45 protein-coding genes and 1 tRNA gene (1 of these 46 running past the window's edge) are annotated in these 50,112 nt (G+C 63.3%); 25 read left to right on the top strand and 21 right to left on the bottom strand.

Annotated features, from left to right (window positions below):
* Positions 1-493, top strand: a 493-nt coding sequence (locus VFB05_RS19305) for a S1 RNA-binding domain-containing protein (protein WP_325014979.1), incomplete at its 5' end; no start/stop codon positions are given.
* A gap of 72 nt (positions 494-565) precedes the next feature.
* Here VFB05_RS19305 and katG read toward each other — a convergent pair.
* On the bottom strand, positions 566-2,713 hold the full coding sequence (gene katG, locus VFB05_RS19300; RefSeq protein WP_325014977.1) for a catalase/peroxidase HPI: 2,148 nt from the start codon (positions 2,711-2,713) through the stop codon (positions 566-568).
* A gap of 294 nt (positions 2,714-3,007) precedes the next feature.
* Here katG and VFB05_RS19295 point away from each other — a divergent pair, with 294 nt between their 5' ends.
* The 4 genes from VFB05_RS19295 (at position 3,008) to VFB05_RS19280 (ending at position 5,958) form a co-directional block, all read left to right on the top strand.
* A complete protein-coding gene (locus VFB05_RS19295; protein WP_325014975.1) occupies positions 3,008-3,916 on the top strand; it encodes a hydrogen peroxide-inducible genes activator in 909 nt (302 codons plus the stop codon).
* Positions 3,913-4,374 carry a GNAT family N-acetyltransferase gene (locus VFB05_RS19290; RefSeq protein ID WP_325014973.1) on the top strand — a complete coding sequence of 154 codons (462 nt, stop codon included), beginning with the start codon at positions 3,913-3,915 and terminating at the stop codon, positions 4,372-4,374. The genes VFB05_RS19295 and VFB05_RS19290 overlap by 4 nt, the downstream gene beginning before the upstream one ends.
* A 302-nt stretch (positions 4,375-4,676) precedes the next feature.
* Positions 4,677-5,306, top strand: a complete 630-nt coding sequence (locus VFB05_RS19285; RefSeq protein WP_325014971.1) for a hypothetical protein — start codon at positions 4,677-4,679, stop codon at positions 5,304-5,306.
* A gap of 55 nt (positions 5,307-5,361) precedes the next feature.
* Positions 5,362-5,958, top strand: a complete 597-nt coding sequence (locus tag VFB05_RS19280) for a glutathione S-transferase family protein (RefSeq protein WP_325014969.1) — start codon at positions 5,362-5,364, stop codon at positions 5,956-5,958.
* Here VFB05_RS19280 and fabV read toward each other — a convergent pair whose 3' ends face one another.
* From fabV to fabA, 3 genes are all read right to left on the bottom strand, one after another.
* A complete protein-coding gene (fabV, locus tag VFB05_RS19275; RefSeq protein ID WP_325014968.1) occupies positions 5,959-7,131 on the bottom strand; it encodes an enoyl-ACP reductase FabV in 1,173 nt (390 codons plus the stop codon).
* Between the two features lie 25 nt (positions 7,132-7,156).
* The gene (gene fabB, locus VFB05_RS19270; RefSeq protein WP_325014966.1) at positions 7,157-8,380 is read right to left on the bottom strand and encodes a beta-ketoacyl-ACP synthase I; all 1,224 of its coding nucleotides are present in this window, start codon (positions 8,378-8,380) and stop codon (positions 7,157-7,159) included.
* A 77-nt stretch (positions 8,381-8,457) separates the two neighbouring features.
* Positions 8,458-8,985: a 3-hydroxyacyl-[acyl-carrier-protein] dehydratase FabA gene (gene fabA / locus VFB05_RS19265; protein ID WP_325014964.1), complete on the bottom strand. Its 528-nt coding sequence runs from the start codon at positions 8,983-8,985 to the stop codon at positions 8,458-8,460.
* A 340-nt stretch (positions 8,986-9,325) separates the two neighbouring features.
* On the opposite strand from fabA, the gene irrA reads away from it, so the two are divergent.
* Positions 9,326-9,811, top strand: coding sequence for an iron response transcriptional regulator IrrA (gene irrA / locus VFB05_RS19260; protein WP_325014962.1), 486 nt, complete (start codon positions 9,326-9,328; stop codon positions 9,809-9,811).
* A gap of 139 nt (positions 9,812-9,950) precedes the next feature.
* Here irrA and VFB05_RS19255 read toward each other — a convergent pair whose 3' ends face one another.
* A complete protein-coding gene (locus tag VFB05_RS19255) occupies positions 9,951-10,472 on the bottom strand; it encodes an SH3 domain-containing protein (RefSeq protein ID WP_325014960.1) in 522 nt (173 codons plus the stop codon).
* A gap of 298 nt (positions 10,473-10,770) precedes the next feature.
* On the opposite strand from VFB05_RS19255, the gene VFB05_RS19250 reads away from it, so the two are divergent.
* Positions 10,771-11,772: a D-glycerate dehydrogenase gene (locus VFB05_RS19250; RefSeq protein ID WP_325014958.1), complete on the top strand. Its 1,002-nt coding sequence runs from the start codon at positions 10,771-10,773 to the stop codon at positions 11,770-11,772.
* 75 nt (positions 11,773-11,847) lie between these two features.
* Here VFB05_RS19250 and VFB05_RS19245 read toward each other — a convergent pair whose 3' ends face one another.
* A complete protein-coding gene (locus VFB05_RS19245; protein ID WP_325014956.1) occupies positions 11,848-12,825 on the bottom strand; it encodes a LysR family transcriptional regulator in 978 nt (325 codons plus the stop codon).
* A 121-nt stretch (positions 12,826-12,946) separates the two neighbouring features.
* Between VFB05_RS19245 and VFB05_RS19240 the strand changes: the two genes are divergently transcribed.
* Entirely contained in the window at positions 12,947-13,951 is a 1,005-nt protein-coding gene (locus tag VFB05_RS19240) for an aldo/keto reductase (protein WP_325014954.1), read from the top strand.
* A 141-nt stretch (positions 13,952-14,092) separates the two neighbouring features.
* Here the strand turns inward: VFB05_RS19240 and VFB05_RS19235 are convergent, their stop codons facing one another.
* On the bottom strand, positions 14,093-14,893 hold the full coding sequence (locus tag VFB05_RS19235) for a molybdopterin-synthase adenylyltransferase MoeB (RefSeq protein ID WP_325014952.1): 801 nt from the start codon (positions 14,891-14,893) through the stop codon (positions 14,093-14,095).
* Positions 14,894-15,157: 264 nt separating this feature from the next.
* Here VFB05_RS19235 and VFB05_RS19230 point away from each other — a divergent pair, with 264 nt between their 5' ends.
* Positions 15,158-16,510, top strand: a complete 1,353-nt coding sequence (locus VFB05_RS19230) for a peptidoglycan-binding protein (protein ID WP_325014950.1) — start codon at positions 15,158-15,160, stop codon at positions 16,508-16,510.
* 250 nt (positions 16,511-16,760) lie between these two features.
* Complete coding sequence (locus VFB05_RS19225; RefSeq protein WP_325014948.1) at positions 16,761-17,540, top strand: ParA family protein; 780 nt, start codon at positions 16,761-16,763, stop codon at positions 17,538-17,540.
* Here the strand turns inward: VFB05_RS19225 and VFB05_RS19220 are convergent.
* Together VFB05_RS19220 and mutM are read right to left on the bottom strand one after the other, a co-directional pair.
* Positions 17,537-18,088 carry a GNAT family N-acetyltransferase gene (locus tag VFB05_RS19220; RefSeq protein WP_325014946.1) on the bottom strand — a complete coding sequence of 184 codons (552 nt, stop codon included), beginning with the start codon at positions 18,086-18,088 and terminating at the stop codon, positions 17,537-17,539. The genes VFB05_RS19225 and VFB05_RS19220 overlap by 4 nt on opposite strands.
* A gap of 9 nt (positions 18,089-18,097) precedes the next feature.
* Positions 18,098-18,979, bottom strand: a complete 882-nt coding sequence (mutM, locus tag VFB05_RS19215) for a bifunctional DNA-formamidopyrimidine glycosylase/DNA-(apurinic or apyrimidinic site) lyase (protein WP_325014944.1) — start codon at positions 18,977-18,979, stop codon at positions 18,098-18,100.
* Between the two features lie 78 nt (positions 18,980-19,057).
* Between mutM and ubiE the strand changes: the two genes are divergently transcribed.
* From ubiE to VFB05_RS19155, 12 genes are all read left to right on the top strand, one after another.
* Complete coding sequence (gene ubiE, locus VFB05_RS19210; RefSeq protein WP_325014942.1) at positions 19,058-19,819, top strand: bifunctional demethylmenaquinone methyltransferase/2-methoxy-6-polyprenyl-1,4-benzoquinol methylase UbiE; 762 nt, start codon at positions 19,058-19,060, stop codon at positions 19,817-19,819.
* The gene (gene ubiB, locus VFB05_RS19205) at positions 19,816-21,390 is read left to right on the top strand and encodes a 2-polyprenylphenol 6-hydroxylase (protein WP_325014940.1); all 1,575 of its coding nucleotides are present in this window, start codon (positions 19,816-19,818) and stop codon (positions 21,388-21,390) included. Before ubiE ends, ubiB begins: the two co-directional genes overlap by 4 nt.
* Positions 21,391-21,451: 61 nt before the next feature.
* Positions 21,452-22,867, top strand: a complete 1,416-nt coding sequence (gene coaBC / locus VFB05_RS19200) for a bifunctional phosphopantothenoylcysteine decarboxylase/phosphopantothenate--cysteine ligase CoaBC (RefSeq protein WP_325014938.1) — start codon at positions 21,452-21,454, stop codon at positions 22,865-22,867.
* A complete protein-coding gene (gene dut / locus VFB05_RS19195; protein WP_325014936.1) occupies positions 22,864-23,322 on the top strand; it encodes a dUTP diphosphatase in 459 nt (152 codons plus the stop codon). The genes coaBC and dut overlap by 4 nt, the downstream gene beginning before the upstream one ends.
* A 200-nt stretch (positions 23,323-23,522) precedes the next feature.
* Positions 23,523-26,033, top strand: coding sequence for a sensor histidine kinase (locus VFB05_RS19190; protein ID WP_325014934.1), 2,511 nt, complete (start codon positions 23,523-23,525; stop codon positions 26,031-26,033).
* On the top strand, positions 26,030-27,553 hold the full coding sequence (gene tsaE / locus VFB05_RS19185; RefSeq protein ID WP_325014932.1) for a tRNA (adenosine(37)-N6)-threonylcarbamoyltransferase complex ATPase subunit type 1 TsaE: 1,524 nt from the start codon (positions 26,030-26,032) through the stop codon (positions 27,551-27,553). Before VFB05_RS19190 ends, tsaE begins: the two co-directional genes overlap by 4 nt.
* A 127-nt stretch (positions 27,554-27,680) precedes the next feature.
* Positions 27,681-27,986 carry a PilZ domain-containing protein gene (locus VFB05_RS19180; RefSeq protein ID WP_414643218.1) on the top strand — a complete coding sequence of 102 codons (306 nt, stop codon included), beginning with the start codon at positions 27,681-27,683 and terminating at the stop codon, positions 27,984-27,986.
* Between the two features lie 324 nt (positions 27,987-28,310).
* The gene (locus VFB05_RS19175) at positions 28,311-29,033 is read left to right on the top strand and encodes a nucleotidyltransferase family protein (RefSeq protein ID WP_325014928.1); all 723 of its coding nucleotides are present in this window, start codon (positions 28,311-28,313) and stop codon (positions 29,031-29,033) included.
* A 172-nt stretch (positions 29,034-29,205) separates the two neighbouring features.
* A complete protein-coding gene (gene addB / locus VFB05_RS19170) occupies positions 29,206-32,349 on the top strand; it encodes a double-strand break repair protein AddB (protein WP_325014926.1) in 3,144 nt (1,047 codons plus the stop codon).
* Positions 32,343-35,825: a double-strand break repair helicase AddA gene (addA, locus tag VFB05_RS19165; RefSeq protein WP_325014924.1), complete on the top strand. Its 3,483-nt coding sequence runs from the start codon at positions 32,343-32,345 to the stop codon at positions 35,823-35,825. Before addB ends, addA begins: the two co-directional genes overlap by 7 nt.
* Positions 35,826-35,926: 101 nt before the next feature.
* Entirely contained in the window at positions 35,927-36,247 is a 321-nt protein-coding gene (gene trxA / locus VFB05_RS19160) for a thioredoxin (RefSeq protein WP_325014922.1), read from the top strand.
* A gap of 284 nt (positions 36,248-36,531) precedes the next feature.
* Positions 36,532-37,263, top strand: a complete 732-nt coding sequence (locus tag VFB05_RS19155) for a hypothetical protein (RefSeq protein ID WP_325014920.1) — start codon at positions 36,532-36,534, stop codon at positions 37,261-37,263.
* Positions 37,264-37,311: 48 nt separating this feature from the next.
* On the opposite strand, the gene VFB05_RS19150 is transcribed toward VFB05_RS19155, so the two are convergent.
* From VFB05_RS19150 to aroA, 11 genes are all read right to left on the bottom strand, one after another.
* On the bottom strand, positions 37,312-38,556 hold the full coding sequence (locus VFB05_RS19150; protein WP_325014998.1) for a folylpolyglutamate synthase/dihydrofolate synthase family protein: 1,245 nt from the start codon (positions 38,554-38,556) through the stop codon (positions 37,312-37,314).
* A gap of 86 nt (positions 38,557-38,642) precedes the next feature.
* The gene (accD, locus tag VFB05_RS19145; protein ID WP_414643217.1) at positions 38,643-39,584 is read right to left on the bottom strand and encodes an acetyl-CoA carboxylase, carboxyltransferase subunit beta; all 942 of its coding nucleotides are present in this window, start codon (positions 39,582-39,584) and stop codon (positions 38,643-38,645) included.
* Positions 39,585-39,685: 101 nt separating this feature from the next.
* On the bottom strand, positions 39,686-40,510 hold the full coding sequence (gene trpA / locus VFB05_RS19140) for a tryptophan synthase subunit alpha (RefSeq protein WP_325014918.1): 825 nt from the start codon (positions 40,508-40,510) through the stop codon (positions 39,686-39,688).
* Positions 40,507-41,727 (bottom strand): tryptophan synthase subunit beta, encoded by a 1,221-nt coding sequence (gene trpB, locus VFB05_RS19135; RefSeq protein ID WP_325014916.1) that lies wholly within the window; start codon positions 41,725-41,727, stop codon positions 40,507-40,509. The genes trpA and trpB overlap by 4 nt, the downstream gene beginning before the upstream one ends.
* Entirely contained in the window at positions 41,724-42,383 is a 660-nt protein-coding gene (locus VFB05_RS19130) for a phosphoribosylanthranilate isomerase (RefSeq protein WP_325014914.1), read from the bottom strand. Before VFB05_RS19130 ends, trpB begins: the two co-directional genes overlap by 4 nt.
* Positions 42,384-42,466: 83 nt before the next feature.
* Entirely contained in the window at positions 42,467-42,850 is a 384-nt protein-coding gene (locus VFB05_RS19125; protein WP_325014912.1) for a lipopolysaccharide assembly protein LapA domain-containing protein, read from the bottom strand.
* 57 nt (positions 42,851-42,907) lie between these two features.
* Positions 42,908-43,213, bottom strand: a complete 306-nt coding sequence (locus tag VFB05_RS19120) for an integration host factor subunit beta (protein WP_325014910.1) — start codon at positions 43,211-43,213, stop codon at positions 42,908-42,910.
* 171 nt (positions 43,214-43,384) lie between these two features.
* Positions 43,385-44,365, bottom strand: coding sequence for a signal peptide peptidase SppA (gene sppA / locus VFB05_RS19115; protein WP_325014908.1), 981 nt, complete (start codon positions 44,363-44,365; stop codon positions 43,385-43,387).
* Between the two features lie 334 nt (positions 44,366-44,699).
* The gene (rpsA, locus tag VFB05_RS19110; RefSeq protein ID WP_325014906.1) at positions 44,700-46,403 is read right to left on the bottom strand and encodes a 30S ribosomal protein S1; all 1,704 of its coding nucleotides are present in this window, start codon (positions 46,401-46,403) and stop codon (positions 44,700-44,702) included.
* 239 nt (positions 46,404-46,642) lie between these two features.
* Positions 46,643-47,281, bottom strand: a complete 639-nt coding sequence (gene cmk, locus VFB05_RS19105) for a (d)CMP kinase (protein WP_325014904.1) — start codon at positions 47,279-47,281, stop codon at positions 46,643-46,645.
* Positions 47,278-48,627 carry a 3-phosphoshikimate 1-carboxyvinyltransferase gene (gene aroA / locus VFB05_RS19100; RefSeq protein ID WP_325014902.1) on the bottom strand — a complete coding sequence of 450 codons (1,350 nt, stop codon included), beginning with the start codon at positions 48,625-48,627 and terminating at the stop codon, positions 47,278-47,280. Before aroA ends, cmk begins: the two co-directional genes overlap by 4 nt.
* 143 nt (positions 48,628-48,770) lie before the next feature.
* Between aroA and VFB05_RS19095 the strand changes: the two genes are divergently transcribed.
* The 3 genes from VFB05_RS19095 (at position 48,771) to VFB05_RS19085 (ending at position 49,720) form a co-directional block, all read left to right on the top strand.
* Positions 48,771-49,184 (top strand): TIGR02300 family protein, encoded by a 414-nt coding sequence (locus tag VFB05_RS19095; protein ID WP_325014900.1) that lies wholly within the window; start codon positions 48,771-48,773, stop codon positions 49,182-49,184.
* 68 nt (positions 49,185-49,252) lie between these two features.
* Positions 49,253-49,328: transfer RNA gene (locus tag VFB05_RS19090), tRNA-Ala, on the top strand.
* A 155-nt stretch (positions 49,329-49,483) separates the two neighbouring features.
* Positions 49,484-49,720 (top strand): GIY-YIG nuclease family protein, encoded by a 237-nt coding sequence (locus tag VFB05_RS19085; protein ID WP_325014898.1) that lies wholly within the window; start codon positions 49,484-49,486, stop codon positions 49,718-49,720.
* An 18-nt stretch (positions 49,721-49,738) separates the two neighbouring features.
* On the opposite strand, the gene VFB05_RS19080 is transcribed toward VFB05_RS19085, so the two are convergent.
* Positions 49,739-50,112, bottom strand: the 3' portion of a protein-coding gene (locus tag VFB05_RS19080; RefSeq protein WP_325014896.1) for a MarR family transcriptional regulator. 88 nt of this gene lie beyond the right edge of the window; the window shows 374 of its 462 coding nt (coding positions 89-462); its start codon lies beyond the right edge, outside the window — the gene reads right to left on this strand; it ends in the stop codon at positions 49,739-49,741.

Raw genomic sequence — 50,112 nt, 5'->3', positions numbered from 1 at the left:
CTTCAAGATCCCGACCGACAAGATCCGCGAAGTGATCGGCACCGGCGGCAAGGTGATCCGCGAGATCGTGGAAAAGACCGGCGCCAAGATCAACATCGAGGACGACGGCACGGTGAAGGTCGCCTCCAACGACGGCGAGGCGATGAAGGCCGCGATCAAGTGGATCAAGTCGATCACCTCGGAACCCGAGGTCGGCCAGATTTACGAAGGCACCGTGGTCAAGGTGATGGAGTTCGGCGCGTTCGTGAACTTCTTCGGCGCCAAGGACGGCCTCGTTCACATCAGCCAGCTCGCGGCCAACCGCGTGCAGAAGACCTCCGACGTCGTCAAGGAAGGCGACAAGGTCAAGGTCAAGCTGCTCGGCTTCGACGATCGCGGCAAGACGCGGCTGTCGATGAAGGCGGTCGACCAAACGACCGGCGAGGACCTCGAGGCCAAGCAGAAGGCCGAAGCCAAGGCCGACGCCGCGCCGGCGGCTGTTGCCGGCGAGTAATTTCGCTACAACGCGCAAATGAAAAAGGGCGGCTTTTCAGCCGCCCTTTTGTTTTGGCTTTGCGTCTTCGCGTTACGCCGCCAGATCGAATCGGTCGGCGTTCATCACCTTGGCCCAGGCGGCGGCAAAGTCCTTCGCAAACTTCTCCTTCGCGTCGGCGCTCGCGTAGACTTCCGCAAAGGCGCGCAGCTGCGAGTGCGAGCCGAAGATCAGGTCGACGCGCGTGCCGGTCCACTTTTGCGCTTTCGTCTTGCGATCGTGACCGGTGTAGGTGCCGTCCGCGCCCGCCTGCCAGACCGTGCCCATGTCGAGCAGGTTGACGAAGAAGTCGTTGGAGAGCGTTCCCGGCTTCGCGGTGAAGACGCCGTGCTTGGAGCCGCCAACATTGGCGCCGAGCACACGCAGACCGCCGACAAGCACCGTCATCTCGGGCCCCGTCAACCGCAGCAGCTGCGCGCGGTCTACCAGCGCCTCTTCAGGCGCCATGAACTGCTGCTTCTTGCCAATGTAGTTGCGGAAGGCGTCGGCCCGTGGCTCGAGCGGCGCGAAGGATTCGACGTCGGTCTGATCCTGCGACGCGTCGGCGCGTCCCGGCGTGAACGGCACCTTCACGTCGATACCGGCATCCTTGGCTGCCTTTTCGACGGCAGCGCAGCCGCCGAGAACGATGAGGTCGGCAAGCGAAACCTTCGCGGCCGTTTCCTTCTGGATCGCCTCTAGCTTGCCAAGAACGGTCTTGAGCTCGGCCGGCTGGTTGACCTCCCAGTCCTTCTGGGGCGCGAGGCGAATGCGCGCGCCATTAGCGCCGCCGCGCTTGTCGGAGCCGCGGAACGTCGAAGCCGACGCCCACGCAGTCGACACGAGCTGCGACACAGTCAGGCCCGAGCCAAGGATCTTCGTCTTCAGCGCGGCGATGTCGGCCTCGCTGATCGAAGAACCGGCGGCGGGAATCGGATCCTGCCAGATCATGACTTCCTTCGGCACCTGCGGACCGAGATAACGGGCGCGAGGTCCCATGTCGCGGTGGGTCAACTTGAACCACGCGCGCGCGAAGGCGTCGGCGAACTGATCCGGGTGCTCATAGAAGCGCCGCGAGATTTTCTCGTAGGCCGGATCGAAACGCAGCGACAGGTCGGTGGTCAGCATGGTCGGCACATGCTTCTTCGACTTGTCGAAGGCGTCGGGGATCGAAGCCTCGCCGCCCTTGGCTTTCCACTGCTTGGCGCCGGCCGGGCTCTTGGTCAGCTCCCATTCGTTCTCGAACAGGTTCTTGAAGAAGGCGTTGCTCCACTTGGTCGGCGTCTGCGTCCAGGTGACTTCCGGACCGCCGGTGATCGCGTCGGCGCCGATGCCCGTGCCATACGCGCTCTTCCAGCCAAGGCCCTGATCCTCGATCGCGCCTCCTTCCGGCGCAGCTCCGACCAGCGACGGATCGCCGGCACCGTGCGTCTTGCCGAAGGAATGGCCGCCGGCAATCAGCGCCACGGTCTCTTCGTCGTTCATCGCCATGCGGAAGAAGGTTTCGCGGATATCCTTGGCGGCCGCGAGCGGGTCCGGATTGCCGTTCGGCCCTTCCGGGTTGACGTAGATGAGGCCCATCTGCACAGCGCCGAGCGGCTCGGCGAGCTGGCGTTCGCCGGAGTAGCGTTCGTCGCCAAGCCAGGAGCCTTCGGGACCCCAGTAAAGCTCTTCAGGCTCCCAGACATCGGCGCGGCCACCCGCGAATCCAAAGGTCTTGAAGCCCATCGATTCCAGCGCGACGTTGCCGGCGAGAATCATCAGGTCGGCCCAGGAAATCTTGCGCCCGTATTTCTGCTTGATCGGCCACAGCAATCGGCGCGCCTTGTCGAGGTTGGCGTTGTCAGGCCAGCTGTTGAGCGGTGCGAAGCGCTGCTGACCGGCGCCGGCGCCGCCGCGGCCGTCGGTGATGCGATAGGTTCCGGCAGAGTGCCAGGCCATGCGGATCATCAACCCGCCATAGTGACCAAAGTCAGCCGGCCACCAATCCTGCGAGGTCGTCATCAACGCGGTGAGGTCCTTGACCACGGCGTTGAGATCGAGGGTCTTGAACTCCTTGGCATAATCGAACGCCTCGCCCATCGGATCGGACAGCGTCGAATTCTTGTGAAGACGGGAAATATCCAGCGTATCGGGCCACCAGTCGCGGTTGGTGTAGCCCTGTGCCCCGCCCGTAAACGGGCACTTTGTTTTGTCGTCCATGATCGTCTCCTCTTGTGGTGTGGGAGTTCCGCCCTGAAGGGCCAGTGCGGCGAATTTGAAGTTCCTATCAGTGCTGCTGCGAATTCGTCACAGGAACTTCAAATTCAAAGCCGCACTGGAAACAATAGCTTGCTAGAGCTCCTTTGATTCCGAAGTTCGCATGGGAGGTCGCCGCAATGGATTGCGAACATCGGAATCGGAGCGCTAGCCGCCGCTAATCTACGCAGCGCTTTCCATCAGGTAAAATAGAGATTAATGATGACAGCGATAGGATAATCTGATGATTGACGCGCCATGATCAACATCACGCTCAGGCAGCTCCGCTACTTCGACGCGCTGGCGCGTCACGGCCATTTCGGACGCGCGGCCGAGGCCTGCGCGATCTCGCAGCCGGCGCTGTCGATGCAGATCAAGGAAATGGAGGAGGCGCTCGGCGGCGTGCTGCTCGAGCGCAACGCGCGGCAGGTGGCGCTGACGAAATTCGGCGAGGAACTCCTCACGCGCGTCCGCGACATCCTGCGTTCGGTCGACGAACTCGGCGACTTCGCACGCGCCTCGCGCGACCGCCTCGCCGGACGATTGCGCGTCGGCATGATCCCGACGATCGCGCCGTATCTCTTGCCCAGGGTGATCGAGAATCTGGCGCGGCTGCATCCCGAACTCGACATTCATGTTCGCGAAACGCTGACGCCAAGACTGATCAAGGAAGTCGCAGAAGGAAGGCTCGACACCGCGATCGTGGCACTGCCGGTGTCCGAGCCCTCGCTGACCGAGATCGCGCTGTTCAAGGAGAATTTCCTGCTTGTGAGGCCAGGCGAGCAGGACGGAACGCCGGTGCCGAGCCGCGAGACCTTGCGCGAAATGAAGCTGTTGCTTCTGGAAGAGGGACATTGCTTCCGCGATCAGGCGCTGTCGTTCTGCAACATGCAGGCGCCGCCGCGGGAAGTGCTCGATGCAAGCTCGCTGTCGACACTGGTCCAGATGGTCGGCGCCGGCATCGGCGTGACGCTGATCCCGGAGATGGCGGTCGCCGTCGAGACGCGCTCGGCCTCGGTGTCGGTCGCGCGCTTCAAGAATCCGCAGCCCTCGCGCACCATCGGCATGGTCTGGCGCAAGACCAGCCCGCTCGCGCGGCAGCTTGCACAGATCTCCGAGGTGGTGTGCCTCGCCGCGGGCAAGACGCGCGGGCGGCGGGCGGCATGAGAACCTTCGATTTTGTTATTCGCCCTGCCCAGGCGAGCGAACACGAGGCGATCGCCCGCCTGTGGATGGACAGTTGGGTCTCGACCGGGCTCGACACGGCAAGCGACGTCCTTCTCAACAAGTTGACCGCACGCATCCCGCGCGAGATCGATGGAGGCTGGAGTCTGTTTGTTGCGGACGATGGTCGCAGGCTGGCAGCGATGCTGGCTATCAACATACCGAAAAAATATCTCGACCAGCTCTTTGTCGCGCCGGAGTACCAGGGCCGCTCGATCGGCCGGCGGCTGCTTGCCTTCACGCGAACGCAATTGCCGGGCGAAATCTCGCTGCGCTGCGCGCTTGAAAATGAAAAGGCCTGGCGCTGGTACGAGCGGGAGGGCTTTGTGTTCGAGCACGAAGATATCTCGCCGGAAAATGGCCTGACGATGAAATGCTATCGATGGAAGACGGCGACATAAAATCGTTTGGCGCCCTTGCTTGGATCGCGCGCACGCTCTAGTTTTCTAGCTTCACATCTTCAACTTTCATCCCGGCTGACGATTTCCCTCCCATGCTCCACCGTTTCGCTGTCGCTGCGATTGTCCTGTCGTGCGTCACGACAGAGGGATGGGGCCAGTCACCGGAGCCCGCATCAGCACCACCGCCTGCGACGTCCGTTGCCAAAAAGCCTGCGCCGAAAGCCAAGGCGGCGCCGAAGCCGGCCGCTGCCGAGAGCGGCCCTTGCCAGATCGGGGTCATTTCCGCGATCGGCGACAAGTTCGTGCTGGAGCATATCGGCCTCACCGTCTTCGGCAATGAGTTCACCGACGCGCCGATCGAGTCCTGGGGCCTCGACGATCTGGTGGTCGCGCGCGCTCGCGCCGCCGCCCCTGGCAAGTCGGTCAGACGGATCGCTTACGCGAAAGACGCATTCGAACCCTATTATCATCCTCCCAGAGAGCTTTTCCGCGACGCGAGCCACGATCTGGTCGACGTTATCAGGCGGATTGCTGCGAACAGCAGTTGCGAGCGCTATCTGGTGGCCGTCCGATTCACCGGGCAAGTCTCCGGGACAAATCAAACTGCACACGGCATTGGCCTTCTGACCAACTGGGCCTCCGGTGCTTTCAAGAACGCTCAGTTGTTTTCCTTCATTGGCATCGTCGTCTACGACGGCAAAACCTTTGCCAAGCATGAAGACCCGATTGGAGTTGGAGCAAGGCTCGCCGCCCACCTTTCGAATCCGTTCAAGAGCGAGTTCTTCGAACCGCTGAAGGACTTCGAGGTTCCGGCAACGCCGGAAGCAGTAGCCGGCAATAGCCGATTGCGGGACGGCGCGCGCGCCATGGTTGCTGCGAAGCTGGACAAAGAATTGCCTGCATATCTTAATGATAATGGCGCCGCCCAATAGCTGGCGCTCTCGCGACGTTCGCCCGAGAAGCGATATCACTGAAGGATAGGCCACAATGATGAAACTCTACTGGTCGCCGAAGTCACGTTCGTTTACCGCGCTCTGGCTGATGGAAGAAACGGGCGAGCCGTATGAACGCGTGCTGACCGACATAGCTAAGGGCGCGCAGAAGACGCCGGAATATCTCGCCGTCAATCCGATGGGCAAGGTACCGGCGATCAAGGACGGCGATACCACGCTCGCCGAGGCCGCGGCGATCTGCGCCTATGTGGCCGAACGCTACCCGCAAGCGAAGTTGGCGCCGCCGATCGGCGATGCGCTGCGCGCGAAGTATTATTACTGGCTGTTTTTCGGACCCGGCTGCATGGAGCCTGCGATGGTCCAGGTCGCGACCAAGATCGAAATGAACCCGGTCGCCGCCGGCTGGGGCGACGCGCAACGCGTCTATGATGTGCTCGATGCGGCGCTGGAAAGGGGACCGTGGATTCTTGGCGAGAATTTTTCAGCCGCCGATATCGTGATCGGCTCCGGACTGAACTTCGCCGTGCGCCTGTTCAAGATGATTCCTGCGCGCCCGTCATTCGATCGCTATCTCGACCGTTGCGCGGCGCGGCCGGCGTTTCAGCGCGCCGGTGCATTGGTGATGGGATAGTTAGCCCGGGACGACGCGGGGATCCACGTCCTGTGCGTAGTCGACGCCGTCGATGCCGAATCCGAACAGCCGGAGGAACTGGCTTTTGTGTTCATCCAGGTCCGCGAACTCACCGAGCGTTTCGGTGGTCAGCAACGGCCACCGCCGCAACATCTCCGTCTGAACTTCAGGCGAAAGCTCCCAATCGTCGACCCGGATGCGCTGCGCATCGTCGAGCGCGGCCTCCTTGCCGAGGCGCGTCCGGAACAGGCGATCGATCTGTTCGATACAGCCCTCGTGCAGCCCGAGCTCCTTCATCACCTTGAACAACGCCGTGCCGTAGAGCGGCACCGCGGGGATCGCCGCACTCGCCTGTGTCACCACGGCCTTCAGCGCCACGACGCGGGCGGCCTCCGGGCCGAGCCGGCCACGGATCGCTTCCGCCTTGCGGTCTAGATCGACCTTGGCGCGACCGAGGGTGCCGTTCCAGTAGATCGGCCAGGTCAGCTCGCTGCCGATATAGGTGTAGTTGAACGTCCTGAAGCCGGGCGCGAGGACACCGGCGTCCGCGAGTTGGTCGATCCAGCGTTTCCAGTCGTCGCCGCCCATCACCGCGACCGTGGCCGTCGTTTGATCCTCGCTCGCCGGCTCAAGAGTCGTCTCGAAGACTTCGCCGGTTTCGGTATCGAGGGTCTTGATCTGAACAGGCGCGCCCAGCGGCTTGATGACCGAGCGATATGTTTCGCCTGTCACGGGGTCTGTCCGGACCGGCGCGGCCATGCTGTAGACGAGCATGTCCAGCTGTCCGAATTTTTCGCGCACGCGCTCGATAAAGGTCTTCTTCAGCTCGTCGGAGAACGCATCGCCTTCCAGAGTCAGAGGCGATCGTCCGATCTTTTTGGCTTCGATCTCGAAGGCACGATTGTTGTACCAGCCGGCGCTGGCCGTCCGTTTTTCTGTCGGCTCGCGCTCCAACGACACGCCGATGGTGTCGGCGCCGCCGGCGAAGGTCGTCACGATGCGGCTCGCCAGACCATATCCGGTTGAGCAGCCCAACACGGCGACGCGCTTCGGACAGTCCGCGATCGGTCCCTGCTTGAGAACATAGGCAATCTGCTCGCGGACATTCTGGGCGCAGCCAACAGGATGTGCAGTCGTGCAGATAAAGCCGCGCACGCGCGGTTCAATGATCATGTCCACCCCGTCTTGAATAGCTTGGTCACGCGTCCAGCCGCTTGAACACCAGCGTCGCGTTGGTGCCGCCGAAGCCGAAGGAATTCGACAAGACCGTGCCGAGCTTGGCGTTGTCGATGCGTTTGCGCACGATCGGCATGTCGGCGAACACCGGGTCGAGTTCGGTAATATGGGCGCTCTCGCAGATGAAGCCGTTGTTCATCATCAAAAGCGAATAGATCGCTTCCTGCACGCCGGTGGCGCCGAGCGAATGCCCCGTGAGCGCCTTGGTCGCCGAAATCGGCGGACACTTGTCGCCGGTCCCGAACACCTTGCGGATCGCCTCGATCTCCGGCGGATCGCCGGCCGGCGTCGAGGTGGCGTGCGGATTGATGTAGTCGATCTTGGTGTTCACGGTCGACAGCGCCATCTTCATGCAGCGCTCGGCGCCCTCGCCTGACGGCGCGACCATGTCGTAGCCGTCAGACGTTGCGCCGTAGCCGACGATCTCGCCGTAGATCCGTGCGCCGCGCGCTTTGGCGTGCTCGAGTTCTTCCAGCACGACGACGCCAGCGCCGCCGGCGATGACGAAACCGTCGCGGCTGATGTCATAGGGCCGCGAGGCGGTCGCGGGCGTGTCGTTATATTTCGACGACATCGCGCCCATCGCATCGAACAGCACCGAGAGGCTCCAGTCCAGTTCCTCGCAGCCACCGGCAAAAATGATATCCTGCTTGCCGACCTGAATGGTCTCGTAGGCATTGCCGATGCAATGATTGGAGGTCGCGCAGGCCGACGAGATCGAATAGTTGACGCCCTTGATCTTGAACCAGGTCGCGAGCGTTGCCGACGCGGTCGACGACATGCCTTTCGGCACCGCAAATGGTCCTACCCGCTTCGGGCCCTTGGTGCGCGCGATGTCGGCGGCTTCCACCAGCGTGCGCGTCGACGGACCGCCCGAGCCCATGATGATGCCGGTGCGTTCGTTGGAGACATCGGACGGCTCGAGGCCCGAATCCTGGATCGCCTGTTCCATCGCGACGTGATTCCACGCGGCGCCCTCGCCGAGGAAGCGCATCGCGCGGCGATCGATCACGGTCGACGGGTCGAGCGACGGTGCACCCTGCACCTGCGAGCGAAAACCGAGCTCGGCATATTTGTCGGCGCGGGAGATGCCGGACTTCGCCTCATGGAGGCTCGACAGTACTTCCTGGGTGTTGTTTCCGATCGATGAGACAATGCCCATCCCGGTGATCACAACCCGCCTCATATCCGCCTCACCTGTCGTTGTCTTCTTCTGCGATGTTTGTCGCCAAAACTGGAAGTCGTCTCGATCCGACGAAAAGTTCACGCCCCCGGCAATGCAGCGCCCTGCTTGATCAGCCCAACTCTCAAATCCTTGGCGCGATAGATAATCTCGCCATCCATGGAAAGCCAGCCGTCGGCAATACCGAGCCAGAGCTTTAGGCGCATCACGCGCTTGATGTCGACGTTGTACACAATCTTGCGGACGTTCGGCATGACCTGCCCGGAGAACTTCAGGTCGCCGAGCCCAAGCGCCCTGCCTCGTCCCTCACCGCCGGTCCAGCCGAGATAGAAGCCGACCATCTGCCACATCGCATCGAGACCAAGGCAACCCGGCATGACCGGATCGCCCTTGAAATGGCAACCGAAGAACCAAAGGTCCGGCTTCACGTCGAGCTCGGCGCGGATCAGGCCCTTGCCGTACTCGCCACCGGTTTCGGTGATTTCGGTGATGCGATCGAACATCAGCATCGGCGGCAGCGGTAGCTGGGCATTGCCGGGACCGAACAGCTCGCCACGGGCGCATGCCAGCAAATCCTCGTATTCGTAAACACTGCGCCGATCCAGCATGTGCCAGCCTTTGCTAAAAGTCCCGATCAGTGGCGGGGCGAAACCCGCTGGAAGCGGGAATCGGCGCCTGTTGGGCGGATTGGCCCTGAGCCCCACAGAGCCGGGAAACCCTGCGGCAGCGGGCGTTAGCCATGCCAATCGCGCATTCGTCGAAATCGGCCGCTCTCTATCACAGGGCTGTCATGTGGCAAAGCGTGACACCGAGGCAAATAGCCGCTTTACCAAGTCCCGGAAGGGCCTCACCTTGGGGCCGTTCTAGTTGCGAGGAACTTGCATCTGTAGCTGATCCTCCTTATATTTCGGTGGAATATCGTGGTTGTTTTCAGAGTCTGACGTGGAAATGAGCGACAACGGGTCAATATTGAACGATGCGGGTTCCGAACCCAGGGCAACCGGGCGCGAGCCGGCGCTGACCGGCTGTCCGTGGCACGACGTCAATGAAATGCTGCAGGCTGCGGGCCTGCGGCCGACCCGCCAGCGCATGGCTCTCGGCTGGCTGTTGTTCGGCAAGGGTGCGCGGCACCTGACCGCCGAGATGCTCTATGAAGAGGCCACGCTGGCGAAGGTGCCGGTGTCGCTGGCCACCGTCTACAACACACTCAATCAGCTGACGGATGCGGGCCTCCTGCGCCAGGTCAGCGTCGACGGCACGAAGACCTATTTCGACACCAACGTCTCGGCGCATCACCACTTCTATCTCGAGAACAACCACGAGCTGGTCGACATCGAAGACCCGCATCTGGTGTTGCAGAAGATGCCCGAAGTGCCCGAGGGCTACGAGATCGCCCGGATCGACATGGTCGTGCGGCTGCGCAAGAAGCGCTGATCTCCACCAAACGTCGTCCCGGCGAACGCCGGGACCCATAACCACAAAAGCCGATTGTTCGAGGAAGGTGTCTCCCGCCGCGCCTCATCGCAAAGTCACGGCGTATGGGTCCCCGCCTTCGCGGGGACGACAGCAGAAATCAATCCACCTTCTCGTCGGCGTAGACGCCCCAGAGCCGCTGTTGCTCGATCCAGCCGTCAAAGCCGGTGCCTGCGACATGGCACCAGCCGGCGGCGCAATGCTTGACCTGCGCGACGACCCCGGCTTGCAGGCGCGCGCTGACTGCGCTCGTCGCATCGGCGCGTTCGTAGAGCGAGGCGAGGTCGTCCTTGTTCTTCATCGTAATGACAGCAGTGCGGCGGCCGGACAAAAGCGAGTGATAGACCCAGCCCTCGGCGCCTTCGGAATCGCGCACCCGGCGCCAGTTCTCGAACTCGGCGGTAATCTCGACCGGCAGGCCCGAGCGGGTATAGACCCAGGCCACGTCATTGTCCTTGGTGGGACCGGCGCGGACGTTCACATGGTCGGATTTGAGGCTGACATAACGCGGGACGGGCAAGCCGCTGGTGGAGGTGCCATCCTTGGCCGAAGCGGCGCTACTCGCCGATACAAAGAGCAGGCAAACCAAAAGCACCCGCGAACAAAAACGCCCCAACGCCATCAACGCGTCTCCCGCCGAGATCAGCTCAAATTTGTCGAGCTGCGACACCTGTACCCGTAAGACCCCAAAACCCCTGCCGCCCGATTGCCCTCGGCTTGAATCCGGTTCCCTCTCTGGTTCTTGTTTTGGCCCCGCCTTCTGCTAGAGAGGACGGAAAGCCAGAACGAAAGACCCGAAAAAGTCCCGCGAGAGCTCCGACGGTGACGTCGGGTACTCGGCGGAAACGCCCGGACCACGCGGCAGCGCAGTGTCGAACACCCGGGTTAATGAGGTCTGAACAACCTCATGAGGGCAGGACATGTCGGTTAAGAAGAAGCCTCTCGTTGTCGTCACGCGCAAACTGCCGGACTCGATCGAGACCCGGATGCGGGAGTTGTTCGACGCCCGGCTCAATCTCGACGATACGCCGCTGACGCAGGAACAGCTGATCGACGCGGTCCGCACTGCGGAAATCCTGGTTCCGACGGTCACCGATCACATCAACGAAGAGGTACTCAAGCAGGCCGAAGGCAGGCTGAAGCTGATCGCCAATTTCGGCAACGGCGTCGACAATATCGACGTGACCGCGGCGCATGGGCTCGGCATCACGGTAACCAACACACCAAAAGTTTTGACCGAAGATACCGCCGACATGACCATGGCGCTGATCCTGGCGGTGCCGCGGCGGCTGATCGAGGGCGCTTCCGTGCTCACCGACGGCAAGAATTGGGAAGGCTGGTCGCCGACCTGGATGCTCGGCCATCGCCTCGGGGGCAAAAGGCTCGGGATCGTCGGCATGGGCCGGATTGGCCAGGCGGTCGCGCGCCGCGCACATGCCTTCGGCTTGCAGATCCACTACCACAACCGCCGGCCCGTCGCCCCGCAGATCGCCGAGGAGCTCGGCGCGACCTATTGGGAAAGCCTCGACCAGATGCTGGCGCGGATGGACATCATCTCGGTGAATTGTCCGCACACCCCGGCGACCTTCCATCTGTTGTCGGCGCGGCGCTTAAAACTGATCCGCAAGGACGCCTACATCGTCAACACCGCGCGCGGCGAGGTGATCGACGAGGAAACGCTGACCAAGCTGATCGAGACGGGCGAGATCGCCGGCGCCGGCCTCGACGTGTTCGAGCACGAGCCTGCGGTCAGCCCGAAACTGGTGCGGCTCGCCAAGGCCGGCAAGGTGACGCTGCTGCCGCATATGGGCTCGGCCACCATCGAAGGCCGCGTCGAGATGGGCGAGAAGGTGATCATCAACATCCGCACCTTCCTCGACAATCACAAGCCACCGGATCGCGTGCTGCCCAGCATGCTCTAGGCGCGCGCCAAGGCTGTCGTCCCGGCGCGCGCCGGGACCCATACCGCGGAATCTATCGATGAAGCGGATTGGCAGTTATCCTTCGCCAAACTCCTGACTGTGGTTATGGATCCCGGATCGACGCTCGCTTGTCCGGGACGACGACGGAGACTTACGCTCCCGCTTCCGCCATTCACCGACGAAGCCGATGAAGGCCGCAAGCGGGGCGGGCGTCTGGCGACGGCTGGGGTAATACAGAAACGGTCCGGGAAACGGTTCGCACCAGTCTTCCAGCACGCTGACCAGCGCGCCGGATTTGATCGCCTCGCGCACATAGCCTTCGAGCGTGAGCCAGAAACCGAAGCCGTCGCGTGCGGCGCGCTGCGCGGCGCCCGGATAATTGAGGATCAATTTCGCCGGCGGCGATACCTTCACCACGCGGCCGGCCTTCTCGAACTCCCAGTCCGGCAGCATCCCCCTGCCGTAGCGGATACGGATGCAGCGGTGATTGAGCATATCCTTCGGAAGTTTCGGCCTGCCGTGTTTTGCAATGTGACCGGGAGACGCCACAACGGCGTAACGCTGCGGCGGGCCAAGCGGCACTGCGATCATGTCCTGCGCCAAGTGCTCGCCATAACGCACGCCTGCATCATAGCCCTGCGCGACAATGTCGACGAACGTGCTGTCGCCGACGATCTCGAGCTCGACTTGCGGGAACGCAGCGAGAAACGGCGCGATCATCGGGGCCAGCACCAGGTCGATCGCAGGCGGTGGCGCGTTGATGCGCAGACGCCCTGACGGCACGCCGCGCAGTCCCCGCACCTCGTCGAGCGCGCCGTTGACGTGCGCCATCGCAGGCCCCACGCGCGACAGCAGTAATTCGCCCGCCTCGGTGAGTGCGACGCTGCGGGTGGTGCGGTTCAAGAGCCTGACGCCAAGCCGCTCCTCCATCGTCCGCAGCCGCTGGCTCAGGCTGGACACAGAAACGTGTTGGTCCATTGCCGCCCGACGAAAGTTCTTCGCACGGGCAATGGCCACGAAGGCATCGAGATCGCGGAGATCCAGCTCGCTCATTGTTCAATATAATGAACAATCTATTTGCGATTGTCTATCTTATCGTTGCGACGACGTCAGGCCATATGGGGCGCACCTTCAACGGCGCGGACTTCCGCGCCTCACGCTCGGGAGACCCCTCATGGAACAGCGCAAGCTCGGCAAATCCGGCCCCACCACCTCTGCCATCGGCCTCGGCTGCATGGGCATGTCCGACTTCTACGGACCGGCCGATCGCGCCGAGAGCATCGCAACCATCCACTCCGCGCTCGAGGCCGGTATCACCCTGCTCGACACCGGCGACTTCTACGGCATGGGCCACAATGAAATGCTGATCCGTGAGGCGCTGTCCTCGCGTCATCGCGACCAAGTGCAGATCTCGGTTAAGTTCGGCGCGCTACGCGATGTCGAACGCAACTGGCACGGCTACGACGGCCGTCCTGCGGCGGTGAAGAATTTCCTCGGCTATTCGCTGCAACGGCTCGGCGTCGAGGCGATCGACATCTACCGGCCCGCGCGGCTCGATCCGGACGTGCCGATCGAGGACACCATCGGCGCGATGGCCGAGATGGTGAAGAAAGGCTACATCAAGCACATCGGCCTTTCCGAGGTCGGCTCCGAGACCATCCGCCGCGCGCATGCGGTGCACCCAATCTCGGATTTGCAGATCGAATACTCGCTAGTTTCGCGCGGCATCGAGAGCGACATCCTGAAGACCTGCCGCGAACTCGGCATCGGCATCACGGCGTATGGCGTGTTGTCGCGCGGGCTGATCTCTGGCCACTGGTCGAAGGATCGCTCCGAGGCAAAGGATTTCCGCCGCATGAGCCCGCGTTTCCAGGGCGAAAATCTCGACCGTAATCTCGCGCTGGTGGAATCCCTGCGTGCGATCTCGGAGGAGATCGGCGCGACGCCGGCACAGGTCGCGATCGCCTGGGTGGCGGCGCAAGGCGCCGACATCGTTCCGCTCGTCGGCGCGCGGCGGCGCGAGCGGCTGGACGAAGCGCTCGGCGCGGTCAACGTCAAGCTCACCAGCATGCATCTCGCAAGCTTGGCGAAGCTGTTTCCGCCCGGCGTGGCTGCCGGTCACCGCTATCCGGAGTCCCAGCTGGCCCACATGGACAGCGAGAAGCGCGGCGCGGCGTGATGCAAATGCGCTCCCTCCCCCTGCAAGGGGGCGGGTTGGGGTGGGGGTCACCCTCGTCTCGCTGGGCGCATTGATCCCCATCCGCTTTGCTCCTGCGGAGCAAAGCGACCTCCCTTTTTCAAGGGGAGGTTCGAAAACGACTCACCGATGTCCGCTTAGATCGGTGATCGTGAGCACATCGCCATTGAGCGGGTTGAGCGGATCGCGTGCGTAGCGCAACGTTTCAAACCGCATATTGCGCGCGTCCACCATCAACAGCCGTCCGACCAGGCCTTCGCCGAAGCCGACGATTTCGCGGATCGCCTCCAGCGCCATCATCGAACCCAGTATGCCGGCGAGCGCGCCCATCACGCCGGCCTCCGCGCAGGTCGGCACCGTGCCCGGCGGCGGCGGCTCCGGAAACAGACAGCGATAGGTCGGGTTGAATTCGCCGTCAGCGTTTCTCTCGTGGGCGCGGATCGTCGTCAGCGAGCCGTCGAACATGCCGAGCGCCGCCGTGATCAGCGGTTTGCCGGCAAGGAAGCACGCATCGGACACCAGATAGCGCGTTTCGAAATTGTCGGAGCCATCGAGCACCAGATCGTAACCGCCGATCAGCTCGAGCGCATTGGTTGCCTTCAAGCGCGCGGCGTGCGCGGCAAACTTCACATGCGGGTTGAGACGGCCGATGCGCTCGGCTGCGCTATCGACTTTCAGTTTGTCGATATCAAACGTGTCGTGAATGATCTGGCGCTGCAGATTGGAGAGCGACACGGCGTCGTCATCGACAACGCCTAATGTGCCGACACCCGCGGCCGCCAGATACATCAGCGCAGGTGCGCCGAGACCGCCGGCGCCGATCACCAATACGGAAGCTTCCTTCAGGGCCGCCTGCCCGGGCCCGCCAACTTCGCGCAGCACGATATGACGGGCATAACGTTCGAGTTCTTCAGAACTCAGCATGTCCTAAATTTACCTTTGCTCGGCCGTGAACCGGCTAGTGTCCCGATTCCGAAGTTCGTAGCATTTTCGGAGCCACGTTTCGAACTTCGGAATCGGAAGGACACTAGCAAACCTACTGATCTAGTGTGGCTTTGGTTCAGAAGTCCGCATGAAGGACTCGCGGCACTACTGATGCGGACTTCTGGACCGCCACACTAGCCGTTGGTCTCGACCCAACAGATGTGCTTTATTGGGGCTGCGTCAATGGATGTGAGAGTTGTTGTCATGAGATCGATGCTGACCTCAACATTGATATTCGTGGCTGCGGCAGCTTCGGCGCAAGCCCAGACGACGACGCCCCCAGCCGTCAAGCCGAAACAAGTCACGACCGTCCCGATCCGCCCTGCCCTGCAATCCCCGGCCGATACGGCGGGCGCGATGGGCCAGGGCGAACGGCTGGCGATCCAGTCGGACCTTGCCTGGGTTGGCCAGTATAACGGCGCGATCTCCGGCGACGTCAGCGAGCGGATGGTCGAATCGATCAAGGAATTCCAGAAGGCCAATGGCGGCAAGCCGACCGGCGTGCTCAATCCGAAGGAACGCGGCGCGCTCGCCGAGACCGGACGACGGCGGCGGGAAAATGCCGGCTGGAAGATCGTGACCGATGTGCCGACCGGCGTGCAACTCGGCATTCCGACCAAGCTCGTCCCACAACAGACCACCGATGCCAACGGCACGAAATGGAGTTCGCCGACCGGCACCATCCAGGTGCTGCTGACGCGCCGCAAGGAAGCGAACCCGACCACGGCGAAGCTTGCCGAACGGGAAAAGAAAGAGCCGATGGGACGCACGGTCGACTACACCGTGATCAAGCCGGAGTTCTTTGTGCTGTCCGGCCTGCAAGGCCAGAAGAAATTCTACGTGCGCGGCACCTTCAAGGGCGACGAGGTCCGCATCCTCACGATCCTTTACGATCAGGCGACCGAGAACACGGTCGAGCCTGTGGTGATCGCGATGTCGAGCGCTTTCAATCCGTTTCCGGTGAACACGGCGCCGCCGGCGAAGAAGACCGTCGAGTACGGCACAGGCATTGTCGTGAGCGAGGATGGCGCAATCGTCGCCGACCGCCTGATCACCGATGGCTGCCTCGCCATCACGATTCCTCCGTACGGAAATGCCGATCGCGTCGCCGAGGACAAGGATCATGATCTGGCGTTGTTGCACATTTACGGCGTGCGTGGATTGAAGCCGCTTGGCCTTGCGTCCGATCAGGCCGGCAAAACCAGTGTGGAGCTGACCGGTATCTCCGATCCGCAAAGTCAGGGCGGTGGTCGTGCCGCATCCACCGTCAAGGCGACCGTCACGCCGGTCGGCAGCGGCGGCGATCTCGCATTGTCGCCTGCACCGGCCGTCGGCTTCTCCGGCGCAGCGGCGCGCGACGAGAGCGGCAGGTTTGCAGGGCTCGCGCTGTTGAAACCAGCGGTTGTCGCGGGAACTGTCGCAACAGCGCCGGCGCAGTCCGTGCTGGTGCGCGCCGAAGCCGTGCGCGATTTCCTGAAAGCCAACGGCGTTGTGGCCGCACAGGATTCGAATGATGCGGCGGCCGCCGTCGTCCGCGTGATCTGCGTGCGCAAATAATGGAATCGAGTTTGCAACGCCGCATTGGTTAACGCCCGGTTAACACTTCGGTAATCGTCCGGGTGCCGCAAAGGCGATAGACATGTCATACTGGCATCGTCGTTAACGACGGTCGCGTGATTCGAACAACGATCCCTTCGATCCGTTGTCGGCCAGCGCGTCGCAGACGAGACCGGCTCCCGCATCCAGAACCGATGCACCTTGTTCAGCGTATCCGCGGGCCAAAAACACCCACAGGAATCGTTGACGAATGCACACGATTGTATTGGCTACCCAAAAGGGCGGCAGCGGCAAGAGCACATTGGCGATTGGACTGGCGCTTGCGGCCAGGAATGCCGGGCACACCGTGCGGCTGATCGAAACCGACCCGCAGGGCACGCTGTCGAACTGGCAAAGCCGGCGCGGTACCGCCGAGCCGATGGTCGAGACCATCTACAATGTCGGCCGCATCGAGAGCCGCCTGGAGCAGCTCGAGCGCGGCGGCATCACGCTTACCGTTATCGACACCGCAAGCGGCGTCAGCGCGGTGACCGCGGCCGCCATCCGTTGCGCCGACCTGTGCCTGATCCCGTCGCGCCCCACCATCACCGACATCGAGTCCAGCGCCGCGACGCTGAAAGCCGTTCGCGCCTGGCAAAAGCCCTTCGCTTATGTGCTCAACCAGACACCCGTGCGTGGCCGCCGCATCGACAACGCGGCGAGCGCGCTGGGTGGTGAGGATGCGCCCGATATGAATGAGATGGTCGCGCGCCCCTTCATCTCGATGCGCAATGATCACCAGGATGCGCTCGCATCAGGTCTTGCGGTCGGCGAATACGCGCCCACGAGCAAAGCAGCAGAAGAGATCGGTCAGCTCTGGCGCTGGACGGAAGCACGGCTCAACGGTGCGACGCGTGAACGCGATACGCTTGCAAAGGCGACCTTTCCGCCTGCGCTGACACCGCGCGTGGCGCAACGCACGGAAAATACGCCCGCGCAACCGCTTCCGCCGTCGGGCGAAGGCCTCACTCCGTGGGACGCTTGCCTCTAGGATCTTGCCAGCCAGCTTGCGCGGGTCACCTTCCATTTTTCGGCTTTCCGCTCGCCGTTGTGATGCGGAAGCTCGGCATAGCCGACGAACTCGGCTCCAGTCTTCTGTTTGACCCGGCGGGAGCCAACATTCGAAGGCGCGTTCAGAACGTGGAAACTGTCGAGACCCAGCGTCTTGAACACAAAATCGTTCACGGCCTCGATCGCTTCCGTCATCAATCCCTGATTCCAGTAGGGTTCTGCGAGCCAAAAGCCGCGGTTGCCCTTGAGGCTTTCCGCCTGTAGCCGAAAACTGATGACACCGATCGCCTGATCGTCGCCTGATCGTAGCACCAGAACCCAATGACAGCTTTGCTCGCCGGCTGCGACCTTTGCCAGCTGCTGCCGGATGAAGCTCTCGGCGCCGTCCTCCGGATAGGGCCACGGCACGACGGTCGCCAGATTCTTGATGATGTTCCAGTTGTTGAAGTGCCGCTGGATCGCCGGTGCATCGGTCACCGCGAGCGGTCTCAAGATCAGCCGTGAAGTCTGCAGGGTCGGAGTATCCATGAGCGCACACTATTTCTGACACTTCGGGCACCAGAAGGTCGAGCGGCCGTTCTGGTTGAACCGGCGCACAATGCCGCCGCAGCCTTTGGTCTGGCACTTCTCGCCCTCGCGGTCGTAGACCTGAAACGAGTGCTGGAAATAACCGAGTTCGCCTGACGTCTGACGGTGGTCACGCAGCGACGAGCCGCCGGCCTTGATGGCTTGGTTGAGCACGGTGTGAATCGCCTCCACCAGATGCCGCGCGTAATCGGTGGTCTCGCCCTTCTTGGTCGCGAGCGTTGCGGCCAGTCTGCGCGGTGACAAATGTGCGCGAAAGAGCGCCTCGCAAACATAGATGTTGCCGAGGCCTGCGACCACGCGCTGGTCGAGCAACGCCGCCTTCAGGCTGGTTTTCTTGTTGGCGCACGCGCGTGCCAGCATGTCGGCATCGAACTCATTGCCCAGCGGCTCGGGACCGAGACCTTCCAGCAGCGGCTCTTCATCGATCGCGTTTCGCGCGATCACCTTCATGTAGCCGAACCGGCGCGGATCGTTGAAGATGATCTCGGCGCCTGACGACATGTGAAACACCACATGATCGTGGGCGCGATCTTCGCTGCGAGGATGGTGAAACCGGCCAGGCCTATCTCCGTTGTCGTCGTTAACGACGCGAAAAGATCCGGACATGCCGAGATGCATCAAAAGCACGTCACCGGAGGCAAGATCGGCCATCAGATATTTGGCGCGCCGGCCAAGCCCGGTTACGGTTTGCCCCTCCAGCCGCGCGACAAAATCCTTCTGAAAGGGAAACCGCAGGTCTTTGCGGCGGACTTCGGCCTTTTTGATCTTTGCACCCTCCATGGCCGGCTGCAGGCCGCGGCGAACGGTCTCGACTTCAGGTAATTCAGGCATCCATATTCACCTTGAAACAGTGACGTGATAGCGCCATTACGGCGGGGGCGCTATGGTCCGGATGTGGAGAAGTATGTGATGAGTGAGCCGGACCAAACCACGCATTTCGGCTTCAGGGACGTCCCCTTAGGCGACAAGCAGACGCTGGTGAACGACGTCTTTCACAGCGTGGCGCGGCGCTACGACCTGATGAACGACCTGATGTCGGGTGGCCTACATCGCCTCTGGAAAGACCTGATGATCAATGCGCTCAATCCGCCGCGCTCCGATATTCCATTTGCTTTGCTCGACGTCGCCGGCGGCACCGGCGATATCGCTTTCCGCGCCGCGGCCGCGGCGGGAGGCGGCTTCAAGGCGACGGTGTGCGACATCAATGCCGACATGTTGAACGTCGGGCGCGAACGCGCCGCCGCGCGTCATCTCGACGACCGCGTGTCGTTCGTCGAAGGCAATGCCGAGGAACTTGCTTTTGCCGACCGCACCTTCGACGGCTACACGATTGCGTTTGGCATCCGCAATGTGCCGCGGATCGACCGCGCGCTGACTGAAGCTTATCGCGTGCTGCGCCCGGGCAGCCGTTTCCTGTGCCTTGAATTTTCGACCGTCGACACGCCCGGCCTCGATCGCCTCTATGACCTGTTTTCGTTCAAGGTGATCCCGCCGCTCGGCCGCGCGGTGACCGGCGACGCCGAGTCGTACCAATATCTGGTGGAATCGATCCGCAAATTTCCAAAGCCGGGGGCCTTCGCCGAGATGATCGGCCAGGCCGGCTTTTCACGCGTGACCTGGCAAAGTTTTTCGGGCGGCATCGTGGCGTTGCATTCGGGCTGGCGTCTGTGATTTCGGCGACAATGCACATTACGCGGGTCGTCCGCGCCGCGTTCGTGTTTGCGCGCGAGGGCGTGTTCGGCACTGTCGACCCGTCTCTGGTGCCGCCGCCCGGACAGTTGGCGCTGAAGTTCGCCCGGATGTTCGAACGATCGGGCGCCAAGTCCGGCCCGCGGCTGTCGCGGGCGCTGACCCGTCTTGGACCTGCTTATCTCAAGCTCGGGCAATTTCTCGCCACCCGGCCAGACGTGGTCGGCGTGGTGCTGGCGCGCGACCTCGAAAGTCTACAGGACCGCCTGCCGCCATTTCCGCAAGCAGAGGCCGAGGCCGTCATCGCGACATCGTTCGAACGCCCTGTTTCACAGGCGTTTGCGAGCCTTGGTCCCGCCGTTGCCGCTGCCTCGATCGCGCAGGTGCACCGCGGCCAGGTCGCCCATGAGGGCGGACGCCGCGCCGTGGCGGTGAAGGTGCTGCGGCCCAACGTGGCTGCGCGCTTCCGCCGCGATCTCACCGATTTCTTTTTCGTGGCGCGTCAGGCCGAAATCTATTCGGCCGAGGCGCGACGCTTAAGGCTGGTCGAAGTCATCAACACCATGTCGCGCTCGGTCGCGATGGAGATGGACCTGCGCCTCGAGGCGGCGGCGATGTCGGAAATGGCGGAGAACACCCGCGAAGATCCCGATTTTCGCGTGCCGACGGTCGACTGGGATCGCACCACCCATAACGTTCTGACCATGGAGTGGATTGACGGCATTGCGCTATCCGATCATGCGCGGCTCGAACAGTCCGACGTCGACCTGCCCGATCTCGGGCGCAAGGTGATCCAGAGCTTTCTGCGTCACGCGCTGCGCGACGGCTTCTTCCACGCCGACATGCATCCCGGCAATCTGTTCCTGGATCCGCAAGGACGGTTGGTCGCCGTCGACTTTGGCATCATGGGCCGGTTGGGAATGAAGGAGCGGCGTTTCCTCGCCGAAATTCTCCTTGGCTTCATCATCCGCGACTATCGGCGCGTCGCGGAAGTGCATTTCGAGGCCGGCTATGTGCCGGCGCACCACTCGGTCGACAATTTCGCGCAAGCGATCCGCGCCATCGGCGAGCCGATCCACAACCGCACGGCCGAAGAAATTTCCATGGCGAAGCTGTTGACCTTGCTGCTCGAGGTCACCGGCCTGTTCGACATGCGCACCCGTCCCGAATTGATCCTGCTGCAAAAGACCATGGTCGTGGTGGAAGGCGTCGCGCGCGGCTTCGATCCCAAGCTCGACATCTGGAAGGTCGCCGACCCCGTGGTTCGCGAATGGATCGAACGCAATCTCGGCCCCGTAGGTCGAATCCAGGGCGCCATGGCCGGCGCTGGCGAACTTGGCCGGGTCGCCGCCAGTCTCCCGTCGCTGGCGACCCGCGCGATCACCGTGCTGGAGCAGCTGGAGACCATGACGCGCGACGGGCTTATTCTGTCGGCAGAAACCATTGCCGCCATGGGGCGCACCGAAGGCCGCAAGAGCCGCTGGCGGGCCATTGCGCTCTGGGTCATCGCACTGACCTTCATCGGCATCCTGTTTGCCATCCGCCAATTGTGATTGCACTGCAATCACAATTTTGATAGCATTGCTATCAATCTCCCGCTGAATGGAGGCGGCGATGGCCAGCCTGACCATCCGCAAACTGGACGATGCCATCCGCGACGCACTTAGGCTGCGGGCCGCCCGCAGCGGCCGTTCAGTCGAGGATGAGGTTCGGGTCATCCTGCGGGAGGCCTCGCTGGAGAGCCACCCCGTCGCCTCTCAGGCCGCCTTGCGTGCCGCGAGCGCAAGCCCATCGCCTCGCGCCAATACTGAGGGGGCGCGCGTCACATTAATCATTGGCGGCGGGATCGCGGCCTACAAGTCGCTCGACCTGATCCGCCGGCTGAAGGAGCGGCATATCGAGGTCCGCTGCGTGCTGACGAAAGCCGCGCAGCACTTCGTCACACCGCTCGCCGCCAGCGCCCTCTCGCATGAGCGCTGCTACACGGACCTGTTCGATCCCGGCAGCGAGTTCGATGCCGGCCACATCAGACTTGCGCGCGAGGCCGACCTGATCGTGGTGGCGCCGGCGACCGCGGACTTGATGGCCAAGATGGCGCACGGTGCGGCCGACGATCTCGCCAGCGCCATTCTGCTCGCAGCCGGCGTCCCGATCTTGCTCGCGCCGGCGATGAATCCGCTGATGTGGAACAATGCCGCCACCAAGCGCAATGTCGCAACGCTTGCCCGCGACGGCATCGTTATGGTCGGGCCCAATGCCGGCGAAATGGCCGAAGCGGGTGAAGCGGGTATGGGGCGGATGGCGGAGCCGTTGGAAATCGCGGCCGCGGTTGAACGGCTGTTGCGCCCGCCGCAGCCGAGGCCTCTGGCCGGCAAGCGCATCCTGATCACGGCAGGTCCCACGCATGAGCCGATCGATCCCGTGCGCTACATCGCCAACCGCTCTTCCGGCAAGCAAGGCTTCGCGATCGCGTCGGCCGCGCAGGCCGCAGGCGCCGATGTGACCTTGATTTCCGGCCCCGTGGACCTCGACGATCCCTTTGACGTCAAGGCGATCCATGTCGAATCGGCGCGCGACATGCTGAAACAGGTGGAAGCCACGCTCCCTGTCGACATCGCCATCTTTGCCGCAGCGGTGGCCGACTGGCGCGTCGCTCATGAAGATGAGCAGAAATTGAAGAAAACAGCCTCGGGCATGCCGCCGCTTCAGCTGGTCGAAAATCCGGATATTCTGGCGACGATCTCGCACCGGAAAGATGGACGGCCGCCGCTGGTGATCGGATTTGCCGCCGAGACCGAGCACCTGATCGAGAACGCCAAAACGAAACTCGCCCGCAAGGGCTGCGACTGGATCGTTGCCAACGACGTCTCGCCGGCCACCGGCGTGATGGGCGGCGATCGCAACACGGTCCACTTGCTGACCCGCCACGGCGATACTATCGAAGTCGATTCCTGGCCCGTCATGACCAAGGAAGAAGTCGCGGCCGCATTGATCGTGCATGTCGCCAAAACCGTGAGCCAGCCATCGTGAGCAGTGCCGTCAAAGTTGAAGTCAAGCTATTGCCGAACGGAATCGGTCTCGCTCTGCCGGCGTATCAGAGCGCGCTGGCCGCCGGCCTCGATTTGCTCGCCGCGGTGCCGGAAGGCGCGCCTGTTGTCCTGGCGCCGGGAAAATATGCGCTGGTTCCGACCGGCCTTGCGATCGCGCTGCCGCCGGGCTTCGAGGCGCAGGTGCGGCCGCGCTCAGGACTTGCGGCAAAACACGGCGTCACCGTGCTGAACGCGCCGGGAACTGTCGATGCCGACTATCGCGGCGAAATCGGCGTGCCCCTGATCAATCACGGCGATGTGCCGTTCACGATCCGGCGCGGCGAACGCATCGCGCAGATGGTGATCGCGGCGGTAGTCCAGGCGGAGCTTGTGCCGGTTGAGACGCTATCTCCCACCGCGCGCGGTAGCGGCGGTTTTGGCTCGACCGGCCGATAATCCGTCAGTCGGTAAAAGTCCGGCTGCATTTGCCTAAAAGAAATGTTCGGACGGTGACCTAATCCCCCATTTTTTGCTGGCACGATTCACGTTCACGAAATGGACTCTTACCCGCCGAGTCCGGTTGGCGATATTGTCGCTTGATTCGCGCACGGCGGGGGGAATTCGCCGGGCTTGATGTCGTGCGGATTGGGGTATTCATGTCGGGCGTAGTCGCGGCGATGCGCCGGACCTTGCTGTCGTGCACCTTTCTCGCACACGGCGGACGGGCAGCAGCCCAGGGAACTGTCTTTGGCACCATCGGCCTGGGCTTGGCCCAGCCAGCCTATGCGGCTGACTTGCCGTTGCTGCATTTCCTCGGCGTCAACCATCAGGAATTCGCCGTGCTGACGACGGCGCTGTCGCTGCTCGGCTTTTCGGTGGTCGCCGCCATCCTTCTGATGCGAACACGCCTTCGCGCCGCGCGGATCGAAACCGGGCTGCGCGGCGAAATTCAGGGCTTGCAGAGCGAGGCCGACCGCTATCGCGCGCTGCTGTTTGCCGAGCCTCAGGTCTTGATCGCCTGGCCTGCGGGCGAAGATCGCCCCGAAGTCAGCGGCGACGTCTCGTCGTTGACCGGCCAGGAGTCCGCGCATCGCATTCTGGCGTTCGGGACCTGGCTTGCGCCGGGAGCGGCGCTGCAGATGGATCATGCCATCGACTCCTTGCGCGAAAACGGCGAGGGATTTTGGCTCAACCTGACCGCGTCGAACGGCACCCCCGTCGAAGTGCTCGGCCGCGCCATCGGCGGCCAGGCGGTGGTGCGGATCCGCGAGTTGTCCAGCGTGCGGCGGGAACTGGCCGAGACCAATCACCGCCTGAAGGCGCTGTTGCAGGAAACCGAAATGCTGCGCGGCTTTGCGCAGGCAGTGCCCTGGCCGATCTGGGCCAAACGCGCCGACGGCGGTCTGCAATATGCCAACGAGGCCTACGCCAGGGCCGCGGACGCCGCCAACATCCAGGACGCCATCGAACGCAAGGTCGAGCTGCTCGATAGCGGCGATCGCGCCGATATGGAGCGCGCGCTGAGCGAGGCGGCGACCTATTCAGCGCGGCTGCCGGTCGTTGTCGCCGGAGAGCGCCGCTTCTATGACGTGCAGGCCCTTAATATCGGCGGCAGCAACGTCGGCATGGCGGTCGACGTCTCGGAAGCCAACGCGCTCTCCGATTCGCTGGCGCGCATGATGGAAGGCCATCGCCGCACACTCGATCAACTGTCGTCGGGGGTTGCCGTCTTCGACGGCCGGCGGCGGCTTGCGTTCTACAACGACAGCTATCGCCGGCTCTGGGGCCTCGACCGCGTCTTCCTCGACAGCAATCCCGACGATTCGAGCGTGCTCGACCGGCTGCGCGCCGCGCGCAAATTGCCGGAGCAGCCGGATTTCCGCGCATGGAAAGTCAAGCTGCACGAGGCTTACCGTGCGGTCGAGGCCGAAAAAGACACGTGGTATCTGCCCGACGGCCGGGCGCTCAGCGTCGTCACCACGCCCAACCCGGAAGGCGGCGTCACCTACCTGTTCGACGATGTCACCGAGAGCCTCGACCTCGCACGGCGGTTCGACGGCCTGATCCGTGTCCAGCGCGAAACGCTGGACAATCTCGCCGAAGCGGTCGCCGTGTTCGGCTCCAACGGCCGCGCCCAACTGTTCAATCCCGCTTTCGCGACGATGTGGAAGCTCTCGGCCGAGGCGCTCGGCGAAGAGCCGCACATCGACACGGTCGAGACCTGGTGCAAGCCGCTGTTCGACGATGCCCAGACATGGCGCGTCATCCGCGAGGCGGTGACGCGGATCGGCAACCGCGTCGCAGTGCCGCTGAAGCTGGAGCGCAAGGATGGCAGCGTGCTCGACTGCATGACCATGCCGCTGCCCGACGGCGCCACCATGCTGACCTTCCAGGACATCACCGACACCGAGAATGTCGAACGCGCGCTGCGCGAGCGCAACGAGGCGCTGGAGACCGCCGACCAGATGAAGGTGGATTTCGTCCACCACGTGTCCTACGAGCTGCGCTCGCCGCTGACCACCATCATCGGATTTGCGCATCTGCTGAACGATCCGACCACCGGGCCGTTGATGCCCAAGCAGGCCGAGTATCTCAATTACATCACGGCCTCGACCAATTCGCTGTTCGCCCTGATCAACAATATTCTCGATCTCGCCAGCATCGACGCCGGCGCCATGACGCTCGAAATCGGTCCGGTGGATATCCGCAAGGCGATCGAAAATGCCGCCGAGGGCATCCAGGACCGGCTCGCCCACAATCATATCGAGCTCAAGATAGAGGTCGATCCGAATATCGGAAGTTTTGTCGCGGATGGCGGACGCGTCGTGCAGGTGCTGTACAATCTGCTGGCCAATGCGGTCGGATTTTCGCCGCAAGATTCGGCGATCACGCTGAGCGCCCGCCGCACCGATCATCACGTGGTTTTTGCCGTGACCGATCGCGGCCCGGGCATTCCACCGGAGGTCAAGGACAAGGTGTTCGACTGGTTCGAGAGTCACTCCAACGGATCGCGCCACCGCGGCGCTGGACTCGGCCTGCCGCTCGTGAAATCCTTCGTCGAACTGCACGGAGGCCGCGTGCGTGTCGACTCGGTCATCGGCAAGGGGACGACCGTGACCTGTGATTTCCCAATCGACCAGGCGGCGCATCGCAACGCCGCGGAATGACGAATCCTTGCTCATTCGTCGTTGCGTTGGCGAACGAAACCGCAACCGCAAATCTGATTGCCGACCTGGCGCTTCTCGTCGGCGCGGGCGACGTCATCACGCTGTCGGGCGATCTCGGCGCCGGCAAGACCTCGGCTGCCCGCGCGTTGATCCGTTATCTCGCCGACGACCCGACCATCGAAGTTCCGAGCCCGACCTTCACGCTGGCGCAGAGCTACGACCTGCCGGCTTTCTCGCTGATCCATGCCGATCTCTATCGCATCAACGATGCGAGCGAGCTGGAAGAGATCGGGCTGTCGCCTCTGCCGGAAGGCGTTGTGGCATTGATCGAGTGGCCGGAGCGCGCGTCTGACGCGATGCCGGCCGACCGGATCGATATTGCACTCAGCCATCGCCCGGCGCTGGGATCGACGGCGCGCGCCGCCGAGATCACAGGCCATGGCAAGGCGGCCGCCCAGGTCGCGCGGCTGGACGGCCTGCGGCAATTCCTGACCGGCGCCGGCTTTATCGACGCGAAACGCCAGCGCATGCCGGGCGACGCCTCGACACGCTCTTACGCGCGGCTCTATCAGGATGATCAAGCCGTCATCCTGATGAACTCGCCGCGCCGGCCCGACGGACCAGCGATCTACGACGGCAAGTCGTACAGCGCGGCGGTGCATCTCGCCGAAGACGTCAAGCCGTTTGTCGCCATCGATAAAGGCCTGCGCGAGCGCGGCCTTTCAGCGCCGGCTATACATCACGCCGATCTCGATGCCGGTTTCCTGATCACAGAAGATTTCGGCCGCGAAAGTTTTGTCGAAGGCGAGCCGCCGGGCCCAGTCACCGAGCGCTACGAGGCCGCTACCGACACGCTCGCGGCACTGCATCGCGAACCACTTCCCGGCGCTTTGTTGCTTGCACCGGCACTCGCCTACCCTATTCCTGATTTTGACATCGAGGCGATGCTGGTCGAGATCGGCCTGATGATCGAATGGTATCTGCCGGATTGCGGCGCGTCGCCGCCCGACCATGCGCGCGACGAATTCGTGAGGCAGTGGCGCGAGCTGCTCGGCAAGACGGATGCGCTACCAAAGACATGGGTGCTGCGTGATTTTCATTCGCCGAACCTGATCTGGCTCGCCGAGCGATCGGGGGTTCAAAAAGTCGGCATCATCGATTTTCAGGACGCGGTGCTGGGACCGGCCGCCTACGACCTTGTCTCGCTCTTGCAGGACGCGCGGATCGACGTGCCCGAACAGCTCGAGCTGGCGTTGTTGACGCGCTACATCAAGGCGCGGCACGCGTCCGACAACGCCTTCGATCCGGCCGGATTTGCCGAGAGCTACGCCATCATGTCGGCGCAGCGCAACACGCGCCTGCTCGGCACCTTCGCTCGCCTCAACCGGCGCGACGGCAAGCCGCAATATCTGCGCCATCAGCCCCGGATCTGGACCTATCTGACGCGTTCGCTGGCGCATCCGGTAATGGCGCGCCTGCGCGGCTGGTACGAGGCCCACGTGCCGCCGCCCCAAAGCTGATGGGATTGCGCCGGTAATTTACCGGATATTAGCCATCTGGCGTCTAATCTGCCGGGTATCCCTGCATGCGATGATGATCCTGTTCATTTCGGCAGGGCCGTGCTGCTCAAGGGCGGAGACCATGTCAGTGACAGAGCGACGCAGAGGTGAGCGTGTCACGTTCGAGCGCGGATTTAACGCGCACATGATGGGCATCGACGGCACGTGGCGCCGCGATTGCGTCATGGAAGACGTTTCCGAGACCGGGGCCAAGCTGACAATCGAGGGCTCGGTCGAGGGATTGCACTTGAAGGAATTCTTTTTGCTGCTGTCGTCGACGGGGCTTGCCTATCGCCGATGCGAACTTGCCTGGGTCAATGGCGACCAGATCGGAGTCAATTTTCTCAAGACCGGCGACAAGAGGAAAAAGGGGCGCCGCCCCGCTGAAGCCTGAATTCGTCGCCGGGGTTCGTCTTATCGCCGTCATATCGGGCGATTATGGCGGTCGGCGAGTGGTCCGATTCTAACATTCGCATCCCTTCGCAGCGGGCACTTTTGCGAATGTTAGAATCATGGGACCACTCAAAAATGTGAGTTTCTAGTGGAGTTTAGGATTTGACATTCGCATTACGAGTTCGCGGCTAGGAAGTTAGCGAATGTCAAATCCACTCCACTAGCCAGTGTCCCGCCCGAATCGCCATGGTATGATTCCCCGCCATCCTGATTTGCTCCTCCAGGGCTGCCCCCTCGGGAACCAAGAGTTCGAGAACCCTCCGTAATGCCCGTCAAGCCCGACAAAGCCATGGTCCTCGCCGCCGGTCTCGGCGTGCGGATGCGCCCCCTGACGGACCGGATGCCGAAGCCGCTGGTGTCGGTGGCGGGCCGTCCGCTGCTTGATCACGTGCTCGACAAGCTCGGCGACGCCGGCGTCAGTGAAGCGGTCGTCAACGTTCATTATCTGCCGGACCAGATCATCGAGCATGTCAGAAGCCGCAAGCGGCCTCGCGTGATCATTTCGGACGAGCGCAACCTGGTGCTCGGCACCGGAGGCGGCGTCTTCAAGGCGCTGCCGCTCCTCGGCGATGCGCCGTTCTTTCACCTCAACGCCGATACGCTGTGGATCGACGGCGTGCGGCCGAACCTGGCGCGGCTTGCCGAAGCGTTCGACCCCGCGCGGATGGACATCCTGCTATTGATGGCGCCGACCGCCGGCTCAACCGGATATGAAGGCAACGGCGATTACGCGATGCTGCCCGATGGGGCGTTGCGCAAGAAAAAAGAGCATCAAGTGGTTCCGTTCGTCTATGCGGGCGTCGCGATCATGTCGCCCACGATCTTTGCCGGCGCGCCGAGCGGCGAATTTTCGCTGACCAAGATGTTCGACGCCGCCAACGAGCAGGAGCGGCTGTTTGGCTTAAGGCTCGACGGCAGCTGGATGCATGTCGGAACGCCGGATGCCGTTGGAGCTGCCGAAGAGGCCTTTCTGGAAAGCGTGGCGTAACGGGTTGTCAGTGCCGGGCATAGCCGTTCGAAGAACGGCGTCGCTTCCACTCGCCTACGACCCGGCAACCCATCACTCTTCAAACAATTTTTTACGATGGATGCGCGGGTCAAGCCCGCGCATGACCAACCCAGAATCTCTATATTCCCCCTGATCTCGAATCAGGCGGTCCATGCGCGTCCTCAGCGTTCCCTCCTCCGTGCCGTTCCTGCGCGCCGTCGTTGCAGCGCTTATTGACGGCCGCCTGGTCGAAGGTTTTGAAGCGCGCACGCGCCCCGAACGGCTGGCAGAGGCGACACTCTATTTACCCACCCGCCGCGCCGGGCGCCTGGTGCGCGAAGTCTTCCTCGAAGAACTCGGCGCACAGGCCGTGCTGCTGCCCCGGATCGTCGCACTCGGCGATATCGACGAAGACGAGTTGGCCTTCGCCGAGGAAGATGATTCCTATGGCGGCACGACCGCGCTGGAGCTGCCGCCGAAACTCGGCGAGCTGGAACGCCGGCTGACGCTGGCAAAACTGGTCGCCGCCTGGGCGAAGACCTCCGTCACCGCGCCGCTTGTGATCGGGGGTCCGGCTTCGACACTCGCACTGGCCGGCGATCTCGCGCGGCTGATGGACGATATGGTGACGCGTGGCGTTGCGTGGGACGCGCTCGACACCCTCGTGCCTGACGGTCTCGACGAATACTGGCGCTACTCGCTCGATTTCCTGCGGATCGCGCGCGAGGCGTGGCCGGCCTATCTGGCGGAGATCGGCCGGATGGAGCCGGCTGCGCGGCGGGATCGCCTGATCGATGCCGAAGCCAAGCGCCTCGCGGCTCATCACGCCGGCCCCGTGATCGCGGCGGGTTCGACCGGATCGATGCCGGCGACCGCCAAGTTCCTGCACGTGATTGCGCGATTGCCGCAAGGCGCGGTTGTTCTGCCGGGACTGGACACCGACCTCGACGAGAACTCGTGGCAAAGCATCGGCGGCGAGCGCAACGACCGGGGCCAACTGGCAGAACATCCGTGCTCGAGCCATCCGCAATATGCCATGCATGCGCTGCTCGAGCGTTTTGGAATCCACCGCGGCGATGTCGAAACTCTCGCACCCGCGGCGTTCGGCCGTGAGGTGCTGCTATCGGAAGCAATGCGGCCGTCCAATGCGACGGCCGAGTGGCACGATCGCCTGGGCAGGCCCGAGATCGCGCAGCACATCGTAAACGGCATGAAGAACCTCGCCGTGATCGAGGCGCCCAATCCGGAGATGGAGGCGCTCTCGATCGCGATTGCGATGCGCGAGGCCGCTCATTTGCAGAAGTCTGCCGCACTGGTGACGCCGGACCGCGCTTTGGCGCGGCGTGTGATGGCGGCGCTGGCGCGCTGGAATCTCGACTTCGATGATTCCGGCGGCGATGCGCTGATCGAAACACCAGCCGGCGTCTTCGCGCGTCTTGTCGCGGAAGCGACCAGCAGGGGGCTCGAACCGCCGACGGTGCTGGCGCTGCTCAAACATCCTCTGTGCCGGCTTGGTGCTGCGCCGGACGCGCATCGTCGTGCGATCGAGACGCTTGAGCTCGCGCTCTTGCGCGGAACGCGCCCGCAACCCGGCACAAAAGGTCTGGCACAGGACTTTGCCCGCTTTCGCGATGAACTCGCGAAGTTCCGCCGCAAGGACGTCTCGTTGCTGCATGGATCTGAGAAGCGCACGCACCTCAGGGATTCGAAGCTCGCTTCGGCACAAGCATTGATCGAAGCGTTGCATACGACGCTGGCACCGATGGAAAGCCTCATCCCGACGCGGCCTTATGATCTGGCGGAGATCGCGGCCCGCCATCGCGAGGTGCTGATCGCGCTCTCGGAAGGTGACGACGGCGTTGCGATGGCCTTCGAGGCGCAGGAGGGCCTTGCGCTCGCATCCGCCTTTGACGAACTGCTCGCTGGCGAGCGGAAAAGCGGCCTGCTGGTGGCGCTGCCCGACTACGCCGAGGTGTTGCAGACCGCGTTTGCCGATCGCGCGGTGCGACGGCCGGAGAAACCGGGCGCGACGCTTCACATCTACGGTCCTTTGGAATCGCGATTGATGCAGACCGACCGCGTCATCGCCGGCGGACTGATCGAGGGCGTTTGGCCGCCGGCGCCGCGCACCGACCCATGGCTGAGCCGGCCGATGCGGCACGAACTCGGTCTCGATCTGCCGGAGCGGCGCATCGGCCTCTCCGCCCACGACTTCGCGCAGCTGCTTGGCGCCGAGGACGTGATCCTCAGCCACGCCGCCAAGTCAGGCGGCGCGCCCGCGGTCGCCTCGCGCTTCCTGCATCGGCTGGAAGCCGTCGCCGGCGAAGCGCGATGGGAAGCCGCCAAGCAGGCCGGCAAGCGGTATGTCGATTTCGCACTCGCGCTCGATGCCCCGGACGAGGTGAAGCCGGTCGAACAGCCGGCGCCGACGCCGCCGCGCGCGACGCGGCCGCTGAAACTGTCGGTCACCGCGATCGAGGACTGGCTGCGCGATCCCTATACGATCTATGCCAAGCATATCCTCAAGCTCGAGGCGCTCGATCCGGTCGACATGCCCCTGTCGGCCGCCGATCGCGGTTCGGCGATCCACAATTCAATCGGCGAATTCACGAAAAACTTCGCCAGGGATTTGCCGGCGGATCCCATCCAAAAACTGCGCGAGATCGGCCTCACGCATTTTGCGCCGCTGATGGAGCGGCCCGAGGCGCGCGCGCTGTGGTGGCCGCGCTTTCAGCGCATCATCCGATGGTTTTCCGAATGGGAGGCGGCCCGTCGCGGCAACCTCGTGGCAATCGAGGCCGAGATCAAGGGCGAAATCCCGATTGCCCTCGACGATGGGCGCATCTTCGTTCTTTCCGCGCGGGCCGACCGCATCGAGCGCCGCGCCAATGGCGACTTCGTCATTCTCGACTACAAGACCGGCGCTCCGCCTACCGGAAAACAGGTGCGAATGGGACTGTCGCCGCAGCTTACGCTGGAAGCGGCGATCCTGCGCGAGGGAGGTTTTGAAGGTATCGATGCAGGCTCGTCCGTCGGCGAACTCGCCTATGTCAGGATCAGCGGCAACAATCCGCCGGGTGAGCACAAGGCGCTGGAACTGAAAATCAAAAACAACGAGACGCCGCAATCGCCCGACGCCGCCGCCGACTACGCGCTGGCCCAGCTCACAGCGCTCATCCGCAAATTCGAAAACGAGGCCGAGCCCTATCGTTCGCTGAACCTGCCGATGTGGACCAACCGCTACGGCGCTTACGACGATCTCGCGCGCATCAAGGAATGGTCGGCGGCCGGCGGCCTGGGGCTTCCCGAATGGTGAAGGCATTGCGCACGATTCCCCCGGCGGTCCGCGACAAGCAGGCCAGCGCGTCGAACCCGGCTTCGTCGTCGTTCGTCTCGGCCAATGCAGGTTCCGGCAAGACCCACGTGCTGGTGCAGCGCGTGATCCGGCTGCTGCTGTCCGGTGTGCCGCCCGAGAAGATCCTGTGCATCACCTTCACCAAGGCCGCCGCTGCCAACATGGCCGAGCGCGTGTTCACCACGCTTGGCCACTGGGTAACACTCGATAACGACGCGCTTGACGATGCGATCCGTGACGCCGGCCTTCCCAATCCCAACGCAAAACTGCGCAAGGTCGCGCGCGAGCTGTTTGCCCGCGCGCTGGAGACACCCGGCGGATTGAAGGTGCAAACCATCCACGCTTTGTGCACGCGGCTTCTGCAGCAGTTCCCGTTCGAGGCCAACGTGCCCGCGCGTTTTGCCGTGCTCGACGAGCGCGACCAGACCGACATGATGGAGCGCGCCAATCTCAGGGTCTTCCTGGAGGCTGCGCGTGCGCCTGACAGCGCCCTTGGACGTGCGCTTCGAACCGCGATGGCGAATGCCGCCGACGTCACCTTCAAGGACGTCGTTCGTGAAGCTTGTTTGAGCCGCGACCATTTCCTGGCCTGGACCGATGCCGCGGGCAGCGTGGAGGCCGCGGCCGCGGAGATGTCGGCGGCGCTCGGCGTGCGATCAAGCGACAGCATCGAGGAGGTCGAGCGCGAGATCGTCGATGGTCCTTATCTGCCGCGCCGGCGCTGGGTGGAGATCGCGGACGCGCTCGACGCCAGCAGCAAGCAGGACAAGAAGCAGGCCGACCAATTGCGCGCATCGCTCGCCTCAACCGGGAGCGAACAGGTGGACGAATATCTCTCGGTTTTTCTCACCGACGAGAAGTCGCCGCGGGCGGCGGTCCTGACCAAGGCTTTCACGCGCGACAATCCGTCGATCGCGCGCCTGTTCGACAACGAGATCGTGCGCCTCACGTCGCTGATTGAAAAACGGCGGGCCGTGATCACGCGCGATCGCACCGAGGCGCTGCTGCATATCGCGATCGCCGCGGCGGCGAACTACCGGCGCGAGAAGGAAGAACGCGGGCTGCTCGACTATGACGACCTGATCGACAAGACGCTTCTCATGCTGAACAAGGTTTCGGCCGGCTGGGTGCATTACAAGCTCGACCGCGGCGTCGACCATGTCCTGATCGACGAGGCGCAGGATACGAGCCCGCGGCAATGGGACATCGTCGAACACATCATTTCCGAATTTGCCGCCGGACATGGCGCGCGAGACGGCGTCACGCGCACGGTATTTGCGGTCGGCGACGAAAAGCAGTCGATCTTTTCGTTCCAGGGCGCCGCGCCCCGCGAGTTCGCCGAGCGCCGGCAGCGCTTTTCCTCGCGCTTCAAGGCGGCCGGCCTCGACTTCGAATCGATCTCTTTCACCTACTCGTTCCGGTCCGGCGCCGGGGTGTTGCGCGCGGTGGAAAGCGCCTTCGCCTCGCCCGAGGTCTACCAGAGCATCACCACCGATCGTGACGGCATGCCGCCGCATCTTTCGCTCGACGACGCAGGCCCCAGCCTGATCGAGCTATGGCCGCTGGTGGAAGCCGACGACCGCAAGGACATCGAAGGCTGGCGCGCGCCGTTCGACGGCGTGTCGGTGACGAGCCCCGAGGTCAAACTTTCGAGGCGCATCCAGGCCGAGATCAAGCGGCTGGTGGCAAGCGGCGCCATGACGGGCCCCAAAGGCGCGCGGCGGCCGCTCAGCTATGGCGACGTGCTGATCCTGGTGCGCCGTCGCGGCAATCTCTTCGATGCCGTGATCCAGGCGTTGAAGCATGCAAGCATTCCCGTCGCCGGCGCCGACCGGCTGAAACTGACCGATCACATCGCGATCATCGATCTGATGAACCTCGCGGACGCGCTGTTGTTGCCGCAGGACGATCTGGCGCTCGCGGTGGCCTTGAAGAGCCCGCTGTTCGGCCTCGACGATGACGATCTGTTTGCGCTCGCCTGGGAGCGCAAGGGTTCGTTGCGCGAGGCGCTGTCGCGGCATGCAGCGGCAAATTCGAAATTCGCCGACGCGCTCAAGCGGCTGGAAGAATGCGAAGGTCGTGTTGCGCGTGAAACCCCGTTTGCCTTCTATGCGTGGCTATTGGGGGGTGACGGCGGCAGGCAGCGCATTTTGCGCCGGCTCGGCCAGGAAGCGAACGATGCGCTCGACGAATTCCTTGAACTCGCACTGAACTACGAGCGTAAGGCGCCTGCGTCGCTCCAGGGATTCATGGCCTGGCTGCGCTCGGCCGACACTGAAGTGAAGCGCGACATGGAAATCTCGCGCGACGAAGTCCGCGTGATGACCGTGCATGGCGCCAAGGGCCTCGAAGCCCCCGTCGTCATCATGGTCGACACGACGTCGTCGCCGTCGGATACGCAGCGGTTGCGGCTGATCCAGTTGCCGGACGGCAGCGGCAAGAAAGTCGTGGTTTGGGCTGGCAAGAAGGCCGACGATCCCGCGCCTGTCGCGGCGGCGAGGCAAGCGATGCTCGCCGACACCGAGGACGAGTATCGCCGGCTGCTTTATGTGGCGATGACGCGCGCCGCCGACCGGCTGATTGTCGCCGGCATCCAGCCGGGCAACATGAAGGGCGTCCGCACCTACTGCTGGTACGATCTGGCCGACAAGGGGCTGGCTGCCTCCGGCCTTCAGGAAGACATCCTCGAAACCGACGACGGCGCGATCCGGCGCTATACGCGCCCCGGCGACGGTGCCGAGACCGGCCGCGCGGTTTCGGACACCGCAAACGCGCCATCGACATTGCCATCCTGGTTGCGCGCGCCGCTGCCCTCGCAAACGACAGGTTCGAATCTGCTGCGACCGTCAGATGCGGGCGGCGACAAGACGAGGCGTCTCAAGTCAAGCGAAGCGCTTGCCCAGCGAACGCGCGCCCTGCAACGCGGCACGCTGGTGCACCGGCTGCTGCAATCCCTGCCTGACGTTGCGGCCGAGCGGCGGCGCGACGCGGCGCTGAATTTCCTTCACCGCAATGCCGGCGACTGGACCGATAGCGAGCGCGAGGCGCTCGCCGCCAAAGTCCTTGAGCTGATCGGTGATGGACGCTTTGCGGCCGTCTTCGCAGCGGGAAGCCGCGCCGAAGTGCCGATCGTGGGCCGGCTCGAACAGGTCGGCGCTGCGGACGTGCTCATCTCCGGGCAAATCGACCGCCTGGTGGTGACTGAAAGCGAGGTGCTCATCGTCGATTTTAAGACCAACCAGAGCCCGCCGAAAACGGCCACCGATGCGCCTGCCGCCTATGTCCGCCAGCTCGCACTTTATCGTGCATTACTTGGAAAACTTTATCCCCAGCGGGCCATCCGGACAGCATTACTTTGGACCGAAAGCACTGAATTGATGGAGATTTTATCTCCCGCGCTGGACGCCGAACTGGCATCCATGGTGCGAGGTCCATGAAAGCTTGACCCGGCAAGGGCGCGTTCATAGTTTCCACCCATGATCTTTGGCGGCGATTCTCCCGAGCGCCGCATCCGTCCCGAACTGAACGAGGTAGTACAATGGCCGTTGGCAAGGTTTCCGACACTGATTTCGACGCCGAAGTGCTCAAGGCGCAAGGCCCGGTCGTGGTCGATTTCTGGGCTGAATGGTGCGGCCCCTGCCGCATGATCGCACCCGCGCTCGACGAGATCGCCGGCGCGATGGGTGACAAGGTCAAGATCGTCAAGTTGAACGTCGATGAGAGCCCGAAGACGGCGTCGAAGTACGGCGTGATGTCGATCCCGACGCTGATGATCTTCAAGGGCGGCGAGATGGCCTCCCGCCAGGTTGGCGCCGCGCCGAAGGCAAAGCTTCAGCAGTGGATCACCGCTGCGGTTTGATCTTTCGCTGACGAAATCGATTGTGACGGCCGGCGCAAGCCGGCCGTTTTGTTTTGAGCGTTGTTTTCGTTCCCGGCGGATTGGATTTGTTCCGCCGCGACAGCGCAAAATCGCCGCATCCCGGGAACGTCCGAGGCAGGTCTTCCGTTTATTGTTCAGGCGCGCACGATCAGACTGTGGGGCAGGAAGCGCGGTCCGCCACCAGACTTACGAACAATCCAGCCTGAGCGTTCCCCTTCCATCACCTGACATCGGCGCGCACCTCAGAAGAAGGAGGTTTCCTCATGTCAACGATTACCACCTCGGAAAATACCCTCCAGGAGGCTGCAACCTATGGAGGTCTGGTCGATGCCATCGGCGGCATCGCCACAATCGTTCTGGCGATCATCGCCTTGTCCGGCATTCACGACCTGACGCTCGCCGGCATTGCGACGATCGTATTTGGCGTCGCCCTGCTGATTCAGGGTGGAACCATGCTCACCGAGTACACGCGAATGAGTTCTCCAGTCGGCGCGTCCATGATCAGCGAGGAGACTGGAAGCGGCGGCGGCCTGACGGCGCTGTTCCTCGTCGGAATCGCCGGCATCGTGCTCGGCGTGCTCGCGCTGCTTGGCATCGATGCACAGACGCTGATTTCGGTCGCGGTCATTGCCTTCGGTGGCGGGCTGCTGCTGAACAGCAACTCGGTCTGGCATCTGTACCGATGGAAACAGGTCTCTCATCGGATGAGCGCCGTGCAAACGGTCTCGAGCGGCGAGATCCTTGCGAGCGAAGCAGCGGCCGGCTCCGCGGTTATCCAGTGTCTCGCCGGCCTCGCTGCCGGCGTGCTCGGCATCCTCGCAGTGGCCGGAACGGCCAACGCGACCGTCCTGGCGCTCGTGGGCCTGCTGGTTCTCGGAGCGACCGTTCTGCTGACCGGGAGTTCGCTCAGCGCCATGGTGATGGGCTTCATGGAGCCCTCCGTCACGCGCCGGACCGAATCCTGGCCGACATCCGTGGAACGTGGGGCAGAGTAACGAAGCTTGGCAGGTGACCGCAGCAGCGGTCGCCTGCCGTCCACTGCACTACCGCGGCTCCATGCCGTTGGCCGCAAGCACGTGGCCCGCCAAATACAGCGATCCCGTAATCAGAATTCGCGGCGGCGTTTCGTAGGCGAGCTGTGCGACCGCCTGCAGGGCAGCCTCGACGCTGACAGCATTTTCGACGCGCATGCCGAACACCCGCGCCGCGTCCATCAGGCGATGGGCCGGCATGGCGCCGTCACGTCCGGGGATCGTGACCGCAATGATGTGGCGGGTGAGACCGGCGAAATTGGCGAGAAAGCCAGCCGCATCCTTGTTCGCCATCATGCCGACAATGACCACGAGCGGGCGCGACACCCGCTCTTCGAGATCGCCGAGCGCGGCGGCTGCGACGCGACCGCCTTCGGCGTTGTGGCCGCCATCAAGCCAGATCTCGCCGCCGGCGGGCCCCAGGTCCACCAGTGGGCCGGCCGCGAGGCGCTGCATCCGCGCCGGCCAATCCGCATTGGCAACACCCGCTTCATAGGCGGAAGGCTCGATCCGAAAAGCGTCGATCGCGCGCAATGTCGCAACGGCAAGGCCTGCATTGTCGAACTGATGGCGGCCGAAAAGTCGCGGCGCAGCCAGATCCAGCAGGCCGCGATCGTCCTGATAGACCAGACGTCCCCGCTCGACGCTGACATGCCACTCCTGCCCTGCGCGATGCAGCGGCGCGCGTTGACGCCTCGCGCTATTCTCGATCTCATCGAGCGCGTCGTCCTCCTGATGCGCGCAAATCACCGGCACGCCGCGCTTGATGATCCCGGCCTTCTCCGCCGCGATCGATCGCAGTGTGGGGCCGAGAAATTCGATATGGTCGATGCCGACTGATGAAATCACGCAGGCCGCAGGCCGCCCGATCACATTGGTTGCATCCAGCCTTCCGCCAAGGCCCACTTCGAGCAGCACCGCATCCGCCGGATGGCGCGCGAACAGGTCGAATGCAGCAGCGGTCTCGATTTCAAAGAGAGTGATCGGCTCGCCGGCATTGGCGGATTCGCAAGCGTCGAATGCGGCGTTTAGCTCCACGTCGTCAACGAGCACGCCGCCGCCGACGCGGCCCAGCCGGTAGCATTCGTTGAGCCGCACGAGATATGGCGAGGTGAACGCGTGGACGCGATAGCCCGACGCCTCCAGGATCGCCCGCAGATAGGCGACCGTCGATCCCTTGCCGTTGGTGCCGGCGACATGGATGACCGGCGGCAGCCTGCGTTCGGGATGATCGAGCCGTTCCAGCAGGCGCTGCATCCGCTCGAGACCAAGGTCGATGCGCCTCGGATGCAACTGTGAAAGCCGCGCGATCAGATCGCCGCGCGGCACCGGCGAAGAATCGCTCACGCGGACGGCGCGGCGGGCGCCATCTCGGCCGCCGAGGGAATCGTCGCGGGTGTCGCGACGGGCGTGGCTGGCTTCGCCGCGGTTCCGAGCCCCGGCGATTTGGTCAGAATCCGGCACAGTCGCGCCAGCGTCGGACGCAACTCGTGACGATGCACGACCATGTCGACCATGCCGTGGTCCTTCAGATATTCGGCGCGCTGGAAACCCTCCGGCAATTTTTCGCGAATGGTCTGTTCGATCACGCGCGCGCCGGCAAAACCGATCAGGGCGCCGGGCTCGGCGATCTGCACGTCGCCCAGCATCGCGTAAGACGCCGTAACGCCGCCGGTGGTCGGATTGGTCAGGACGACGATGTAGGGCAGCTTTGCTTCGCGCAGCATCTGGATGGCAACGGTCGTGCGCGGCATCTGCATCAGCGACAGAATGCCTTCCTGCATGCGCGCGCCGCCGGACGCCGCGAACACGATGAACGGCGATTTCTTTTCGACTGCGAGTTCGAGCCCGCGCACGATGGCCTCGCCCGCGGCCATCCCGAGTGAGCCGCCCATGAAATCGAAATCCTGCACCGCGACCACGACGGCCGCGCCTTCAAGCTTGCCGTAACCGACCTTGACCGCGTCGTTGAGCCCGGTGCGGGTGCGCGCATCCCTGACGCGATCGGCATACTTGCGCTCGTCGCGGAATTTCAGAGGATCGGCCGGCACCTCGGGCAGCGCCACGTCAAACCAGGTCTCGTTGTCGAAGATCGACTTCAGCCGGGCGACCGCGCCCATGCGCATGTGATAGTTCGAGCCGGGAATGACGAACTGATTGGCCTCGACGTCCTTGTAGAACACGAGCTGTCCTGAATCCGGACACTTGATCCACAAATTCTCCGGCGTTTCGCGGCGCAGGATGTTGCGGATCTTCGGCCGGACGACGTTGGTGAGCCAATTCATGGTTGTCTCCGAATTGCCTGCATCAATCCCGAATATATGGCCTTCCCGGCAGAACCCGGCAAGCGAAGCTGCAAGCTTGCTCTACGAAAAATTATTACGGTCTATTTCGCAGCCCTGACGCCGGCCGCCAGCGCGGTCGCCAGATCAGCCACCGCGCCGACGGTTTTCGCCGTGGCTTTGCCGTCCGAATCGAGACTGCCGCGCAGGGCATCAACCAGCGCCGTGCCGACCACCGCGCCATCCGCATCGGCCGCAATGGCGCGCGCGGCCTCCGGCGTGCGGATGCCGAACCCGACGCAGACCGGCAAGGCGGTGTGCCGCTTGATGCGGGAAACGGCCTCGCCCACAACTTTTGAATCGGCGCTGGCGCTGCCGGTGATCCCGGTGACCGAGACGTAATAGACAAAGCCGGAAGTGTTGGCGAGCACGGCCGGCAGCCGTTTGTCGTCGGTGGTCGGCGTTGCGAGGCGGATGAAGTTCAAACCGGCTTTCAACGCCGGCACGCAAAGTTCCGAATCCTCTTCGGGCGGCAGATCGACGACGATCAAGCCATCGACGCCGGCGGACTTCGCGTCGCTCAAAAACGTGTCGACGCCGTAAATATAGATCGGATTGTAGTAGCCCATCAGCACCAGCGGCGTGGCGTCATCGCCTTTGCGGAATTCGCGGACCAGCGCCAGCGTCTTCTTGAGCGTCATGCCGGCTTTCAGCGCACGCAAGCCCGCCGCCTGGATCGACGGCCCGTCCGCCATCGGATCGGTGAAGGGTATGCCGAGTTCGATGACGTCAGCGCCTGCCTTCGGCAGCGCCTTGACAACCTCGAGCGCGGTTGCGGGATCGGGATCGCCCGCCATCACATAGGTGACGAAGGCCGAACGGTTTTCCTTTTTCAGTTGCGCAAACCGCGCATCGATACGGGTGGTCACTTCGTCTTCCCTCGCAGGATGTCGCCGACCTGCGGCACGTCCTTGTCGCCACGGCCGGAGAGATTGACCACCATCAGATGATCCTTGCCCCGCTGCGGCGCGAGCTCCGTTACCTTGGCAATCGCGTGCGCGGGTTCGAGCGCGGGAATGATGCCTTCCAGCCGCGACAGCAACTGGAACGCGGCGAGCGCTTCGTCATCGGTCGCCGACAGATATTTGACCCGGCCGATTTCATGCAGCCAGGAATGCTCCGGTCCGATGCCGGGATAATCAAGGCCGGCCGAAATCGAATGCGCGTCCTGGATCTGGCCGTCGTCGTCCATCAAGAGATACGTGCGGTTGCCGTGCAGCACGCCGGGCCGGCCGCCGGCGATCGAAGCCGCATGCAGCTGGGTCAAACCATGGCCGGCGGCTTCGACGCCGAAGATCTCGACCGAGGGATCATCGAGGAACGGATGGAACAGGCCCATCGCGTTGGAGCCGCCACCGATGCAGGCGACAAGCGAATCCGGCAGGCGGCCTTCCGCCTCCTGCATCTGCGTGCGGGTCTCTTCGCCGATCACCGACTGGAAGTCGCGCACCATCATCGGATAGGGATGCGGGCCTGCCACCGTACCGATGCAGTAAAACGTGTTGTGCACGTTGGTGACCCAATCGCGCAGCGCCTCGTTCATCGCGTCCTTCAGCGTGCGCGTGCCCGACTGCACCGGGACCACCTTGGCGCCGAGCATCTCCATGCGGATCACGTTCGGCTGCTGCCGCGCGACGTCGACGGCGCCCATATAGACGACGCATTCAAGGCCGAAGCGCGCACACAGCGTTGCCGTGGCGACTCCGTGCTGGCCGGCGCCGGTTTCGGCGATGATGCGCTTCTTGCCCATGCGCCGCGCCACCATGATCTGGCCGAGCACGTTGTTGACCTTGTGGGAGCCGGTGTGGTTGAGCTCCTCGCGCTTGAGATAGATTTTCGCGCCGCCGAGGTGCTCGGTCAGCCGCTCGGCGAAATAGAGCGGCGACGGCCGGCCGACATAGTGCTTCAAATGGCCGCTCATCTCAGCGTGGAAGGCCGGATCGGCCTTGGCCTCGGCATAGGCCTTTTCGAGATCGAGGATCAGCGGCATCAGCGTTTCGGCGACGAAGCGGCCGCCGAAAATGCCGAAATGCCCGTGCTCGTCGGGACCGCTCCGGAAGGAATTGGGAGGTGGCTTGTTGTTCATCGAACCATCAATTCTTCGGTTGTGCGCGCCGCGCGAATGAAGGCGCGGATCATCTCACTGTCCTTGATGCCCGGTGCGCGTTCGACGCCCGAGGACACATCGACGCCGCCCGCACCCGTCAGGCGAACCGCTTCCGCGACATTGCCGGCGTGAAGTCCCCCTGACACCATGAACGGCAAAGCAAGATCAAGGTTCTCCAGCAGGTGCCAGTCGAACGCGGCCCCGAGGCCGCCGGGACGCGTCGCCTCTTTTGGCGGCCGGGCGTCAAACAGGATGCGATCGGCAACGTCGCGATAGCCCGGCAGGACGGCGAGATCGGCCGCGGTTTCGACAGCAAGCGCCTTCATGACCGGCAAGCCGAACTTTCGCTTGATGTCATCAAGCCGTACCGGGGTCTCGTGGCCATGCAGTTGCAAAAGGTCGGGCTTCAGCGCTTCGACGATGCCAGCGAGCGTCGCATCATCAGCGTCGACCGTGAGCGCGACCTTCGCGGCGCGTCCCTTCACGGCCTCGCCGAGGTCGCGCGCCGCATCAAGTTCGAGATGACGCGGCGACGGCGGAAAGAACACGAATCCCACCATGTCCGCGGCCGCATCCAGCGCGACGTCGAGCGTCTCGCGCGTGGACAGGCCGCAAATTTTGACGATCAGGGACATCGGTCTCAAAGGTGGTGGTTACAAGGGCAATGGTTAAGGGGAGCCGCGAGGCAGGCTCCCGACAAGGGCGCTTGGCGCGCCTTCTACAACGTCGCGCCCTGCTTGTCTCGCCGATATGTATCCTGCGAGAGGGCTGCCGGAAGGCCCGAATCCCGCCGCTGCGAGGCAGCCATGGTGGCGCGCAAGTTGTCCAATTGGCTGCGTGTCTCGCGGGCATCGGCTTCATGCTGCCGCGCGGCGCGGCGCCAGCGGCGCTGGCCGAACCAGGTCGCGGACCCGCCGGCCACGACCCCCAGGATCGCCACCCCGATGATGACCACGAACAGCGGCAGCGTCAGGTTGAGTGCCGAATCGTGCGAATTGAAGGGGTCGAAAGAGACCGTGACGTCGTGACGATTGGCCACCGCGAAGACGACGAAGATCACGCCGAGCGGAATCAAAACTGCCGCGTTGAAGAACTTGCGCATGATCCTCGCTCGCTGATCGCGTAGATAGGAAGTCGGATCGACAAGAACGGACCGGCTTTACGCTCCGGCGTCCGTTCCCCCGCTGTCGCGGTTGAGCCGTTCGCGCATTTCCTTGCCGGTCTTGAAGAACGGCACGCTCTTCTGATCGACCGGAACATGCGCGCCGGTGCGCGGATTGCGCCCTGCCCGCGCCGGTCGATGCTTGACCGAGAATGCGCCAAAACCGCGCAACTCGACCCGGTCGCCACGCGCCAGGGCTGCGACGATTTCGTCGAGAATAGCGTTAACAATGTTCTCCACATCCCGCTGATAGAGGTGCGGGTTGTGTTCGGCGATGCGCTGAACGAGTTCGGATTTGATCATCGAGACGAGGACCCGGGGAACATACCGACCGCATTTCCGTGAAAATACGTTGAACTGTCAAGACGCTAAATGAGTTCTGGCACGGGCGAAATCACGTGACAGCGGGGGTGATGCCGTATTGTGACAGCGCCTGCACCCGGCAACCGCAGTGCGAAAAAGCCGTTATGCGGTTCAATTTGACCCGGCCGGTTGCCAGAGCGCGAGCATGCCCTGGAGACCGAGGCGGTCGGCGGCCTGCGCCACCCCGGTTTGCTCGATCCGCCGCGCAACCGCGCTCAAACCGAGCGCATCGAACGTGACGGCAGCTGCCGTCCGCAGGAAAGTCAGGTCGCCAAAGCGCGGCGTGAGCTTGTAGTCGCGCACCGGCAGGTCCGCCTTGACGCCTTTTTGCGCCACCAGCCAGGCGATCGCCGTTTTCTCATCGCCCAACTGATCGATCAATTTGAGGTCCACCGCCTGGCGGCCGGTGAACACGCGCCCGTCGGCAACCTTTTCGAGCTGCCCGTCGTCCATGCCGCGCCGTTCCTTCACGAGACCGCGAAACCAGGCATAGGAATCCTTCACCAGCGAATCCAGCGCCGCCCGCGCCTCCGGACTGGTCGGCTCATAACCATTCGGCGCGGCCTTGAGCGGCGACGACTTCACTTCCTCGACCTTGACGCCGACGGTCTTGAGCAGCTCCGTGAAATTCGGAAACTGGAACAGCACGCCGATCGACCCCACCAGCGAGCTTTGCTGGGCAATGATGTGGTCGGCCGCAATCGCGGTGATGTACGCGCCCGAAGCACCTAGCCCATCGACCACGGCGACCAGCGGCTTCTTGGCCTTCAGCCGGGTGAGCGAATCATAAAGCTGTTCAGACCCGGCGGTGGTGCCGCCGGGCGAATTGATATGCACGATGACGGCAGCGGTCTGCGACTTCTCAAGCTGCTCCAGCGCCTCGACCCGTTCCTGGTCGCTGCGGATCAGGCCTTCGATATTGATGCGGGCAATCGAGCCTGACGTCGTCAATCCGCCGCGGCCGCCCGGTGCTGCGATCAGGCCGATGGCGAGGATGGCCGCAATCGCGATCAACGCCGCGGTAACGCGCCAGAACGTCAGCTTGCGCCGGATCCTGCGGCGATCGACGATGACATCGGAATCAAGCGACATCGAAATTCTCCCGGCCAACCTGTCTCGAACGGATATGCGGTCTTTGCTGCATACCCTTAAAATCCCGCGCCCTGATTACATCAATTGCGTCGCAATTTGAAGAAAACAAGACGTGTCGTTTTCTTCCTTCTCCCCTTGCGGGAGAAGGTGGCGAGCGCCGAAGGCGTGAGCCGGATGAGGGGTTCTTTTCCAGTGACGCAACCCCTCACCCGACTTCGCGTTCCGCGAAGTCACCCTCTCCCACAAGGGGAGAGGGGAAGAAGGCGGGACGACGCTCGCAAACAAAAAGCCCCGGTCGAAACCGGGGCCTTCTCGGCGGTTAGGCCAAGAAAACTTACTTGTCGGTCCGCTGCTTGAGCGCGGTGCCGAGGATGTCGCCAAGCGTCGCGCCCGAATCGGAGGAACCATACTGCGCGATGGCTTCCTTTTCTTCGGCGACTTCCAGCGCCTTGATCGACACCTGCACCTTGCGGGCCTTCTTGTCGAACTGGATCACACGTGCATCGACCTTTTCACCGACGGCAAAGCGATCAGAGCGCTGGTCGTTGCGGTCACGCGCCAGTTCGGAACGCTTGATGAAGGTCGTGAAGTCGGTGCCGACGATCTTCACGTCGATGCCGCCTTCCTTCACCTCGAGCACTTCGCAAGTGACGACCGCGCCCTTCTTGACGTCGCCCGGCTCGGCGAAGGGATCGCCTTCGAGCTGCTTGACGCCAAGCGAGATGCGTTCCTTTTCGACATCGACGTCGAGCACCACGGCCTTGACCATGTCGCCCTTCTTGAAGTTGTCGATCACCTGCTCGCCCGGAAGCTTCCAGTCGAGGTCGGAGAGATGGACCATGCCGTCGACGTCGCCTTCGAGGCCGAGGAACAGGCCGAACTCGGTCTTGTTCTTGACTTCGCCCTCGACGGTCGAGCCGACCGGGAATTTCTCGACGAACACTTCCCAGGGATTGCGCATGGTCTGCTTGAGACCAAGCGAGATGCGGCGCTTGACCGAATCGACCTCGAGCACCTGCAACTCGACTTCCTGCGAGGTGGAAACGATCTTGCCGGGATGCATATTCTTCTTGGTCCACGACATTTCGGAGACGTGGATCAGGCCTTCGATGCCCGGCTCGAGCTCGACGAACGCACCGTAGTCGGTGATGTTGGTGACCCGGCCGTGGAAGCGCGCATTGAGCGGATACTTCGCCTCGATGCCTTGCCACGGATCGTCGAGCAGCTGCTTCATGCCGAGCGAGATGCGGTGGGTCTCGTGGTTGATCTTGATGATCTTGACCTTCACCGTCTGGCCGATGGTGAGCACCTCGGTCGGATGGTTGACACGGCGCCACGCGATATCGGTGACGTGCAGCAGGCCGTCGATGCCGCCGAGGTCGACGAACGCACCGTAATCGGTGATGTTCTTGACGACGCCGTCGATCACCTGACCCTCTTCGAGGTTCTGCACCAGTTCCTGGCGCTGCTCGGCGCGGGTCTCTTCCAGAACCGTGCGGCGCGACACCACGATGTTGCCGCGGCGGCGATCCATCTTGAGGATCTGGAACGGCTGCGAATTGTTCATCAGCGGCGCAACGTCGCGGATCGGACGGATATCGACCTGCGAGCGCGGCAGGAAGGCAACGGCACCGTCGAGGTCGACGGTGAAGCCGCCCTTGACCTGGTTGAAGATGACGCCACTGACCTTTTCGTTGTTCTGGAACGCCTTCTCGAGCTTGCCCCAGCTTTCTTCGCGGCGCGCCTTGTCGCGCGACAGCACGGCTTCGCCGAGCGCATTCTCGATCCGGTCGAGAAACACTTCGACCTCATCGCCGACCTTGAGGTCGCTTTCACGGCCGGGCCCGGCGAACTCACGCAGCGCCACGCGGCCTTCGGTCTTCAGGCCGACGTCGATGACGGCCATGTCCTTTTCGATCGCAACAACCTTGCCCTTGATGACAGAGCTTTCCTGAAGGTTGCCGCCCGCAAAGGACTCATCGAGCATGGCGGCGAAATCGTCGCGGGTCGGATTATAAGAAGCAGCAGTCGAAGCCATTTGATCTCCAGATGCGGACAATTGCCGGCCGTTCGGGTTAAGGGACGCGTCGGACGAGCAAGGTCAGGGTTCCGCAAACTCTGACGACCGCCTCGCAATCGATTGCGAGAGCGGGCCGGCTGTTGGCCTGCACGTTCAAAGCGTTGAGCTGTCCGGAGACGAATGGTCTCGAATATTCTGTTCGAGATATCGACTGCAAGGCTTATCGAGCGGGCTTTCCTCCAATGACAGCGTGATGTTCAAACCTCACGCCGGCCCGCTCGGACGGCCTCGACAATGTCGATGGCGGCCCGGACGCCGCCTTCTATATCCAAATGGGAGTTATCGAGCAAGTAAGCATCTGAAGCCGGTTTTAAAGGCGCAACGGGGCGATTCTGGTCCCGCTCATCGCGCGCCAGGATATCGGCCAGGATGGTGGCCTCGTCCGCCGCCTCCCCGCGCCCGCGGGCTTCGATTGTGCGGCGCTCCGCCCTGATCTTGGGGTCGGCGACCACGAAAATCTTCACATCGGCGTTGGGGCAGATCACGGTGCCGATATCCCGGCCGTCCAGAACAGCGCCCGGCGGCTGGCTCGCGAATTGGCGCTGGAACTCGACCAGCGCCGCCCGCACGGCGGGGATCGCGGACACCACCGACGCGGCTGTGCCAACCTGATGCGACTTCAGCGCGGGGTCGTCGAAAGTCCGGGGATCGAGGCTCTTTGCGGCACTGACCGCGGAAGCTTCGTCCTTGAGGTCTGCGCCACGGCTCATCAACGCATAAGCGACCGCGCGATAGATAACGCCGGTATCGAGGTGACGCAGGCCGTAATGGGCGGCGAGCCGCTTGGCGAGCGTGCCTTTACCGGAGGCCGCCGGTCCATCGATCGCGATGATCATGAAAAATCTGCTCCAAGACCACGCATCATCGGAATGAAGTCCGGAAATGAGGTGGCGATGAAGGCGGTGTCGTCGACCTTGACCGGTTTGTCGGAGGCGAGCCCCATCACCAGCGCGGACATCGCGATGCGGTGATCCATGTGCGTCGCGACGAGTCCGCCGCCGGGGACATGGCCGCGGCCTTCGACGATCAGATCGTCGCCCACGATCTCGACCTTGACGCCGTTGACGCGCAGCATGTCGGCAGTTGCCTTGAGCCGATCGGATTCCTTCACCCGCAATTCGGAAAGGCCCCGCATAATGGTGGTGCCTTCGGCAAAGCTGGCTGCGACCGCCAGCACCAGATATTCGTCGATCATAGAGGGCGCGCGCTCGGGCGGGACCTCGACGCCGCGGAGTTTCGAACCGCGTACGCGCAAGCGCGCCATCGGCTCGCCGGCGTCGCCGCGCACGTCGCTTTCCTCGATCAGCCCGCCCATCTCGCGCAGCGTCGCGAACAGCCCGGTGCGCAGCGGATTGGTCATGACGTCGGATAGGATGAGATCCGATCCCTCGACGATCAAAGCCGCCACGATCGGAAAAGCCGCTGACGACGGATCGGCCGGCACGACGACATCAGCGCCGTGCAGTTCGGGTTGGCCGGTCAGCGCGATCTTGCGGCCGTGCTTTCCTTCCGGCGTGGAGACGATCTCCGCGCCAAAATGCTTCAGCATCAGTTCGGTGTGGTCGCGACTGGCCTCGTTTTCGATCACGGTCGTCACGCCCGGCGCCGCCAATCCCGCGAGCAGCACCGCAGACTTGATCTGCGCCGAAGCGACCGGCGTCCGGTAGGTCACGGGTAAGGGGTCGCGCGCGCCTGACAGCGTCAGCGGCAGCCGGCCGCCCTCGCCACCGCTGGCCACCCGGGCACCCATCAATTCGAGGGGATCAAGGATCCGTCGCATCGGCCTTGACCGGAGCGAGGCGTCGCCATCGAAAACTGCCGTGATCGGGCAGCCCGCGACCGCTCCCATCACCAGGCGGCAGCCGGTGCCGGAATTGCCGAAATCGAGCGGTTTTTCCGGCTCGGCAAAGCCGGTGACACCGACGCCAGCGACCTTCCAGGCAAAATCGCCGGTCCGTTCGACCTGTGCGCCCAAGGCCCGCATCGATTTGGCGGTATTGAGGACGTCTTCGCCCTCCAGGAGGCCCGATATCCTGGTTTCCCCGACCGCCATCGCGCCCAGGATCAGGGACCGGTGGGAGATCGACTTGTCGCCGGGGACGCGGACTTTTCCGCTCAAAGGGCCGCTCTGGCGGGCCTCAAGGGGGGTTTTCTGATCGGCGGCGCGATCCGAATGAGTCAAGATTGTGTCCTTTCGCGGCGTTGCAGCGGGTCGGCAAGCGCCGAATTACCCGGGCCGACTTCTTCTGCAAAGCACTATTGACAGCGGCGTGCCAACTAGCCAAGTGAAGCACCGCTTTTTGAAAAATTCCCAGGATTCCGCACGTGGCCAAATCCGATCTCGGAACCAAACGCATTTGCCCGACGACGGGTAAGAAATTTTACGACCTCAACAAGAATCCGGTGATATCGCCCTATACCGGCGAGGTCGTGCCGATCGCGCCCGTTGCGCCGGCCCGGGCAACACGAAGTGACGCACGCGCTGCCGCTGCTGCCGCCGCCGAAGTGGCGCCGGAGCCCGCGGAAGCCGAAGAGTTGGTGTCGCTCGAGGAGGCCGATGCCGAGGAGAACACCGGCAAGGTCAAGGCGCAGGTGCCTGAATCGGAAGACGACATCGAGATCGACGAGACGATCGAAGGTGACGATGACGACGATTCCACCTTCATCGCCGATGAAGAGGAAGGCGATGAGGACGTCACCGACATCATCGGCGACGTCAGCGGCGACGAGGAGACTTGAGATCGGCCCTGATCTGTGATCAGGGTCGTGAACGCGACGCGCGTCGCCCAAGGCGCGCGATTCTTGATGGGGCCATAGCTCAGCTGGGAGAGCGCTTGCATGGCATGCAAGAGGTCGGCGGTTCGATCCCGCCTGGCTCCACCAGCCTTCGCTCGCTTCGCGAGCTACGGCTGGGCAGGCCCGGGCAGTTTCTCGTAGCGAGTGAGCGAAGGCTGCCACGCCATAGCCCGAAGGGCGACGGCGGGCCTCGGCGAGCCACCGAAACTTTGGTGTATTCTCCCCTCAAGGGGATCCAGGCCTTGAAATACGTCTACCTTCTCGAAAGTTCGAACTCCGAGCATTTTTATGTCGGCGTCACAAACGATCTGCGCACACGACTAGCCAAACATAATGCTGGCGAAGTTACGCACACGGCGAAGTACAAGCCTTGGCGCTTGCGAACCTACGCGGCATTTGACGATGAGCATCGTGCCGTGGCTTTCGAGAAGTATCTCAAGTCGGGTTCCGGTCGTTCGTTTGCTAAAAGGCATTTTTAGCGGAATCGAAAGCCCCCCTCACACCCCCGCCTTCGACGTGAGACGCTCGCGCAAGGCGACGATCTCGTTCTTCATCGCCGTCAGTTCCGCGACCGAGCATTGCGAGGCCGCCAGAATCGTGGACGGCACGGCGCGCGCCTTGTCCTTCAGCGACTGTCCCTGCGAGGTCAGGCCGATCAGCACTTGCCGCTCGTCTTCGGTTGAACGTGTGCGCCTGATCAAGCCGGCCTGCTCCAGCCGCTTCAGCAGCGGGGTTAATGTGCCGGAATCCAGATACAACCGCTCGCCGATCTCCTTGACCGCGACGCCGTCACGCTCCCACAGCACCAGCATGACGAGATATTGCGGATAGGTCAGGCCAAGCCGGTCGAGGAGCGGCTTGTAGACGCGGT

It is taken from the genome of Bradyrhizobium sp., assembly GCF_035652035.1.
Lineage (GTDB): Bacteria > Pseudomonadota > Alphaproteobacteria > Rhizobiales > Xanthobacteraceae > Bradyrhizobium.
This window is presented reverse-complemented; position numbering and strand designations above follow the sequence as displayed.

Coding starts and splice junctions, on each gene's coding strand:
- mutM (WP_325014944.1), bottom strand. CDS start 18,979: ATGCCTGAATTACCTGAAGTCGAGACCGTTCGCCGCGGCCTGCAGCCG.
- VFB05_RS19190 (WP_325014934.1), top strand. CDS start 23,523: ATGTCGGGCGTAGTCGCGGCGATGCGCCGGACCTTGCTGTCGTGCACC.
- VFB05_RS19280 (WP_325014969.1), top strand. CDS start 5,362: ATGATGAAACTCTACTGGTCGCCGAAGTCACGTTCGTTTACCGCGCTC.
- VFB05_RS19225 (WP_325014948.1), top strand. CDS start 16,761: ATGCACACGATTGTATTGGCTACCCAAAAGGGCGGCAGCGGCAAGAGC.
- addB (WP_325014926.1), top strand. CDS start 29,206: ATGCGCGTCCTCAGCGTTCCCTCCTCCGTGCCGTTCCTGCGCGCCGTC.
- ubiE (WP_325014942.1), top strand. CDS start 19,058: ATGAGTGAGCCGGACCAAACCACGCATTTCGGCTTCAGGGACGTCCCC.
- rpsA (WP_325014906.1), bottom strand. CDS start 46,403: ATGGCTTCGACTGCTGCTTCTTATAATCCGACCCGCGACGATTTCGCC.
- fabA (WP_325014964.1), bottom strand. CDS start 8,985: ATGCTGGATCGGCGCAGTGTTTACGAATACGAGGATTTGCTGGCATGC.
- VFB05_RS19295 (WP_325014975.1), top strand. CDS start 3,008: ATGATCAACATCACGCTCAGGCAGCTCCGCTACTTCGACGCGCTGGCG.
- VFB05_RS19235 (WP_325014952.1), bottom strand. CDS start 14,893: ATGCTGAGTTCTGAAGAACTCGAACGTTATGCCCGTCATATCGTGCTG.
- VFB05_RS19125 (WP_325014912.1), bottom strand. CDS start 42,850: ATGCGCAAGTTCTTCAACGCGGCAGTTTTGATTCCGCTCGGCGTGATC.
- cmk (WP_325014904.1), bottom strand. CDS start 47,281: ATGATCATCGCGATCGATGGACCGGCGGCCTCCGGTAAAGGCACGCTC.
- katG (WP_325014977.1), bottom strand. CDS start 2,713: ATGGACGACAAAACAAAGTGCCCGTTTACGGGCGGGGCACAGGGCTAC.
- VFB05_RS19220 (WP_325014946.1), bottom strand. CDS start 18,088: ATGGATACTCCGACCCTGCAGACTTCACGGCTGATCTTGAGACCGCTC.
- addA (WP_325014924.1), top strand. CDS start 32,343: ATGGTGAAGGCATTGCGCACGATTCCCCCGGCGGTCCGCGACAAGCAG.
- VFB05_RS19230 (WP_325014950.1), top strand. CDS start 15,158: ATGAGATCGATGCTGACCTCAACATTGATATTCGTGGCTGCGGCAGCT.
- VFB05_RS19155 (WP_325014920.1), top strand. CDS start 36,532: ATGTCAACGATTACCACCTCGGAAAATACCCTCCAGGAGGCTGCAACC.
- coaBC (WP_325014938.1), top strand. CDS start 21,452: ATGGCCAGCCTGACCATCCGCAAACTGGACGATGCCATCCGCGACGCA.
- VFB05_RS19290 (WP_325014973.1), top strand. CDS start 3,913: ATGAGAACCTTCGATTTTGTTATTCGCCCTGCCCAGGCGAGCGAACAC.
- VFB05_RS19120 (WP_325014910.1), bottom strand. CDS start 43,213: ATGATCAAATCCGAACTCGTTCAGCGCATCGCCGAACACAACCCGCAC.
- VFB05_RS19175 (WP_325014928.1), top strand. CDS start 28,311: ATGCCCGTCAAGCCCGACAAAGCCATGGTCCTCGCCGCCGGTCTCGGC.
- accD (WP_414643217.1), bottom strand. CDS start 39,584: ATGAATTGGCTCACCAACGTCGTCCGGCCGAAGATCCGCAACATCCTG.
- VFB05_RS19245 (WP_325014956.1), bottom strand. CDS start 12,825: ATGAGCGAGCTGGATCTCCGCGATCTCGATGCCTTCGTGGCCATTGCC.
- sppA (WP_325014908.1), bottom strand. CDS start 44,365: ATGTCGCTTGATTCCGATGTCATCGTCGATCGCCGCAGGATCCGGCGC.
- VFB05_RS19240 (WP_325014954.1), top strand. CDS start 12,947: ATGGAACAGCGCAAGCTCGGCAAATCCGGCCCCACCACCTCTGCCATC.
- fabB (WP_325014966.1), bottom strand. CDS start 8,380: ATGAGGCGGGTTGTGATCACCGGGATGGGCATTGTCTCATCGATCGGA.
- fabV (WP_325014968.1), bottom strand. CDS start 7,131: ATGATCATTGAACCGCGCGTGCGCGGCTTTATCTGCACGACTGCACAT.
- trxA (WP_325014922.1), top strand. CDS start 35,927: ATGGCCGTTGGCAAGGTTTCCGACACTGATTTCGACGCCGAAGTGCTC.
- VFB05_RS19130 (WP_325014914.1), bottom strand. CDS start 42,383: ATGTCCCTGATCGTCAAAATTTGCGGCCTGTCCACGCGCGAGACGCTC.
- VFB05_RS19150 (WP_325014998.1), bottom strand. CDS start 38,556: ATGCAGCGCCTGCTGGAACGGCTCGATCATCCCGAACGCAGGCTGCCG.
- VFB05_RS19255 (WP_325014960.1), bottom strand. CDS start 10,472: ATGGCGTTGGGGCGTTTTTGTTCGCGGGTGCTTTTGGTTTGCCTGCTC.
- tsaE (WP_325014932.1), top strand. CDS start 26,030: ATGACGAATCCTTGCTCATTCGTCGTTGCGTTGGCGAACGAAACCGCA.
- VFB05_RS19250 (WP_325014958.1), top strand. CDS start 10,771: ATGTCGGTTAAGAAGAAGCCTCTCGTTGTCGTCACGCGCAAACTGCCG.
- irrA (WP_325014962.1), top strand. CDS start 9,326: ATGAGCGACAACGGGTCAATATTGAACGATGCGGGTTCCGAACCCAGG.
- trpB (WP_325014916.1), bottom strand. CDS start 41,727: ATGAACAACAAGCCACCTCCCAATTCCTTCCGGAGCGGTCCCGACGAG.